Source organism: Paraglaciecola psychrophila 170, assembly GCF_000347635.1.
Taxonomy (GTDB): Bacteria; Pseudomonadota; Gammaproteobacteria; order Enterobacterales; family Alteromonadaceae; genus Paraglaciecola; species Paraglaciecola psychrophila.
On sequence record NC_020514.1, the window covers coordinates 2,479,872 to 2,537,542 of the forward strand.

A 57,671-nucleotide genomic window follows, 5' to 3' on the forward strand; every position below is an offset into this window, starting at 1 on the left:
GCTAGCTGTTGGTCAGAAAAAGACGGCACAGTCACCAATTCTGAGCGGCGTATTTCCCGCCAGCGTGGTTTGTTACCTGCCGCAGGCAAAGCTAAGCACGACTGGCAAATTATATGTGATGTAGCCAAAGCCATGGGGTTTGAAAACGGTTTCGATTTTAATTCAGCCAATGAAATATTTGCTGAATATGCCGGATTAACCAAAGCAGATAACCAAGGCAGTCGAGGTTTAGACTTATCTGGTTTATGTAATATGACAGAAACCCAATATAACCGTCTAAAACCGGTGCAATGGCCTGTGAATAAACAGTATCCCGATGGCACTAAACGATTATTCACAGACGGAAAATTTTACACTCAAAGTGGTAAAGCACAGTTTGTGCTCACCGACTTTGCTGCACCTGAACAATTAACAAACACTGATTTCCCCTTTGTACTTAATAGTGGCAGGGTGAGAGATCAATGGCATACCATGACACGTACCGGTAAAACGTCAGAATTAAGCGCACACACCAACCGACCATATTTAGCTATTCATGCAATAGATGCTCAACGCTTAGCGTTAAAGAATGATGATTTAGTTAGCCTCAGCGCAGCCCATTTTAATAATAAGCAAAACCGAGTCTTGCTGCCCATAGTAATTGACAACAATCAACGTCAAGGAGAGGTGTTTGCACCCATTCATTGGAGTGCTAGTAACGCATCCAGCGCCAACATTAGCGCTCTTTATACCGATGCTAACGACAAAATATCTGGGCAGCCTGAATTAAAACATGCAGCGGTTAAGCTTCAAAAAGTCAGTTATCAATATTCTGGGCAGCTGTTTATTCGGCAACAGCTTAAGGTTGAGTTACTGCGAGAATATTTTGATTATTTTGTCACATGCCCCGTTGATAACGGGCATTTAGTATTTTTTGCCACAGAACAAGAGCCAGCAAAAATTAAGCGCGACTTACAACAACAACTGCCACTGTATGACGAATGGGTCAACGCCTCAGGCATTGACCTAAATAGCAGCTGTGCCATGCGCCAAGGTGTGATGTCATTGATCATGTTTATCTCAGTAAACCACAATGAGGTTGATCCCAGCTGGATCAATAGTTTGCTCATTAGCGAAAACGTAACGCCTGAACAGCTTCACGGTTTGTTAAACATCCAGCCTGATGTGCAATTCAAACAAGGCAAGTTAGTGTGTAGTTGTTTTAAAGTAGCTGAAAATACCATTATTGACGCCATCAAAGGTGGCTGTAACTCAGTAGACAATTTAGGTAAGCAGTTAAAGTGTGGGACTAATTGTGGCTCATGTAAGTCTGAACTGAGCCAAATGGTGAGGTTACATCAGCCCAAAAATCTCATTATTGAAGAAGACCAATTAATTACTTTGGAGGCCGTATCATGAATACCGAAAATACATTATTTCCATGGGGCTTTGCACGACTACAACAGTTTTTGTCTAGTCATAACGTCACACCTTTGAAGCAACTACCTAATTGGTTAAACCACTATTTTAGCCATCATCAGCTTGTGCCGCGTCGTAAACGTAATGCGAAAGGCCACGTTTATTTGATTGGAGCAGGGCCGGGCGATGCGGAGCTGCTGACTTTAAAAGCCCATCGCTTAATTCAACAAGCGGATGTAGTGATGTATGACTGGTTGGTTAACCCAGATATTATCAAGATGATCCCGCGTCATGTTGAAAGGGTATTTGTGGGTAAAAAGTGTGGCCGCCATAGTATGAAACAAGCCGATATATGCCAGTTGATGGTAGAAGTGGCACTAACCGGTAAAAACATTGTGCGCTTAAAAGGTGGCGACCCCGCTATTTTTGCTAGAGCTGCAGAAGAATGTGATATTTTAGCGAAGCACCACATCGACTTTGCGATAGTGCCGGGTATTACCGCTGCATCGGGTGCGTCGGCTTATGCAGGTATCCCTCTTACGCATAGAGAATGTGCTCAATCTGTTCGTTTTATCACTGCACACTTAAGATCAGAAAAGTCAGCCACAGGCGAGCTAAAGTCCCCTACAGACGAGCCCAATTGGCAAGCGCTGGTGGCAGGAGCCAACGCCTCACAATCTACCAATAAGGGTGAAACATTAGTGTTTTACATGGGACTCAAACGTATCGACACGATAATGCAGCGCCTCACAACCCATGGGCTAGAGGCGAGCACGCCAGTTGCCGTTATTGACCAAGCCACAACGGCACAACAGCAAGTGTGCATTGGCACCCTAGAAAATATCGCCCAGCGTGTGCTTGAACGTAATTTTCAAGGTCCAGCCATAACTATAGTAGGTGAAGTAGTGAACAAGCGTCACGATGTCAACTTATCGCTATTTTCATCATCAGCAAATGAGTTGAGTGTTAACACCTAATAAACACTTAAGTAATACGACTAGATAATGATTTTTTTTGTTATTAAGCGCAGCTATTCAGGATAGAATATCAAACACAACCAATAAGAATTTTCTAGTTATGCCCGAAATAATGTCAGATACCCCAACAGATTTTAAACACTTTATTCGTATTATCGGTCGTGGCCAACGTGCAGGGCGAACTTTAACCATGCAAGAAGCAGAACAGGCTATGAGTATGGTCATTAATGGCCAAGCCACAGCCGAACAAAAAGGTGCGTTTTTGATGTTGCTTCGGGTTAGAGAAGAAACAGCTGAAGAATTAGCCGGTTTTAGTCAGGCATTTCGTACTTGTAGCCTTGCTAGTGTGGCTGATTTATCTGTGGATTTAGACATGGGCTGTTACGCCGGTAAGCGCAGGCACCTACCTTGGTTTTTGTTGGCGGTTATGTTGCTGGCAAAAAATGGTAAACGGATATTTTTACATGGTACTCATGAGCCAGATTCAAAACGTTTATATCTTAAAGAAGTATTGCCACAAATTGGTTTTAAAGTGGCACAACACCCAGAGCAAGTACAAGTTGCATTAGACACTTTCGGTTTTGCTTACATGGACTTAAAACAGATTAACCCGCAACTCGACGATATTATTCAACTGCGCGAGCAATTTGGTTTGCGTTCGTGTGCCAATACATTGGCTAGAATGTTAAATCCCTCTCATGCCGCTCATTGCCTGCAAGGCATTTTCCATCGTAAAATTGACGAAAAACATCGTGAGACCGCCGCCTTATTAAATGACGCTAACGTATTATGTTTTAGAGGCGAAGGCGGTGAAGTCGAATTCAATCCGCTTCGAGATGTTACCTTGCATGTTAGCCGTAATGGGCAACAATCCAGCGAAGATGTAACCGCCACTTGTGAAACGTTTATTACTAAACCTCAAGAACTTGACGCTAAACAATTGATAAGTGTCTGGACTGGAGAGTTTGATGATATTTATGCTAACCATGCTGTAGTGGGTACTTTGAGTTTAATGTTGGTGTTAGTGGATAAACTTGACTGGACAGAGGCTTATCAACAAGCTGAACAGATGTGGCAGGGACGTGATAAAAAATGGCCTGTAGTTTTGCCTGAAGATAAGTCAGAGGTCGTGCCTTTTGATACAACTGGCAAGCATTACGCGCATTAAATTAGGGCTTGAGGGTTTGTGTTCATTAATTAACTATACTCTACCGGTCGCTTCTAAAAGTGCAGTTAATGGTCTGTGTAAAATTTTAAGTTCAGTCAATCATATTAATTTATGAGCGTGGCTTTATTAAATTGTTCATAGGCGCCAAACAAAGTTTGATTTAATCCTTTCATTAATTCGAGATTATCCTCATTAAAATACAACGACCAAAAAAAACGGTTGTTCATCCAAACAACCCACTTGTTTTATGTGTGATGTATCTAGATTATTTTTAATCATTGTCCATTGAATCACTTTCTTATCTTCAATAATGATATCTGATCGACCGATTTGTAGCATTCTTATCAATCGACTCGAACTATCTTCACCTGACATAAACAACAAATTCTTATTTTTGTCTTCATTAATATATGAATCTAAGGGCTCGCCGTAACTGTAGTCTTGAACTATTGCTAACTTATTTGAGCCGAATTTTAAATCAGGCTTATACAACCAAGTATTAGTGTCTTTAGAATAAAAACACATTTGATAACTTCCTATTGGGGAAGTAGAAAATATTAAATTTGGAGACTCCTCTAACGTAGACGTGAGCAAGCCATCTACTTTGTTTTGGTTAGCCAACCGAATAGCCCGTGACCATGGATAATACTCAATATTAAGATTGATACCTTGAGCATGTAGAATACTCGTCATAATTTCACCTACGATGCCATGCTTATCACCATTAAAGTCACATGTGTAAGGGCACCAATGGGTGGTAGCTAATGTGAGTGTTTTTTGTGCATGTGAAAGGGACGTACCAAAAAGCGGGATGATGCATAGCATTAAGTGTATTTTCATAAGACCCAATTCGGATGAATTTTTTATTGAAATCGACTTTAAATTATATAATTAAAAAGCATCATTTTCTATAACTGACATTATTTTGTACCCTGCCAGTGTATATTTTATATAGAAAGCCATTCTAATTTACTTGGAACTGGCTATTAATTTAAAAATAGTGTTAGGTTGGATATTTGCTTATTTACTGTGTTGTAATTGATCAGATACTGTTTAGTGATTACTGACGATTTAATATTGGCATCGAGCAAAAATGATATTTTTGCAAACTTTTCTGATTTGTGGTTTCTGTATTTAACCTATGAAAAGATAGTTAATAACCATCAAATCAAACATGCAGCGCAAGGCGTTTACATTGTTCTGAGCGTTATACAACTTAGGGTATTTATAGGAGGGTAGATGCTTCGATGGATTGTTTTACTTTTTAGCATAATCACTTGTTTGAACGCTAAACCTTCTAATAACCTTACCTCATTAGATGATAACGGCATTCAAAAATGGGAACCCAAAGTATTCTTTGGAAAAACGATTTACAGCATCGACGAGCATAAAGGCCGCTTGGCGCTTCAAGCAATTAGTTGAAACGCTGCTTCTGGATTGATGTTAAAAAAGAAAAATCGATATGGCTTTGACTCCTACATAAATTGGAGCTGGTTAGTAGAAAAAAAGTTGCAATAGCTAAACGAACGTACTAAAAGTGGGTATGACTTCATCGCCAGTATTTAGGTGGTTATCGATGGTGGCTTTATGCTTTGGAAGACTAAATCGTTAAACTATGTTTGGTCGAGTAATCAAGATAAAGGCTTGATTTGGGATAATCCATTTGCTGGTTCAAGTATCAAAATTATGTCTATCCGAGGAAAGGGATTTGAAAAAGGCAAGTGGTACCAAGAAAAACGCAATGTATACCAAGATTTGATTGATGTCTTTGGTGATAAAGGTAGTCAGGAAGCTAACCAGAAAACGTATAGATATTATAGCCATTATGACAGACACTGATAATAGTGAAAAAGAAGCAGAATCTTATTATGGTGACATTGAATTCAGTGAGTTGTAGTGTAGATCACCGATCTCGACAGCCATTTTAGATAATGTCGAAGAGCGTTAAATATTTGATTGAATCACATGCTGTATCTGCGATGTCTATTATACACATCACGTGAAGGTCAAATTATTCAACCACGAATTAAAACAACTAGGGAAAGATAAATATGAATCACCAAAATATCTATGGCTTAAATCCATCTGAGTCTCAAACTGAACTAGCGCTTGATCGCAGGCGCTTTATGAAACTTAGCAGTATTATTTTAGGTGCTAGTCTGTTACCGGGCTCCCTAGCCTTTGCCGCCGATAAGCCAAGTGCAGTGGGTTTACAATTATACACGTTGCGCGACATGATGGCGGTGAGTGTGCCTGCGACCTTAAAATTGGTTTCGGCAGTGGGTTATAAAGAAGTTGAAACCGCTGGATATTTTGAATATTCGCCTCGGGAATTTCGCAAAATGTTAGATGGTGAGGGGCTCACTTCACCTTCGGCGCACATTAGGTTGGATTTATTTGATAAGAGCCTCAACCAGGTTATCGATACAGCGAAAGAAGTGGGTCATGAGTATGTGGTTATTCCTTATTTGACTGTTGAGCAGCGTGGCAGTGGTATTAATGTCTATAAAAAGTTGGCTGAAAATTGCAATGTCTATGGTGAAGCCTGTAAAAAAGTAGGACTGAAATTGGCTTATCATAATCACGATTTTGAATTTGAAATGCGTGATGGGCAGTTACCTTATGACGTATTACTACAAGATGTTGATGCCGATTTAATGGCAATGGAAATGGATTTGTATTGGATGGTCAAGGCAAAACAAGACCCATTAGCATATTTTAAACGCCATCCCGGACGCTTTAAATTGTGGCACGTTAAAGATATGGACAAACAAGGTGCATTTGCGGACGTAGGGACGGGTATTATTGATTTTCCTGCTATTTTTGCTCATGCCAAACAAGCAGGTGTTGAACATAAAGTGGTTGAACGCGACATGACCGACAATATTGTCAAAACAATTCAGCAGGGTTATAAAGCAGTTTCAGCCTTGTCAAAAGCTTGACGTAAATTATGAATACGCGGCATATAAGTTTAATTTTAAAAGCAGCTAAAATTTTGCGTTAGTTTAGATAATTGTTTACATATCTATGCAAAATATACCAAGACCGTTGCTAGATAGCGGTAAATCTCTGAAAGGCGCAGTCTAAAACTTCGCACATAAAAGCCATCTAGTCGGCAAGTAAAGCTTACCACTAAGATCTTAGATGTGTTTTCAATCGTTGGTTGTTATAACTTTTAAGGAAAATGATATGAATAAACAAGTTTCAATTATTTTATTTAGCTTTGTCTTTATGATGGGATGCTCTGGCACCATTCCTAAGCTGGGAGTCACGAGTGGTCAATTAACTCCATGTCCTAGCAAGCCAAATTGTGTGAGTAGTCAAGCAACGGATAAAGATCATTATATACCCCCCATTAATTTCACTGGAACACCTCAAGATACACAAAATAAACTTTTACAAATACTAAACGCTTTGGAGCGAACCAAGGTTATAGTCGTTCAGGAAAGTTATATTCGTGTAGAGTTTACTTCCAAAATATTCAAATTTGTTGATGATGTAGAGTTTTCTTTTCCACCAAAAAACATCGAACAAATAATTATAAATGTAAGGTCTGCATCACGTATTGGCTATTCAGATCTTGGTGCAAACCAAAAACGAATTGAACAGATTAGAACTCAATTTAAAGAAGATGAATAAAGCTATTTATAAAGAGCGTCAAATTTTATTTTTGACCTCATCATCTGCTCATCACATATTGTCAGATGTAATCCACACTGAATAAGGTTAAATAGATGAAAGTAATTATTTTCGGAGGAATAGGCACTATAGCAAACACCTCATATCTTCAACGCAAAGCCTTTAACGCTGCATTTGAAGAACTATCAATTGAGTGGTTTTGGGGCAAGGGGGAGTATATGAGCCTCCTTACCCAGTCTGGTGGCGAATCACGCATCACTGAATACAATAATAAGTACGGAGGACTTCCAAAAGGTCTTTCGCCTGCTAGAGTACATAAGTTAAAAACAAGTTTATTCCACCGTTTTATGACTGACTCAATACTTCCGTTACGGGAAGGCGTTCAGTCGGTGATAGATAGTGCAAAATTTAACAATATAAAATTGGCTTTTGCTACTACTACTAGCAAAGATAACATTGATACGTTATTGAATTCAGCTGGGTTAGACCCGTCTACATTCGATATAATAACCAACCGGTCTTTGGTCGATGCATCTAAACCTAATCCTGAAGTGTACGAGTATTGTTTGGAAAAGCTTAATATTTTGGCCGCTGATAGCATGGCAATAGAAGACTCAAAATCTGGTGTAAAAGCAGCGATAGGAGCTGGCATAACATGCGTTGCATTTCCGAATGAGTTCACCGCAGATCATAGTTATGTTGATGCAATAGAAAATGTGGATGATTTAAAACATTCGGCGCACCTAAACGCATTTCTAAAACCGCAGAATTAGCATTTTATTAAGATATCCATCGTCAATATTGTAATTTCACGCTAAGCATTCGATTTAATTAACAATAGCGTCTAGGTAATTATGCTAATTCACAATTTTAGAGAGTAACTTGTTGTAATAAGTTAATAAAACTAATCTAAACTATTTTCTTGTGTTTGTTTTCGATGTTTTTAACGCTAAAATTTACAACTTATTAAGTCGTTATATTCAAATTTAGCAGCAAATTTATGCGCAAAATCTAACAACTTTTACTTTTTGTATCACTGTCTTTTAGAGCCCCATCAATTGCACAAGACAATCCTTTTAAAGCGGTACAGGACTTATTCTTTGCAATTTCAGAAGTTAATCATATAAAGATGAGAGACACAGTGACCAGTGATCTTCAGCTATTAGAAGCTGGGGGAGGATTGGGACATAGATGATTTAGTTGAGGTAGTTACTCCTTCTTAACTCGCGAGAAGAAACTATTTTAATGTTCTCAAAGTTAAAACCAGTGATGAGATGGCTTGGGTTAGTTATTAGAATAAAGCTGCATTTACCAAAGATGAACTAGTCGAAGCTGTTGTTTGGCTAGAGAGTGCGGAACTCATCAGAGATGATAATAATTAGAAAATTCAAATGTTACATTCGACTAGAATAAAACCTGAAGGTTTGCCAAAAAACATTGTGCTAATAGAGCATAAAGCTTAAAAATTACATGGCTGATAAATAACGAATATATGTCTTCAGGGCGTTTTTATTCTTAAATGATGTAATAATTATGGCGTTGTCAGGCTATAAAAGCAGATGTTAAGCGGGTCTTGCCAGTGGCACTTTCTGCGGGTAATTTTAATCATTACAATATGACGTTCATCAACATCTTGATACTTAAACACACCAACAATACGGCAAATATCTTTTTCAATACTTGAACTGGAAGTTTAGTCGAAAACTTTACTCCAACTGGTGCCATAGCAAATCCAAATATTGAAATAATAATCACACTCGGAATATGCACAAAGCCAACAATTGACTGATTATTGCCCAGTTCTTCTGCACTAATATGCCCATTAATGGCGTATCCAATGGTGCCTGCAATTGCGATTGGAAAACCAATAGCAGCCGAACTACCGATAGCTCGCCTCATTTCTAAGCCTCTACTCATCAAATAAGGAACTGTTAATGCTGCGCCACCAATGGCCACTAAGGTTGAAATACTTCCAATTCCAAAGCCAGCCAATTGCGGTGCTATGTTCGTTTTTTTAGTGGGTATATGTTGCTTGTTAAAGAATAGTTTTATAGAAATACTGAACATAAATAGCGAAAAGAACACGGCAAGAACGGTGGTGTTAATAATGGGAACCAAAAATGAAATGGATATGGCTCCAACAATGATAAGGGGGACCATTGCTTTAACATTTTGCCAATCAACATTATGGTTTTTATAATGGCTAAAAGCACTGGAAAAAGTTGTTGTAATAATCGAAGCCATTGAAGTACCAAGGGCTAGATGAACTGCATGACTAGGCACAGTTTGCGAGGATAAATAAATACTAGTGAGCATTGGCACTAAAATACCACCGCCTCCAACCCCTAATAAACCCGCTGCAAAACCCACCACGATCCCTAGCAGACTTAGTTGAATAAAAAATTCTATTTCCAATTAATAGTCTCTTCTTAATGCGGGCTATTTTTCTAGCCCTGCTGACTACGATTTAAGCCGAAATAATGTGCATACATCATCAACTTTCACCTCAGCTTTATGTTGCAATATGTGTCTTGCAGAGCGTAACTAAGGCTTATCCAAATACAACTTGTCGTAAAAGGTATACACCCACTCTGGTTTGTAGATGATCAATAAAGTAATAGTCATGCCATTAAACATCGCCTCAGGGAATAGCATTAAAGTAGTCAACAATAAGTAATTATTTTCAATTATTTGCCAGCTGTAGACATCATCAAAATAAAAATAGCCGCTAAATGCCAACATCTTTAGCCCAATAGCTAATGCACCTGGGAAAAATGCACAAAGAAATATATAAGTAAATATGTGGCGGGGTAATTTATGAAAGGTCAGGCTATAAATTCCGTATGTAAGCGCAATCGGGGCGAGTACCCCTAATAAAAAGTTTACCCCTAACATGTCGATGTTTTCTTTGCCAAATACGGTTAATCCCAACAAGGCCAGAGAGGCGCTAAAAATAGCCCAGCGGAAGCCTAACAATAAGGTTAAGGCAGAGAGCCATAAAAAGTGAACATTTAGACCGTCGTATATGCCTGTTCGAAACATCCATAAGATAAACAAACAAGCAGCACTACCAAACACTAAGTGCTGACATTTTTTGTCTGATATTAACTGGGAAAATATTAGTTTTTTGCTAACAAAATAACATATGGCTAAGCTAAGTAACCCTGCCACGGTTTGTATGTCAGTAAAGTATGCGGTTTGTTCCATGCTTAAATACTCAAACTCTATTGTTTTCGATGTTACTTAAAGACTGACCAAATAGGCGCATGGTCAGAGGGCTTTTCGATACCTCTTAATTCATAATCTACATCGGCTTCTTTTAACATCGCGTGTAACTTGGCGGTGGCTAAGATTAAATCTATGCGCAGACCACGGTTGTCGTTAAAACCTTTTGAACGATAGTCAAACCAGCTGTATTTTTTTGACTCTTGTGGATACATATCACGGAATCCATCGGTAAAACCCCAGTCAATGAGTGTATTCAACCATTCACGCTCTTCAGGCAAAAAGCTGCACTTTTTAGTTTGTAGCCAACGTTTGCGATTAGGCTCACCAATGCCGATATCTAAATCGGTATGTGAAACATTCACATCGCCCATCACAATCACATTTTCTTCAGGGGTATGATATTCGTTTAGATAACCCATCAAATCTTGGTAATATTTTCGTTTGGCAGGATATTTAGTTTCGTGAGTTTGGTTTTCACCTTGCGGGAAATAACCGTTTAACACCCGCACTGTTTCGCCGTTTTCCATGGGGTAACTCACCATGACCATGCGGCGCTGTGCCTCTGCATCATCAGTTGGAAAGCCATATTGCACCTCTAATGCTGGCTTTTTACACATCATCGCCACACCATAGTGGCCTTTTTGCCCATAAAAATAGACGTGGTAACCCATGGCTTCAACATCAGCAATAGGGAACTGGTCGTTGTGTACTTTGATTTCCTGAAGGCCAATAATATCTGGCTGATGTTTGTCGATTAACGCTTGTAATTGATGCAAACGTGCGCGTATACCATTAATGTTAAAAGAAACGATTTTCATTGAGAGGATCCAAAGGAAATAATATAAAAGGTTGGCAATTGGTCGTTACCACTATTACTTATGATATCAAGAACTGTTGTTCAGCTAAACAGTCATTTAAAAGGTTGTAACAAATTTTGTGTAACTGCTTATCATAAATTACTCTATTGAGAGTTAAGGATAGGCAGATGCAAATGAACAGAAAAGAACTTGAAGCTTTCGCTAAAGAAGCGGCCAAAGGCATTAAAACCCCAGAAGACTTAAATGATTTCAGCCGAATGCTAAGAAAATAACCGTTGAGGCTGCATTAAACGCTGAGATGGAAGAGCATTGAGGCTACGAGAAGCATGCTAAGTCAGTAGTAAAGAATAGTCGTAACGGCATGACTACTAAGCGTATAAAAACAGAAGATGGTGAGTTCGACCTCGACACACCACGTTATCGTGATGGCTCTTTTGAGCCTAAATTGGTCAAAAAGAATCAGTCTCGATTTACGTCCATGGATGAAAAAATCCTTTGGCTATATGCGCAAGGCATGAGCACACGTGAAATCGTACAAGCCTTTGATGAATGGTACGGGGCTGACATCTCACCCACGCTTATATCAAGAGTGACGAACGCCGTCATCGACAAAGCCGTTGAATGGTAATCACGACCGCTCGACCCCATTTATCCGATTATTTATCTCGATTGTCTTGTGGTGAAAATTCGCCAAAATAAGCGTGTTATCAATAAATCCATCTTCCTTGCGCTTGGTATTAATACCGAAGGCCACAAAGAGCTAATGGGCATGTGGGTAGCCGAGAACGAAGGCGCTAAGTCCTGGTTGAGTGTGCTGACGGAGCTGCAACATCGGGGTGTAGAAGACATCCTAATTGCCTGCGTAGATGGCCTCAAAGGCTTTCCTGACGCGATTAATGCAGTGTTTCCACAAACCAATGTGCAACTGTGTATCGTGCACATGGTGCGTAACTCACTTAAATACGTTTTTTGGAAAGACTACAAGGCTGTGACGACTGATTTAAAGCGTGTGTATCGTTCAAGTACAGAGGAAGAAGCCTTACTTGAACTGGAGCGTTTTAGCGACACCTGGGACGAGCAATATCCGCAGATTAGTAAGTCATGGCGAACACACTGGCAGAACTTAAACACTATCTTTAATTATCCTGCGGACATCCGAAAAGCGATATATACGACCAACGCCATTGAGTCTCTCAACAGCGTTATCTGCAAGGCACTTAAGAAACGAAAGATATTTCCAAGCGACGATCCAGCTAAGAAAATGGTGTACTTAGCCATCACCGAAGCATCAAAAAAATGGTCTATGCCAATTCATAACTGGCGGCAGGCGATGGTTCGCTTTATAATCGAGTTCGGGGACCGCCTCGAGAAACATCTTAAATAATGGCAGTTACACAGAATCTGTTACAGGCTCTTGGTTTCTGAAAAAGCGCTCCTAATGTTCCATATGCAAAGCGTTATCAGCCGTAATAATATCGGAGTTGTGCGATTAGAATAAGCCTATCTTGTTGCTTATAAATAATCCGATGTTCATTATTTATACGACGAGGCCAATATCCATATAAACCGTGTTTTAAAGGCTCAGGTTTTCAATTCCTTTTTTTTGAGTTCTTTGGACATCTTTACAGGCAGATTCAAGTTTGAAGTGCATAACCTCTAAGCAGCTATAGCCACCATGTGTTCAGCCATCAATTTGGCTGGCGTTTTATAATTTAGTTTCTTTCTTGGCCTGTTATTGAGATTGACTATTACATCTTGAACGGCTGATTGCGATACCTTTTTAAAGTCTGTTGATTTCGGCCAATATTGTCGTAATAGACCATTGGTATTTTCATTCAAGCCTCGTTGCCACGAACAATAAGGGTCTGCAAAATACACATCACATTTCAATCTTTCAGTCATCTGTTCATGGTACGCAAACTCTTTACCATTATCCGCTGTAATCGTGAGTACAGCGCTTTTAAACGGCGCTTACAAGGCGATGGTGGCTGCTGTGACTATTTTTGCTGACTTGTCATCTACACGTCTCGAGACGGTAAAACTCGTTTTGCGCTCTACAATCGTGACCAGTGCGCCACTGTGACCTTTGCCAATAACGAGGTCAATTTCCCAATCACCCATTCTACTTTTATCATCAACAACGTGTGGACGCTCATCGATACTTATACGGTTCTTAATAAACCCTCTGCCAGCTTGTTTATCCTTACTACGTGATTGATAAGCTTTACCTTTCCTACGTAAATGTTGGAATAAATAACCACCATTTTTTTGTCAGACCAAATGTGCTGATAAATAGTTTCATAACTAATGTCGATGCTCTGGTCCTCCCTAAGCCACCCAGACACCTGCTCTGGACTCCATTTCGTAGTAAGTTTGACTCAATTAATGCAATGAGTGCTGTTGTCATTTTAATGGCTTTACAGCGACTAATCGGCGTGTGTCTGTCGATGTTTGAGCTTGCTTAAAACGATAGCCTCGTTTGCCTGTATTACGGGAAAACTCCCTGCTAATGGTTGATTGACTAACCTTTAGTTGTTGGATATTTTATTTTGGCTCATTCCTGTTTTACTTAAAGCATAAATCTGGCATCGTTGTTCATAGGTCAGTTATTTATATGTTTTCAATGTTGCATCTCTTGCCGGAGAAAAAGCGATTAGCATATATTCAGCCGACCGTCTTTTCTACCCGTTCAAGTTATGCACTTATTATTTGAATCCAAGACATAATAAGTTAGTACACTTTAGTATTTTTTTGTCAGTTGTTTGCCAATAAAGATATTTTTCTCAAGGCTTGGTTGAGGACGTTAATTTTACTCAATAAGCACTTGTTCAGTTCTTTTGTCGGCTTCAAGCTCGGTAATTGATTCTAAAAGGTTTCTAGTGTTTGCTGGAGATCTAAGTAAACAAGTAGTTTCTTGCATTGCGTTATAGTCTTCTAAAGACATCATAACATCAGGAGCTTCACTTTACGGGTAATGATAATTGGCGCGTGGTCATTACAAACATGCGCTATTGTATTTGCTAAATTTGCTCTAGCTGCGGTATAGCTTATTGCATCCATATTAACTCTAAAGTGTTGATGTACGTTTATTTGTACGTGCTAGTGTAATGGCACATAGTAAGTAATTTAACAGGGGCAAAAACAGTTGGTTTTGCTTCTTCGTCGCTAATTTTTAACCAACAATATTTATCCGTTAAAGGGGCGTTATGTTTTTCAAGAGGTGATTGGGTACTTTATTGCTTTGAATGTCTTTGTAAATGCTTCAGTAAAATATGAGACCAAGTATCGCCCCAAAGAGTTTGAAACTTATATGTTTCAAAAATAGGCCACTTCTAGATATCTAGTAGCGGCCACATAATTCAGTAGGCTGTAAAGATGTCCTCTTTATTTAACCGGCTTCACAAATTTCAGAGTCATCCTGTCTGACTCACCAATTTCACGGAATTTTTGGTCTTTTTCAGCAATAGGCTTACCAGCCTGAAGTGCCCAAACGCCGTTTTCCCAATCTGCAGGGTCTTTCTTGTTGGCATTTATTTCACTGGTTGCGGCTAATTCAAAGCCTGCTTTTTTTACCAAATCGACAATATAACTTTGCTTCACATAACCGCGCATTGTTTCTTTAGGATCTGTGTCGAAGTCTTCACGCTCACGGTGCTGAACTATGCCTAGCACTCCGCCTGGTTTCAGTGTTTCTAATACTTCTGCTAATAAACCGTTGACATCGCCTCGGCCAATCTGTCCATGCATTCCACGAATAATAAGCACAGTGTCAACGCTGTTGGGCGCTGCAAATGGAACTGTTTGTCCTATGAAGCGAGCTGATGCATTGTGTCCAAACATGCCACTCTTATGTTCGATAAATGTTTCACGCCACTGCATTCCACGCTCGTAGCGCTCGCCAGGTGTTGGACTATTGTTCAATGCGATGTATTTACCGTTCTCGACAGTAAGAGGCGCTAGTATACGGGTATACCAGCCACTCGATGGACCCAGTTCGGCAACCGTCATATTTGGCTGCACTCCAAAGAAGTCTAGTGTCGCGACAGGATTACGATATTGATCGCGCTCCATGTCTCGCTCAGAACGTAATACATTATTACTTACGGCTTTTTCAATAGATTTTTTTAGCACTATGAATATGGTTTTCTGCTTCGCCTTTTTCGTGATGTCCAGCTGTTGCGGATGGTGCGCTTAGCAGGAAAAAAGCACTAGCTGCACTTAAAATCAGAGTTTTTTATCATATTGTTTGGATCCTTGGCTGATGTAGGTTTTGAAATTAACTTTCTTTTTAAAGTTAATATACTAAAAGCCTTACGCACACATCAATCAATTTTGGATGTTTCTAATTATGTTTACTAAATCTGCGAGGGTAGAGCGGCTGAAATCTATATCTTAATATTATGAATTAGAAACGATTTTCAAGGACGAAATATATGGTTAGGTTACATCAATATTAAATATTCTAATTTGGACAATTGCATATTCGAATTATTCAATATTAGAAATTTTTGGTTCGCGTTATAGTCATTAAAAGAGAGTAAATGACATCTCGCTGAATTTAAACTTATGACTTAGGAAAATTGCCAATGTTGTCAACTGAACAAATAAAGCACTTCGATGAACAAGGTTTCATTGTATTGGACGAAATTATTCCTTTGAATGAAATTGATGCGATAAAACATCGTGCCAATTCACTTGTAGAACAGTGGGTTGAAGACAGTCCAGCTCATATTTTTAGTACCAATGATAATAACCGTAGTGATGATTCATATTTCCTCGATTCAGCAGAAAAAATTCGATGTTTTTTTGAAGAAGAAGCGTTTAATGATCAAGGAGAACTTGTTCAAGAACGTGCTTTATGCATCAATAAAATTGGTCATGCGCTGCATGAATTAGACCCAATATTTAACAGCTTTAGTCATCAAAAACTATTGGGCGATATGATGTGTGATCTTGGCATGACTACACCGCAAATTCGTCAATCCATGTATATTTTTAAACAACCTAAAATTGGTGGCATTGTTAATTGGCATCAAGATGCCAGTTTCTTTTTTACTACGCCGCAAAGTGTGATTACTTTGTGGTTTGCAATTGAAGACGCCACATTAGAAAACGGCTGTTTGTGGGTTGAGCCAGCAGGTCATAGAGGTCCACTTAGAGAGCGTTTTAATTTGAACGACACGCAAACTACTATGGTTAATTTGGACAAAGCCCCATGGCCAACTGAAAAGTGTGGTAAACCAGTTGAAGTGAAAGCAGGGAGTTTAGTTATTTTTCAAGGCTTGTTACCTCACTACAGCGCGCCAAATCGTTCATCCAAGTCGCGCCAAGCTTTTACATTGCATGTCACCGATGGTGAGTGCGAATACGCAGCACAGAACTGGATACAAACAACAACATTACCTTTACGAGGTTTTAGTCGTTAAGACTTTATTTATGTTGCGTTACTGACACTTAAGTTATGTGCTAATTAAGACTTAAACAAGCCCAGCAGCAGCAAGCGCAACCACGTGTGGGCAAGGTCAGTTTCACTTCGTTGATGCCAAAAAAGAGAATATACAACTGGCTCTGATTGACATGGCATACTCAATTTCACCAGTTGATTAGATTTTAAAACTGATTCTGCCCAGCTTGTTGTAGTAGTAAAAATTAGATCTGAATGACTACATAAACTTGTTGCAGCGTTAAAATCAGGAACCTGTATAACCACGTTTCTTTGAAAGCCTAACTTAGATAAAGATTGGTCAAACATGGGGATGCCAAGTTCGTTGTCTTTAACATGTATATGTTTACTGTTTAAGTATGTCTGTTGATTCCAGTTGTTCTGTAAAACTGGATTGGTTTTTCGCGTTAAACAAACCAGCTCGTCTCTATATAATTCTTCACTGCTGAGATGTTTATGTAATTTGGGACGTTGACCAACATCGTGTGGAATAATGACGAAATCTAGCTGACCCTGATTAAGTTGTTCAAGGCTAATGTTGTCTTTAAACCAAGTATCGATTCGCATATTTGGGGCTTCATCTAAAATTTGTTGCATGATTTTTGAAAATACAAATTCGAATGCACTTTCTTGCATCGAAATTTTAAAACACCCTTGATATTTTTTTAAGTCAAACGCAGAAGGTGAAAATATTTCGTTGATCGCATTTATGGCCGCATTAAGTTTCGGCTCTAATTCTTGCGCTAGTGGCGTAGGCATCAAACTGTGAGAAACACGGTGGAATAAAGGGTCTGCGAATATATGCCTAAGCTGTGACAAGTTTTTACTGATAGTAGACTGACTTAAATTGAGTCGAATTGCAGAAGATGAGGCATTACGCTCTTGTAACAGCACCTGAAGCGTTACCAGTAAGTTAATATTAACGCGAGTTAATTGTGAGATTTCCATTATTAGTTGGCTTAAATATTGAGATATTCGAATAAAGAAAATATATTCTACATACTATTCGCTTTTTGAACAATGGCGATTCAGGGTCTCAAGTTTAGGCGTAATCTAACCTCAATATTAGTCTTAAGGAAATTGAATTGAATGTGAAAAAACTGACCATTGCAGCGTTAAATATCACTAATATCGTAGAATAAAGAATAAATAATAATAAATACAAAGAGTTAAATTATGAATGTCTTCATGGGGTTAATTGGAATAATAAGTTTGACCTGCTTCGCCATATTACTATCGAGTAACTGGCGAGCGATAAATATAAGAACAGTTTCCCTAGCATTTGCCATTCAGGCTAGTTTTGGTGCATTCGTACTCTATTTACCCTTTGGGCAAGATGTATTAATCACTGTGGCGAATGGCGTTCAATGGGTTATCGATAGCAGTCAAAATGGAATAGATTTTTTGTTTGGGGGGTTAGTGAGTGACAGAATGACCGAATTATTTGGGCAAGGTGGTTTTATTTTTGCCTTAAGAGTTTTACCCGTCATTATCTTTTTTTCATCTCTTATCGCCGTTTTATACCACTTAGGGATAATGCAAAAAGTGATTGCTGTTATAGGTGGCGCGTTGCAAAAAATCCTCAAAATAAGTCGCCCTGAAGCGATGTCGGCGACAGCTAATATTTTTGTTGGATTAACCGAAGCACCACTCGTTGTCCGTCCATTTATTGGTCGAATGAGTGAATCTCAATTATTCGCAATTATGGTTGGCGGAACAGCATCAGTTGCAGGCTCAGTATTGGTGGGTTATGCCTCCTTGGGCATCGATTTAAAATACTTAGTTGCAGCAAGCTTTATGGCCGCACCGGGTGGATTATTCATGGCAAAATTAATAATGCCAGAACAGGGTACGGCAATTGAATCCGTTGATGATATCGAAGAAAATGACGATGACAAACCGATAAATGTGATAGACGCAGCGGCTATCGGGGCAACCGTTGGTATAAAACTGGCAGTCAATGTGGGTGGCATGTTGCTAGCGTTTTTAGGGTTAATAGCCTTATTGAATGGATTTGTAACAGGCATAGCTGGATTACTTGGATTTGAGGGCATTACCATTCAAATATTATTGGGGTATGTTTTTTCACCCATCGCTTTTCTTATTGGTGTTCCGTGGGGCGAAGCGTTACAAGCAGGCAGTTTTATCGGGCAGAAGATTATTGTAAATGAGTTTGTTGCGTATATAAATTTTGTAGAAATAAAAGATACATTATCAGAACATACTCAGGCAATTATTACGTTTGCTTTGTGTGGATTTGCTAATTTATCTGCTATTGCCATATTGGTAGGTGGCTTAGGTGCAATTGCTCCTAATAGACGACAAGACCTCGCACGCTTGGGGTTTAAAGCGATAATTGCTGGTTCGTTATCTAATTTGATGAGCGCAACTTTAGCAGGGATTTTTATCAGTTTAGTGTAAGTGGCTCTTTCAATGAGGTTTGCACTAAAAGTATCTGTGATTCAGCAGGGCAGGTTGATTGAAAATCACAATTATTTAACCCTTGATACATTAAATACCTCGCATCTACTATGACCGACTTTTTACTAGAAAGTACAATTGGTTGAGATACATGCTGTGGGATAAATAAAATGTAGTAATATTATGTCCTGTGAACGCAAGCTAAAATGAACTCAGACCCATGCATATTTTAAATTTTGAAGCCTTTCTTGTGGCAATTACGTTGTTAACGATTACTCCTGGGATAGATACGGTGCTGGTGATAAAGAATACCAGTCGTTCGGGCGGTAGGGATGGTGTTGTCACTAGCCTTGGCATTTGTCTTGGGCTTTTTGTGCATGCGACGTTTTCGGCTATAGGTATTTCGGCAATTTTACTGCAGTCGTCAGAACTCTTTTTAGCAATGAAATTGGTAGGTGCCACCTACCTTATCTGGTTGGGCATTGGAGGATTAAAAGCGGCTTTTAAAAGTCACTCAGGGTTAATGATTGATGACTCCGTAGCCAGAATGTCTAGTGTTAGACGCCCACTCAAAGAGGGCTTTTTGTCAAACGTATTAAATCCAAAGACTGCGGTTTTTTATCTGGCGTTTCTACCGCAATTTATCGATCCACAATACTCACCTCTATTGCAAGCTATGACCATGGCCGGAATACATTTCGTCATTGCTATGTTCTGGCAATGCTGCCTTGCTGGAGCTGTTAGCTCCGCTAAACGTTTTTTTGCTAGCCCTGTGGCGTTGAAATGGATGGAAGGCATAACAGGTAGTGTGCTGATATTTCTTGGTTCAAAATTGCTTTTTGACGAGCAGAGTTAAGACTACGGTTAAGAATAAATAGTTGATCTCGAATACAGAATTCGCGATTTACTGGTGCAGCCTATATGAATGTTTTCATATGGCGCAACAATTAAAACTGTTTCAACAACTTTACCCCGTAGTCCAGAATTTGCATTATCTTAGATTATTTTTATACTCTCAACTGGTTTACTATTTCAAGCATTTCTGCTGCTTTTCATTTTTGGTAGTTTCACTTTTAGCACCTCAGTAGTTTCTTACTGACCAGATGGGGCAGTGCAAGTGTTATTCAGTCTTGAACAAAGCTCGACGTTACCAAGCGCTTTGCAGAGTGCTCTTTTGGAATGCCTTCGCGACGTTCTGCACCAAGGTTACTAGTGCTAGCGGGATTGGTCTTGCTAATTTTTAATGAAGCACGATTTTTGATCTGCGCATATATTCAAATTATTACTAAAATAATTGGTGCAGCTACGATTGACTTATTTAGACACCCATTGTACGTGGTTAAGTAACGCAATTTATTTGATTAAATTACAGTGGGTGTTTTGTTTATCTTAGTTTGATTAGATGGTGTTATCAGCCAGGTTTGGACAATAGCTCGTCTTCATCGTCTGCAATATTGGTGTTATCCGTCAGTAAGCTTGAATAAACCCCGTTCATTGCCAGTAATTCCTGATGGTTACCTTGCTCCACAATTTTACCTTGGTTAAGTACTAAAATTTGATCTGAGTGGCGAATAGTACTCAGGCGGTGAGCAATCGCGATTACGGTCTTCTCCTCAAACAAACGCCCAATGGCTTTCTGGATCAGACTTTCGGTAATGGAGTCCACTGAACTGGTGGCCTCATCTAACATCATCACTTGTCCACCTTGGGCTACTGATCGCGCAAAGGAGATAAGCTGGGCTTGGCCCGCTGACAAGTTACTGCCGCTATTTTTTAACTCAAATTGGTATTGACTCGGTAGTCCTATAATAAAATCGTGGGCATAAACGTATTCTGCTGCGTCGACCACTGCGTCGTCACTGATTTCGTCGGCGCCAAGGGAAATATTAAAATGAATATTTTCCTCAAATAGAAACACGTCTTGTTGCATCAGAGAAAACAAGTGCAACATTGAATCTTTGGGAATACTCGACAACTCAATACCATTCAAAAGAATGCTGCCCTCGTAGTCCATGTACGCTTTACTCATGATGCGAATGACTGTCGACTTTCCTGAGCCTGTAGTGCCGACTAAAGCCAATTGCTCGCCCTTACTCAACGCGAAGGACACATCATCCAATACGTAAGGGCCAACGCCGCCGTAACGGAAGCGCACATTCTTGAATTCGAGCGTCTCGAAATTAGTCAGCTTGTCTTTTAGTGTTTCAGCTGATAAGAGCGTTTTTCCTTGTTCTTCAAGCTCTTCCACAAAAAGTTCTTCTATGTGCTCAAAGGCCGCGAAAGAGCGCTGTATCGAGGCGATTTGTGAAGTGAAATCACGCAGCGGTACAAACACTTTTTCCAAGGTATTGATGAAAGCAATCAATACGCCAAGGCTGACGGCTCCTGCAAGTACCTTACCTGAGCCAAACCAAATAATAAGGCCGATAGTGATAGTTGTGATACCCGTTATAATCGAAAACAAGGTGGCATCGTATTTATTGGTTTTTAATTGCGCATGCAAGAAATCTTCGGTGTAACTATGATACTTGGACTCGACCTCTTGTTCGGCGCCATATAACTGAACGGTTTTCACTCCTAACAAACACTCTTGCAGATAGCCTGTGCCTTTGGCCAAAGATGAGCGGGTGATGGTATACATTTCTCGCAGCCGATTACGCACATACTGGGTCAGCATTAACACTGGAGGAAACACCAGCAAGACCAATAAAGCCAATTGCCAGTTGATGAAAAACATAAAGATCAGCACCGCTATTGTATTAATGGAGTCTTTCACCAAACTCAATACGCCCAGCACGAAGGACTCACCTATGACTTCAAGATCACTCGTCAATCGTGACAACGTAACGCCCGTGGGTGTTTTGTCATAATAGGTTCTAGGCAGTTTCAAAATGCGCTGAAACAAGGCCATACGCATATCGAAAACAGCCTTCTGTCCGGTCAAGCGTAAGCAATAGGTGTAGATGGCATCGGCAATGTAATTGAAGACCAATACCACCAACATAATTGCAATCAGCCACATCATTCCATCGTATTTACCAGGTGTGAGGTGGTCATCAATGACTTGGATAATCAACCAGGGAAACAACAAGTTGGCAGCCACTGATATCGGCATCATAAGCAAGCCAATTACGGCGGTCTTTTTGTAGCGTGATGCATACTCAAAGAAATGTTTGAGGTGTTGAAAATCTGGAGATTTAATCATGCGGGACTCTCCGACTCATGTTGCTGTAATTCCCAAGTCTCGCGGTAATAGTCTGACGACTTAAGTAGTTGGGCATGAGTACCACGGGCGATGATTTCACCCTTTTCCAAGACCAGAATTTTGTCCATGTACTCCAGCGCGCTGACTCGGTGAGACACCACCAACAAACTCTGCCCCTGAATGCGATTAAATACCCCTTTTAGAATGGTACGTTCGGTTTCGTAATCCACCGCCGATAACACATTGTCCATAATGATGAGGTCGCTGGGTGTGAGCAGAGCCCGTGCGATACTCAGACGCTGTTTTTGCCCACCCGATAGCATAATACCTTTTTCACCTACCAGAGTTTGATCGCCAGCGCCAAATCGCTGCACATCTTCGCTTAACTGACTGAGTTTGAGTACTTGGTCTACATTGAGCTCATCAGCGCCATGGATTGGTTGTTTAGCGCCAAATTTCACGTTCTCAAAAATCGTATCGGAAAACAGAAAAGGGTCTTGGGTTATGGTGCGCACATAGCTTCGCCAATCTTGACGAGACATCTGCGTAATATCTTTGCTACCCCAAAAAATGTGTCCTGCTCCTAGAGACAAATGATGATTCAAACAATTCACCAAGGTACTTTTACCCGAACCAATACTGCCTAAAACACCTACTTTTTCGCCGGCTTCAATAGAAAAACTGAGATCCTTCAGCACCATTTCACTGTCTTCACCCTTAGAGCTTGGGTAGCGATAACTGAGGTTTTGTACCAACAGTGTTGATTTTCGTAACGTAGATTTTTCATCCTCGCTCATTCTCAACATATCTGTGTTTGGCACCTCGTTATTGAGAATGTTCTGAACACTATCAATACTGATCATACCCATTTGATAAACCGTGGCAATTCGCCCTAAGTGCATTAATGGAAGAGCTAGAAGTACGGAGTAGGACAAAAAAGCTGTAATTTCGCCAATAGTCAGCTTTGCCTGCAAAAGATAATAACCACCCAGTCCCAAAATCAGCACTTTCATGAAATGGTTGGCGTAATCCAGAATAGGCATAAAGAAGGTTTGGATTTTGGCTATTTGCATCGTGCAATCAAAGAGACGAGCATTGACCCGATCCACTTCGTTGGTGACCCATTCACCCATCTGTTGATTTTTAATCAAGTCGATGCCCGACAAGTAGTTCATCAACTGCTCTGATAGATTCTGCAAACATATTAATCGCTGTGCATGTAAGGCTCGTAACTTTCTAAAACCAAGCCAGAAAATGACAGAGGCAATCACGATGGGGATCGCAGAGTACATAGTGAGTTGTGGAGAAATTCTCCACATCCAAATCGGCGTTAAAGACAGAGCAAACAAAATATTAAACAGCTGTAAAAAACCAATGCCGTAAAATAGGCGAATGCCATTTAAGTCATTATTGATAATAGATATAAGTTTACCGGACGCATATTGCTCGTGAAAGGTTGAAGGCAGACGATTTAAACGATGAAACAAATCATTTTTTAAGGCCGCTTCAGTAATTCGACCTGGGTTTAAAGAATACATTCTGGACAGAATACGGATCACCACCATGACCACCGAAAGCGCAATTACCCAGTGTACGTTTTCAAGCAAACCCTCTTTTGACTCTGTCGTTGATTCGTTAAGTAAATCAACAGCAAGCTGGATGTAGCGCGGAATTTCCACTTGTAGATAATTCACTACAAAAATACATACTATCGCAAACATATAAGAATATTTATTCAACAGTAAGTAGTGAATGATGAATTTTGATTTAGTCATTGCTGTTTGAGCCCTCGTTATAAATCGATGGATATCGCGCAAGGCAGGCGTCGATAATCAGCTGCCTTGGGTCTCCTTCTTTACTTAGTTGCTCAAGCAACCATTCAGGCAGGCGGATGGGTTGAGTTCTTACGCCGGGCTTGCGACCACAACCGATGCGTTTACCGCCATGATCACCGCAAACTTCATTGGAATTATTGGGCATTTGTATTCACTTAGAAGAGTGGAAACAGAGGTTTTTGATAAGTGTACGCTTTTCAAGGTTTTTTTGCTACCCGCAAAACAATTATTCAGAAATAATTACATTACGATGGGTGTCTCGTTAATTGCTATTGTGGGCGTCTTGGGTGATAACAACGCAGAGCCATAACATTTTTTACAGTGGCGATGGAGGATACTTTGACGGCTTTAAAAAAATAGGTGAAGCACTAGGGCCATTTAATTTGGCCATATTAGAGAGCGGTGCCTACGACAAAAACTGGCCATCAGTACATATGATGCCAGAACAGACTATTCAAGCGCATAAAGATCTTAATGCCGATGTGTTATTGCCTGTGCACAACAGTACTTTTGATTTGGCCTTCCATCCTTGGTATGACCCATTAACTAAGTTGTCTGTGTTAGCGCATGAACATGATATTAAACTCGCTACGCCAGTTATTGGCGAGCAGTATCGGCTAGATAGCAAAGTGCCTACTCAGCAATGGTGGGAGTTTGACTAATTACAATTTTATTATCCCTTGGTAAATAACTTTGTGAATTAGCAATAAAAAATCTACTGGAGCATGTTCTTTAAAGATGAAAGATTATTTAATCTTTGACAATTTTCCAAGGCATCTCTTATAGATCTGCTCAAGTAAATCTGATTTTTTGATTATGTAAAGATGGGTGTCTTTGTAATTTCTTCTACGTAACTTCTGAATATTTTATTTATTTTTTATAAGCTCTTGTTACATATCTTTCTTTGGAGGTTTTGATACAAAGTGGTAATTATGAGAGCTATCTAATCTCCCCATTGTTTTAATAATGGAATAGTGTAGGAATAAACAAATACAATGCCGATTAATCACTATGTTATTAAAGTCAGAATAAAAAAATGATAAATAAAAATTGGTTGAAATTGTCGATGCTGTGTTTCATCTGCTTGATGTTTTTGATTGGATGCCAAATAAATAAAAGTAATCTATCTCATTTTGATAACAGCATAGATTTGAGCAATGATCAGGATCAAATTATTTTATTACATGGCATGTATCGCAGTGCTGATGCTATGCAGCCACTCGAAACATTCTTTCGCAATGAAGGATATCAGATAACCAATATCAGTTACCCGTCTACAAAATATGACATTGAAACTTTGGTTAGGGATTACCTGCATCCTGCTGTTCAAAAGGCACAGAGAAAAGGTATGCAAAAAATCCACTTTGTTACTCATTCCATGGGCGGTATTTTAGTTCGCTATTATCTTAAAAATCATCCATTGGAAGGCCTAGGAAAAGTGGTGATGATCGCACCACCAAATCAAGGAACAGAACTGGCCGAACTGTTTGCCGATTCATCCTGGATAGATACAAATACCGGTCCCGCTAAATTGCAACTCAGTGCTCAGCAAGACAGTTGGGTTAATCAACTAGGCCCAGTAAATTTTGCAGTAGGTATTATTGCCGGTAATTACAATTCCAACTTGCTCACTGCTTGGCTGCTGCCGGGAGAGGACGACGGGGTAGTATCCGTTGAAAGTACCAAGGTGCAGAACATGCAAGACTTTATGATCGTAAACGAAAAACACTTCAAACTGCGAGGAAATATAATGGTTCTGCATCAAGCTGCTTACTTTCTGAAACACTCCAGCTTTTATCGCTCTGCCTCTGATTTTGGGACCTAATATTTACCAAGATACCCATTGTAAATATGGTCAAATGACAAGTCATATTTGATTAAATTACGTTGGGTATCTCATTAATTGTTAATTAACTAAAGTAGTACCACCGTCAACTGGAATAATTTGTCCAGTGATGAATGCGCCTGCCTGACTGGCCAACATAATGGCAACACCAGCGATATCGCTTGGTTCACCCCAGCGTCTCATGGGAATGGTTTGCAGTTCTTCATCAAATGCAGCCTGGTCTGTGCTTAGAAATTCGGTCATTTTTGAGTAAAAACGCCCTGGCGCGATGGCATTGACACGAATATGTGATGCTGCCAATTCAGTTGCTAATACTCGTGTTACCTGATGAATAGCTGATTTTGATACGGCGTAACTAAAGGTATCCAAGCCATTGCCCAAGATACCAGCAATGGAACCTATATTTATTACAGTAGAGGTGTTTTTTGCATCGGCATTTTTAGCTAGTAGGGGGGTTAATGCTTGAGTTAAGAAAAATGGGCTCTTAACATTGATGTCCATCACTTTGTCCCAGCCACTTTCAGGAAACTGACCAAAAGGTGCTCCCCAAGCCGTTCCAGCGTTGTTTACTAACACATCAATATGATCTTCACGTTTGTTAATTTCCTGAACTAACTGGCTTAACCCTTCGCTTGTAGAGGCATCGCCAGGCAAAGCAATACATTCGCCAAATTTGCTTAGCTCTTCGGCTGCAGCAATGCAGGCTTGTGCTTTACGACCTGTAATGTAAACACGTTTTGCCCCTGCTTCAAGAAAGCCTTGAGCCATAAAGGCACCTAAACCACGATAACCCCCAGTAATAACACAGATTTTTTCTTGCATAGAAAATAGATTTTTAAACATTTATTTCTCCTTTTGAAGTATTTGATCAATTTATCAAAGAAATCCCTGTGAAGAATATTTTTTAGAATGATGATCAATAAATATGTAGGATCAATTTAGTTGTACAAAACGCTAACAAGCCATCCGTTGTGAATAGAGTTAAATAACTCTAAGTATCTGATTAAATTATAATAAATATCTAAGTGATTTGACATGTTAGCAACTTTTTATATGCTATTACGTCGCTTTGGGCGGTGTAAATTTGATTTAATGGTAGTAGTTATGGCACTGATATCTAGCTTTGAATGGGGTAATCTTTTACAAAGAAAACGTTTGAATTATCTAAAATTGCTGCGAAAAGAAATGTAGAGTGCTGATTTAAGCTGGGCATTCATAGACATCCAAGATACAAATATTAACAAACAGATATGGGAGAGACTTTTTGGAACTACAAGATAAGATTATCTTAATCACTGGTGCCGGCAGCGGTATTGGTCGAGCTCTAGCCGTTCGCTTTCACGCAGCAGGTGCTAAGAAGATTGTGGCGGTGGATATTAATCTAAGTAACGCGCAAGTCACAGCTGACATGGTGAGTGGTGTTGCCATGATGGCTGATGTAGCTAAAGAAGATGATATCTGCCGCGTGATCGAAGAAACCGAAGCCAAGGTTGGCCCCATCGACCTGTTTTGCTCAAATGCTGGTGTGGCTATAGGTGAAAGCATCGATTCCCCCAATAATCAATGGCAGGCGAGCTGGGATATCAATGTTATGTCACATGTCTATGCAGCACGACATTTAGTGCCGCGCATGGTAGCAAGGGGCGGCGGTTATTTTTTAAATACCTCATCTGCTGCAGGCTTGCTCAATCAGATTGGTGGCGCTGCTTATGGTGTTACCAAACACGCCGCAGTCGGTTTTGGTGAGTGGTTGGCTATTCATCATAAACATGAAGGAATTAGTGTGTCTATGTTGTGTCCCCAAGCAGTGCGCACACCCATGACCGCATTGGATAACGATGCTATTGCGGCCGCTGCGAGCAATGGCATGATTGAGCCAGAAGAGCTTGCTAATTGTGTTGTGGAAGAACTACGCAAAGAGAGTTTCTTGATACTGCCTCACGCCATTGTGCAGGAATATATGCGCAACAAAACGACTAACTACGATCGTTGGATTGGCGGCATGAATAAACTTATGCGCCACATTATGGGTATAGGCAAATAAAATGTTTAAGCTGAGTATTTAATAGATCCTACTGCTATATATCAGAGCAGAAAAATTAACCATGCTTTACAAGCTTTATGAACGAATATATGCATGCGCATATTCAATATAAATTAAAGTCAGTTAAAATATAAAGGAATTAAAATGAGTTTTTCATCCAATGTATTAAGCATCGAAAAACAAGGGCAGGTAGGCATAGTTTGGTTAAACCGTGAAGCCAAATACAATGCACTGTCTACTGAATTATGGTCAGCTATTCCCCACGCCCTTGATGCTCTTTGCGAAGACGGAGAGATAGGTGCAATAATCCTTGCCGGTCGTGGTAAACACTTCTGCGCTGGTATCGACCTAGTAGAAGACGGCCTAAGTGAACATAAAAATGCCAAAGCCCGCTCCAAAGCCGAAGCTAATATTCAGCAGCTAGCCAACACTCAAAAGTTTCAGGCAGCGATTACTGCCTTAGCCGACTGTGCAGTGCCAGTTGTGGCGGTAGTGCAAGGCTTCTGTCTTGGTGCTGGGGTTGATCTGATCACCGCCTGTGATATTCGCATAGCCAGTGCATGTTCTGTATTTAGTGTACGTGAAACACGGCTAGGTCTGGTTGCAGATGTGGGCACCTTGCAGCGTCTACCTAAAATACTTAATGCGGGTCATGTTGCCGAGCTAGCCTACACAGGTAAAGATATCAAAGCCGAGCGCGCCGAGAAGATTGGTTTGGTCAACGATGTGTACGAGTCTGCAGAAGCTACTATGGCAGCAGGTATGACTCTTGCCAATGAAATAGCCGCTAACTCACCCATGGCAGTGCGCGGTACCAAGTTTATTTTGCGTAAGTCAGAGAACATGACCGACGAGCAGAGCTTAATGTTGAATGGTATGTTCACTATGATGACGAGTTTGCAGTCGAATGATTTGCAAGAGGGTATAAAGGCCTTTTTCAGAGCGCAGAGCGCCGAAGTTTACAGGTAGCTAAACATTCCTCAGAGTGACATTTGTGATGCCTGTGTCATTCTTAGGCCTCTTGTTTTCTTTGTAAATTACCTAGATAACGTATTTACACACCCATTATAAAAGTGGTCAAAAGACTCTGAATATTTGATTGAGTTACAGTGGGTAATGCCTATAACCGCCTTTTTTACGTCATGTTTGCACTTTAATCTTTGACAGTTATTAACGTGTCTGGTGCTATGCACCAGAATATTAACAAGATACCCACTTTAATTATCACGAAATTAAAAAGATATCTTGTTAATTAGCATACGCTCGCGGACAATTAATCTTACTTAGACTAACCCGATTTGATTACTCATTTAACCAATCAGCTGCCTGCTTATCAGCTAAGGTAATCAGATCACCGTGGGGTAGAGCAACATCAAAGCGGTGTAATCCCCAGCCCGGTAGAAAGTCACTTACATCATCTACACGAGGGTCATCGGGATCGGCATTAACAGTGATAGCCAGATAACCCTTACCGTCTTCTTCAATACATTCTCCTGAAAATAATCCCGGCAGTTTGATAAAAGGGGTAGTAATAGCCTCGTTATCAGCTAAATTATTATACGCTACTAATTGACTTGGACTAAAGTAAGAGTCCAGCTCTAGCAAGCCAGATCCGAGGTCGACGGGATGTGTACAGGGTGACCGTGTATCGAGGCTATCGGTGATACCGAAATTAGCTGTAATTGCATTCGGAGGTGCAGAAGCCCTGTAGCTGGAGTAGTTAACATAGCAACGAGTAAAGTTTTCAGGGCTACAGGGTAGCGTCGACAAAAACGTTTCTCCAGTTTCAGCCTCATTAGGTACAGCGACTCTAAAACCAATTAAATGCGCAGCAATCATTCGCTGTTTGAGATAAGCATCGTTTTCAACTTGATCCTGAATCAGGTGTATTAAATGTTCAGTTCCCTGTGAGTGACCAACCAAAATAAATCCTCGACCATCGTTATTGGCAACGAAATGCTTAAAGGCGTCCAGCACATCACCATAGGCTATTTCATTTAATTCAGGTAAATTGTAGCGACCAGTAAAAATAGAACTAATCGTTTTTTGACGATATAGTGGAACAAACAGGCGACACACTGAACGGTATCTAGCAGCCTGAATAAATGTAACCCCAATTTCAGCATCTGCTACCAAATCTGCATTGTCGCCAATGTCATCGCTTACTGTGGGATAAACATAAAAACAGTCAATTGGTTGATCAATCGCTATTGGTGATTCTTCAAACTGGGTAGTACCGTCAGCAAATACAATCGTTGATGATAGATCGGACTCACAAATATTCTCTTCACCTTGAATATCTGGCATGCAAAGCCAGTTCTGCGTATCGCTATAAAGTGTGCTGGTAAAACCTTCATACGGGTTGTCATCATAAGCATTATTTCCATCACTGTTACACGCGGTTAGAAACAAACTAAAGATAAGAAAAAAAGTCGAAAAAACATTTTATTTACCATTTTTTGATTTTTATAGGGTAAATATCTTAGCAATTAGGATGGCTATTTACATTTATTTAACAACTGTTCGGTATTTTTTACATTGATGGTTCTAACTTGATTAGAAACTGAATACCTCGTCGAGATATAAATTAATGTACACATTTTTCAAGTCATCGTAGCCATGCTCTTTTTTCGCTTCAAACCAGTTTTAGGTCTTGTCTTTTGTTCCAAATTCAACAAAACACACATTCTGATCTAACGGTAAATTATCATGGCTGTATTGTAAGTTAGCAAATATTAATATTGAACGTAGCAAAAAACTACCAAGAGGGAATATGGGAAAATAAAAAATATATAAAGGTGGGCGTTTGTTCGGCATAATTCGATTTTATGCGCAAAATCCAGTTCTTAAACCTCATACTTGTTCGTGTAAAACATGCCAAAGTCATTCAGGTTTTCTGACTCAAGTTTGGGTATAGTTTCCAAGTGAGCTGGTTAAACGGAAGGGACTTAGAGGATAATCTTCAATGTGGCGTTCATCAGACTATTCCTGCCATAGCTTTGTCCTGAATACGACGGTACTTTAGGTGTAATAGATGATGCCCCTGTAATAACAACATCACTCGCTTCATTTGATGTTCCTAATAAAAGAGAACTTAAGTCTGTATCCCCACCTATATGTACAAAAAAAACTAAATGGTGGGGTATTGAAGTTGAAGATGCTTAACTATTTATTCATTTAGTTAACAAAGGCTTATGCATCGGCTTAAGGCTAGAATCGATGCTAAATTATAGCGTTGTGAACTAGATCAAGTTCACAACTGAGAAATAGTGATAAAGTAAAGGAAATTACTTTTCCTATCAGGCTGTTTGTATGCAAATCGTAAAGTCTCAATTCAGTAATAAAATTGATTGGCATAGCCTTCTAAATTCAGGTAATCGGGTATTTATTGGCTCAAATGCAGCGGTACCTAATGCGCTAATAGATAGCCTTATCGAAGATGGAAAAGGCTTAAACGATATTGAAGTTACCCATATAAGCACTTTATCAGACGACAAATGGGCTTTGCCTGAGTACGCTTCAAGATTTAAGATTAATACTTTTTTTATTCACGGCAAGCTTATTCGAAAAGCCGTGGAAGAAGGACGTGCAGACTACACGCCTTGTTTCTTATCTGAAGTGTCTGGTTTGTTCAGCGATGACATATTACCCCTAGATGCCGCTTTAATTATGGTATCGTCGCCCGACGAACTAGGCTTTTGTTCATTGGGTGTATCGGTCGATGTGGTAATGTCGGCAGCGCGCGCAGCAAAACATATTATTGCACAAGTTAATCCACTGATGCCAAGAACCTGTGGGCACTCATTTCTGCATATAAGTGAATTTAGTGCATGTATTGAACATCAACAAATCTTGCCTGAAGTTGCCGTACCTGAAGCCACAAAAATAATCGATCGAATTGGTCAATATGTAGCCATGTTAGTCGAAGACGGCGCTACCTTACAATTAGGTATTGGTAAAATTCCCAATGCAGTAACACGGTATCTGCAGCATCATAAAAATCTAGGCGTGCACTCGGAAATGATCAGCGACGGAGTAGTCGATTTAATTAAGAATGGCATTGTGAACAATAGGTACAAGACATTTCATCCGGGTAAAACGGTAGTCAGCTTCTGTTTCGGTACTCAAAAATTATATGATTTTGTTGATATGAATCCCCACGTTGAATTTTATCCTTCTTCTTATGTGAATAAACCCGCCAACATTGCGAAAAATGACAATATGGTAGCAATCAATAGCGCACTAGAAGTCGACCTCAGTGGACAAGTGGTATCGGACTCAATCGGGGATCATTTTTATAGTGGCATCGGGGGGCAGGTAGATTTTGTAACTGGTGCCTCGAAAAGCAAAAACGGAAAACCTATTATTGCTTTGCCTTCAACCGCGAGAAACGGCGAAGTGTCGCGCATAGTCGCAACCTTATCTGAAGGTTCTGGCGTGGTAACATCAAGGGGTAATGTGCACTATGTTGTAACCGAGTTCGGTATAGCAAGCCTCCAAGGCAAGAGTGTGCGCGAACGTGCGCTTGAATTAATTCGTGTTGCGCATCCTCAGTTCAGAGATGAATTATTGGCGCAAATCAGAAAAAAATATTGGGTTCCCGATTACCAAAAAAATACGCCAACTGATATTCCTGAATTAGGTGATATGCAGCTTTTACGTTTAGACATGTCTGAGAAGTTTTATTTACGACCACTCAATCCATCTGACGAGCGCCGCTTGCAGGAGTTCTTTTATTCACACACCAAAGAAACGATTAATATGCGCTATAACTATACGCCTGGTCAAATGACGCGGGAAAAATCCTGTGATCTCGTTAGCGTAGACCAAAGTAAAGATGTGGCGTTAACCATTGTGCGACAAGAAGGGTCGAAAGTGCGCATAGAAGCAGTAGGACGTTATTATTTAATCCCCCAAAAAAACTCGTGTGAAGTAGCGTTCGTAACACGAGAAACTAATCAAGGCCAAGGCATGGCTAAGCGATTATTACAAACCATGATCGATATTGCCAAAAAGCGAGGCCTTAAAACAATGTTTGCATTAGTAAAAAGCAATAATAAAGCGATGATTTCAGTGTTTGAACAGTTCGGTTTTGTGCGTTCTTTACATTCTGATTTTCAGGAGATGGAGCTAACTAAATACTTCACCACTGATAAAGAATCGATTCAAACCGAGACTGCACAAGGAGAATCAAAATGACTGTGACTATCATAGGTAGCCCTTATTGTAATTTACATGACATGGGCGACGAGCATCCTGAACAGCCAGCACGCATGCACAAGATTAATGACCAATTAATTGCATCTGGGCTTGAATATGTGCTGCATTTTGCTGACGCTAAACCTGTCAAATTGTCATCATTAGAGCGCGCTCATGACAAAGCCTTTGTACAAAGTGTATTCGACCGAGCACCGAAAGAAGGTGGTGATAGGGTCTGGATAGACGATGATACTATTATGATGGATAAAAGCTTAAACGCTGCCTTGCACGCAGCGGGTGCCGTCACTGATGCTGTCGATTTGGTGCTAGCAGATAAATCAAAAAGTGCGTTTTGTTCAGTGCGACCACCCGGACATCACGCTGGGCGTGCAAGCTCATCTGGGTTTTGCATTTTTAATAATATTGCTGTGGGTGCCATGCATGCTCTCGAAGTACATGGTTTAGAGCGTGTTGCTATTATCGATTTTGATGTTCATCACGGTAACGGTACCCAAAACATTGTCAAAGACGATGAACGCGTTCTATTTTGTTCATCTTTTCAACACCCGTTTTATCCTTTTACTGGCGATGAGCCTTGTAGGAAAGGCATTGTTAACGTACCCATTCCTGCTGGAACTTCGGGTAGCGAATATTGTGAAATGATAAAGCCTTGGTTCAAAGCAGTAGACGAATTTAAGCCTCAACTTATTTTTATATCCGCTGGCTTTGACGGCCATGCTGACGACGAACTCGGACAGTTGCGTTTAGTCGAAAAGGACTACATTTGGATAACTGAGCAAATTAAGGCGCTAGCTGAAAAACACTGTGAGGGCAAAATAATATCTGCTTTAGAGGGCGGCTATGCATTAAGCGCTCTTGCTCGCAGTGTTGTAGCACATGTAAAGGTGCTTGCTAACTAGCTCATTATTTAAAGTGATCTCAGTCATGCCACGATGCCAATATTGTTGCAACTTTTGATATTAGTCATAACAAAGGTCGCATCTGTACGAGCATATTAATGTTTGAAAATCAGCCCTACTTAATAAACTGACAGGCGGCAATGAGCGAGAACCAGTCACACGATTAATTGGCCGTGAAGACCGTGTTTACTGAGAAAGGTAACGGTCGAAAGATAGAGCCTCAATCGCAAATTTCTACGATTTTCGCGATTTAAAACTCATTCACTCAGTGTCAGTAGATTCTTTTATGACGATGGTGCCCCTCTTGAGATACTAACAAGGTCAATGTTCCATTTGTATCTTTAAAGGAATATTGTCGTTGAATGGACCTATCGTCGAAATAGTAACCACCGCCTAAATTAATCAGCTCAACCCAGGGCAAATGTCTGAAAGACATCCACAGCTCGTTAGCTCGAATTTCAAATTCAAATTCTTCGAATCTTTGGCGTTCCGCCAATGGTGGCAAAGTGAATACTATCTCTTGCGGTTGAGCTTTAACTGCGGCGATGCGTTTGACCCACTGAAGGTTGTTAATGGCATCTTCATTTGCTTGTAGTTTGGTCAAGGCTATTAAATAAGCTTTGTCCAAGGCAGTTTCAGCTGTGCTTAAAACATCGGGGGTAGTGCCTTGCCCTTTCCATCAGTTCCAATCTTTAATGCCTAGTTTCAAACTTTAATATACTCGGACAGCAGCATCATCTACCTTAATAGTCTGTTTAACGACATACACTTGTTGTAAATATGCTCCAATGATTTTGGATATTTGATCAAATTATAAAAAACTGTTTATTTAATTTTTTGTGCCGATGAAAAGGTTGTACCACTCAAATTAACTAACTGGGTTAGATAGCCAAATAAAACGTTACATTAAGATTTAGAGTGTGCTGCGCTTAGTTGCTAATCATTTCTGCTTTAAAAAACCTATTTCAGCCACCTAAAGAATTCAAACAAGGATAGGCTTTGACCTATCCTTGTCTTTCAACAAACTTTATTCAGGGACCCGCATTTTCATGTTGCCTTCATATGCGGTATCAGGATCGCCTCCGTATCTGTGATCACGATTGAGCTGGTTGATTTCTTTTATCTCCTCAGTGCTGAGTTCAAATGAATTTAGTTCGAGATTGGCTTTAATATTCTTTTCGCTTTCTGCTTTAGGAATGGCGATACGACCTTGTTGTAGATCCCATTTTAAAATCACTTGCCCGGAACTCACTCCATATTTTTCAGCCATATTAATAACGACAGGGTCTGCTATGGGCTTTTCACTAGTCGGAACACCACTCCAAGTGCCGGAGCCAAGGGGAGACCAGCAAGACACATAAATTTCGTATTTGTCACACACTGCGCACAAGTCTTCTTGGGTCAGATAGGGATGTAATTCTAATTGATTATATATGGGTTTAACTTTGGCAAAAGACATAAGCTGTTCTATGTCGGCTTGACGGAAATTGGATAAGCCTAAATAACGAACCTTGCCCTGTTGATGCAAACTTTCCATTGCTTGCCATGTGGATTGAGTTTTATTGGGATTAGGCCAATGGATTAAAAACAAGTCAATATAATCCATGTCTAAACGTTTAAGGCTGGCATCAAAGGCTTTCAGCGTTTCTTCATAGCCTTGATCACAATCCCATACTTTGCTGACCACAAAAAACTCTTTTCGTGGGATACCCGAAGCTTTAATCGCTTTACCTACGCTGCGCTCGTTGCCATATAGTGACGCAGTATCAATATGTCGATAACCAGCTTTGATTGCTTTAAGGATAGTGTCAACCACGTACTCATTATCTTGTTGCCATGCGCCGATTGCGCAAGTACCGAAACCGAGGGCAGGGAAGCTACCTCCATTATTTAATACTATTTGTTGCTGCATTATTTATTCTCCTGTTGCTGGACATGATATGACATGAGGCCAAGGGAAATACATTCAAGCTAAAACTGCTGGCTGCAAAATAATAAAGTTTGAATTAACCACATAGGTTCGACTAATCACACGAGCAAGAATACACGTTTGTAGAAGGGTAATAGCATGGATTAATCATCCATTAAATTAAAAATGTCGCCGTTATAAATTGACTCATATAATTCTGATTTTTTGATTATGCATAGCCAATTTATACGAAAATTGTTGAGATATAGTCTAGAAGCTAAAGAGCTACGAAAATCATTAAAAAGTAGAAGCATAGGTAACTCAAAACTTTACTTGGAACTTGAAATTTTACGTTAACAAAACCTGTAAACCCAATCTGCTTCTTTTATTTTAACTTTTTTATCCCTGATTGAATTACAATAGAACCCTATGTAATTTTCATCTACATAATTTTACTTAAATTAGCATCAAGACTAAGGGAATCTAGCAGACTAATTACCCAGCGACTTTTCGCCATCATAATAATAACAGTTGCCTAATATTAAAAAGGTAACTAAGGATTAATTAGTGAAAACATCATTGATAATTTATGCTCTCATCGCTTTTGCTTTTAATGTCGGTGCCCAAGACAATACGTTGTCGCAAAAACAATACAAAGATGGAATTTCCGAGCAAGCCAGCACTTATCCAATCAAGATAGATGAAAACAATATCATTCGTAGGTCATTTATTGACGGTGATACACATGTGATAGAGATACAAGTCAATCACCGTACTAAAGAATATATTGGCAAAGAAGAGCTGTTGAATATAGAAGAACAATTACTCGACACTATAGGTGTCAACTTCTGTAAGGACGGAACCAACGAAAGTGTCGCCAGAACTGTTGGGATAAGTGTAGAATATCGGTACTTTGATAAGAACGCTGAACCTTTTCATTCAGTGCTTTTTAGCCAAAAGAAGTGTAATCAATTGGCGATGACCTATACGCCAGAAAGAATAACTGAAGAAGTCAGTGTAGAAATGAAAATTAGGGCATTGGAAAAAGCTGGCACCGGCCGTGTGAAAGTTTGTGAGCTCAAACCTTTAAATGACGTTATAAAAATAGGTTATTCAAATGAGGCTGATGAGGTTGCTACTTTTTATGTTTCCGATGAATACATGGTCAATAGTTTCATGATGAATTTAAACAAAAAGAAGCTGCAAGAACTGCGTCAACTGCTCTTAAATGCAGATAAAACTGCAATAGAAAATGCGATGCTAGATAATTTGAACTTAGGAGAGTTCAATTCCAATTCTGGAAAATTATTATTAAGTAGCCACAAAGGTGCGCTAAAGGGTTACTTCAGATCAAGAAAAGGCCGTGGTTCAGTGAGGGTGTTGTTGGATGCAACAGAACTTGCCCGTTGTTTAAGCCAAGTAGAGCCTCACCTGTAACGTTCTATTCAAAAAACGAACCTGCAAAGGCTTCCCCGCAGGTTTTGACTCCGCAGATTAGACTGCTACTAAATCAAAAAGATTGTTACTAGTTCCCAAAATGCCACAAAACCAACGATATTGGTGACGGTAGTTAAAATATCTGAGACAGAAATAGCGGGGTCAATTTTATATTTGTCGAGGATCATGGGTACAAATACCTCGGCCAATGCTGCTGCAACAATGTTAAGTAAAATAGCGATACCGATTACCATTCCTAACAGTGGATCGTTAAACCATAATAATGCAACAAAACCAATAACGACGGCCCAAATCACCCCATTTAAACCGCCCACCTTGGACTCTTTGGCGAGTAATGCGCCAACGTTGGCTGAGGTGACCTGTTTGAGCGCTAAACCACGAATAATCAATGTTAATGTTTGGCTACTGCTATGCCTCCCATACTCGCAACAACTGGCATCAAGAACGCTAGGCGACGACTTGTTGAATTGTGTTTTCAAACGTTCCGATAAACGCACTGGCTAAAAAAGCGGTTAGTAGGTTGATACCTAGCCAAATAGCCCTTGTTTTCGTGCTTTTGCGTACGGCTGAGAATAAATCTTCGTTTTCATCCATACCAGCACTAGCCATTATTTGACCTTCATAATACTCTTGCATCAATTCGCCAACAGCAATAAACATATAGTTAATTGTAGTGAAATCGATTGGTGTTTTTAGTTAGCGGATTGTTTATATATCGAATTGAAGGCTGTTGTTAAAAGATATTCGCCAAGCGACCAATTAAGCTTAGCACTTGGCTTTAATTTCTTTTTTACATACATAAAATAATTAAAGGGCTGCGTGTTATTGAAGATAAATAAGGCAGGACAATAAGTTAGCGAAAAACAAAAATAGTAATGAAAAGTTAGACTAATTATTTTATTTCTGACATTTTATTTAAGGTTATATATTCATAATATTTAATGCCTATTCCGGTTTTTCAGTATTGAGTGATGGGCAATGAAATTCTGCAAGGGTTTCGTTTTCATCTGCATTATTTCCATTGACACTATAAAGATGAACATCGAAACCCCAAAGTCGATGTACATGTTTAAGGACGTTTTCAGTATTACTTGCCAAAGGCGTGTGTTGATTGGGTATATGTCGAAGCGTTAAAGAACGGTCCCCCTTTAAATCCACATCCCAAATTTGAATGTTTGGTTCCTGTATACTCAAATTGTATTGCAGTGATAGCTGTTCTCGTACATATCGATAACCACTTTCGTCATGTATAGCGGTGATGTGATAGTGCTCTGCTTGATAGTCATCTTCAATCGAGAAAAGTTTGAGGTCACGAATGACTTTTGGGGAGAGATATTGAAGTATGAAGCTTTCATCTTTAAAGTTCCGCATGGCGAAGTCCAATGTTTCTAGCCAGTCTGAGCCTGCGATATCTGGGAACCATTGCTTATCTTCATCCGTTGGCGACTCACATATGCGGCGTAAGTCCTGAAACATTGAAAAGCCTAAGGCATATGGATTGATACCATTAAACCATTTACTGTCAAAGGGAGGCTGATATACAACAGCTGTATGCGATGTTAAAAATTCTATAATAAAGCCTTCATCGACCAGTTTCCTATCATAAAGTGTATTCATAATCGTGAAGTGCCAAAAGGTTGCCCATCCTTCATTCATTACCTGCGTTTGCCGTTGAGGATAAAAATACTGGGCTATTTTGCGAACAATGCGAATAACCTCACGTTGCCACGGCTCTAAAAGTGGCGAATTCTTCTCAAAGAAGTAAAGTAAGTTCTCTTGAGGTTCATCAGGAAATTGTGTGTGAACAACGTCATGTTCATTATCAGGGTGTAAAGGTATGGTTTGCCAGAGTTCATTCACTTGTTGCTGCATGTATATCTCACGTTCCACTTGGCGTTTTGACTCTTCCTCGGCTGAGATGTTTGGAGGGCGTTTATAACGATCTACGCCGTATTTCATGAGTACATGGCAAGAGTCTAAAATATTTTCTACTTCATCAATCCCATGACGTTCTTCACATTTTGAAATATAGTTTTTCGCGAATACTAAATAATCAATAATTGCGCTAGCATCTGTCCATGTTTTAAATAAATAATTTCCCTTGAAAAAAGAATTGTGTCCATAGGCCGCATGGGCAATTACTAAGGCTTGCATCATCATGGTGTTTTCTTCCATAAGATAGGCGATGCAAGGATCAGAGTTAATCACGATTTCATATGCCAGTCCCATTTGGCCTCGTTTATAGTTTTGTTGGCTGTTCAAAAACTGTTTACCAAATGACCAGTGATTGTAACCCAAAGGCATACCAACAGATGAGTATGCATCTAACATTTGTTCCGAACTTATGATTTCAATTTGATTTTGATACGTATCCAGTTTGTATTCTTTAGCGATTTTTGCAATAGCTTCATCATACTTCTCGATTAGTTCAAAGGACCATTCAGAGCTGGTAGAAATATAGTTTTTTTCAGATGACTTACCCATGATGACTTTCCTTACGAGAAAATAATTCTCTGAAGACTGGATAAATTTCACTTTCATTGGTGATAGTTTGTATCGCGAAGTTATCTGGAAACTCAGGGCTTAAGGATTCATACTCATTCCATAAGCTTTGATGCTCTAATTTTGTTATTTCTATGTAGGCGAAATATTGAATTTGCGGCAAAATATCTTCACGCAATACTTTTAAGCATAACGGTGAGTCACCGTTCCAATTATCACCATCTGAGGCTTGGGCGGCATAAATATTCCAATCAATTGCAGGGTAACGTTGCTTAATAATGTCATTCATAAGTTTCAAAGCGCTTGAAACAATTGTACCGCCAGTTTCTCGAGAATAAAAAAACTCTTCTTCATCCACTTCTTTTGCACTGGTATGGTGACGAATGAATATCACATCAATTTTTTTATAATTTCTTTTTAAAAATAAATATAACAGGACATAAAAACGTTTTGCGATGTCTTTATGCATTTTGCTCATCGAGCCTGAAACATCCATCAAACAAAACATTACAGCGCTGGTGCTTGGAAGTGCTATCTTCACGTGTTGATTGAATTTAAGATCAACATCATCAATCCAAGGGATTTTTTTAATACGTGTTTTGAACTTTTCAATCTTGAGTTTTAATGTACGTATTTCTGTTGTGTCATCTTCAGTTGAAGACTCAAGTTCCATTAATTTTAGTTCTAGTTTTTTAAGGCTTTCACGTTTTTTCCCTGTGAGCGCTAAGCGTCTTCCATAGGCTTTTTGTAAGGAGCGTACGACATTGATTTTTGCAGGGTTTCCTTGATTAGAATAGCCCGCCCGTTGATATTTAAACGATGTGGTATCTTTTAATTGTTTTTTTATCAAGTTAGGTAATTCGAGATCCTCAAACATGCAGTCAAGAAATTCTTCTTGCGATATTTGAAATACAAACTCATCAACGCCTTCACCTGAATCACTCGCTCCGCCCTGTCCTGAGCCTTTTTCGCCTTGCCCCTTTGATGGTTTAGCGATTCGGTCACCAGTAGTGAAATCTTTATTTCCAGGATTAACCGTTTCACGTAAGCCTCCCTGACCGGATCGAAATGTAGGCTCGTCTAAATCTTTACTGGGAATACTGATATTATCTCCACGTTCAATGTCGGTGATGCTTCGTTTACTCACAGCATCAGACACTGCCTTCTTAATATGTTGGCGGTAACGTCGAAGAAAGCGCTCACGGTTGACAGCGCTTTTATTTTTACCGTTCAGTCTACGGTCAATAATATGGGTTAAGCCCATTAGTATCTCCTAGGTTATAGACCTTAAGTTATCGAGCTTCTTTTAAACAGGCTGCGCGCATGAATAAACCATTGTTGGCAGACTTAGATAATGCCTATGGTTACATCCACTTTATGAGCTCTATAATCCCTCACAATTGATTGACTATTATTGAGACTTTCGAACCCGTAAGTACCATTCTGCAAGTAATCTAACCTGTTTTTCTAGTGTATCCGCGATCAATCATGCGCTCTACAAACTGCTCATGCTTATTCTTGTCTTCTTGTGAGTTTTTGGGGTTGAATGAAATGACGGGGAGCAAGTCTTCGGTATTCGAAAACATTTTCTTTTCAATAACTGCACGTAGTTTTTCATAACTTTGCCATGAAGGATTTTTGCCATTATTGTTGGCGCGCGCTCTTAGCATAAAATTAACAATTTCATTTCGAAAATCTTTAGGATTACTAATACCTGCTGGTTTTTCAGTTTTCTCAAGTTCTTCATTTATTACTGCTCGATTAAATATCTCACCTGTTTCAGGGTCTCGATAGTCTTGATCTTGTATCCAAAAATCAGCATAAGTCACATATCTGTCAAAGATATTTTGGCCGTATTCAGAGTAAGACTCCAAATAGGCTGTTTGAATTTCTTTGCCAATAAACTCAACATAATGGGGAGCTAGAAACTCTTTAATAAAACGTAAGTATTGTTCGGCCGTCTCTTGTGAAAATTGCTCTTGTTCAATTTGTTTTTCGAGAACGTAAAGTAAATGAACTGGATTCGCAGCTATTTCGGAGGTGTCAAAGTTAAACACTCGCGAAAGGATTTTGAAGGCAAAACGGGTTGAAAGACCAGACATTCCCTCATTGACACCGGCATTGTCTTTGTATTCTTGCATCGACTTAGCTTTTGGGTCGGTATCTTTAATATTTTGTCCATCATAAACTTTCATTTTTGAGTCAATATTAGAATTTTCTGGTTCATTTAGTCGAGACAGAACTGAGAATTGAGCAAGCATTTTTAGGGTATCTGGCGCACAAGGTGATTGACTCAATGAACTATTTTCAAGTAGTTTTTTATAAATATTCATTTCTTCAGTCACTTTTAAGCAATAAGGTACTTTTACGATTGAAATTCTATCTAAAAAGGCTTCATTGTTTTTGTTGTTACGAAAGGTCTGCCACTCAGATTCATTTGAGTGCGCTAAAATAATGCCCTCAAAAGGAATAGCGCTCATGCCTTCTGTAGAATTGTAATTACCTTCTTGCGTTGCTGTTAACAAAGGATGGAGTACTTTAATTGGCGCTTTAAACATTTCCACAAATTCCAGCATACCTTGGTTAGCAAGGCATAAACCGCCACTAAAACTATAAGCATCTGGGTCATCTTGAGAAAAATCCTCAAGCATTCTAATATTTATTTTACCCACTAAAGCAGAGATGTCCTGATTATTTTCATCCCCAGGTTCAGTCTTAGCGATAGCTGTTTGGTCTAGAATAGATGGCCATAATTTAACCACTTTAAATTTGCGAATATCTCCACCGTATTCATGCAAGCGTTTCACTGCCCAAGGTGACATTATTGAACCTAAGTAGCGTGCTTCGATACCGTAATCTTCTTTAAGTAAAGAAGCATCTTCTTTTATATCGAAAAGAGATAGAGGCTTATCATGCACTGGAGAGCCCTTGATCGCGTAAAAAGGTACTTTTTGCATGAGCTCTTTTAATTTTTCAGCTAGTGAGGATTTACCGCCACCAACAGGACCAAGTAAATAGATAATTTGTTTTTTTTCTTCTAGGCCTTGAGCAGCATGTTTGAAAAATGAGACTATTTGTTCAATGCATTCTTCCATTCCATAAAAGTCACTAAAATTCTCGTAGCGTTTAATAACTTTGTTCGAAAAAATACGGCTAAGACGAGGATCTTTGGAGGTGTCAACAAATTCGGGTTCGCCAATAGCGATTAATAATCTTTCTGCGGCAGATGCGTAGGCATTAGGATCGTTTTTGCATATATCAAGGTATTCCTCTAGTGTGTACTCTTCTTGCTTACTGAGTTCATACCGAGTTTGAAACTGGCTAAAAATATTCATGACGTCCCCTAAAAAGGTGATGTAGTGTTTATTGATGGCTCCTTAAATGATGTTTCTATTCCATTTTGTAACGTATTATTGCTTAAAGAACTTTATATATTTAACAAATAAATCTTTATCATGTAGATATAAAAGTTATAAAATAAGTGTAGTTTAATTAGGTGCATTAACCTGTTTTTTGTTCTGAAAATTCAATTTTTAATTCTATATTAAATAAAATAGTATCACTGGCTCTAACTATTTTATTTAATAACAGTGGATTTTATGTCATGAAATTATAAAAATATAAAAAGCCAAAAGTTAACTCTAATGAGACTGATTAAATCAAAAAAATAGTCCCTAATCCCAAAAATGCGACAAAACCAACGATATCGGTGACGGTGGTTAAAATAACTGAGCCAGAAAGAGCGGGGTCAATTTTATATTTGTCGAGGATCACGGGTACAAATACCCCGGCCAATGCTGCTGCAACAATATTAAGAAAAATAGCGATACCGATTACCATTCCTAACAGTGGATCGTTAAACCATAATAATGCGACAAAACCAATAACGACGGCCCAAATCACCCCATTTAATCCGCCCACCTTGGACTCTTTGGCGAGTAATGCACCAACGTTGGCTGAGGTGACTTGCTTGAGCGCTAATCCACGAATTATCAGTGTTAATGTTTGGCTACCGGCTATGCCTCCCATACTCGCAACGACTGGCATCAAAACCGCTAAGGCAACTACCTGTTGAATTGTGTCTTCAAACATACCGATAAAAGCACTTGCCATAAAAGCAGTTAGTAGGTTGATACCTAGCCAAATAGCTCTTGCTTTCGCACTTTTGCGTACAGGTGAGAATAAATCTTCGTTTTCATCCATACCAGCACTAGCCATTATTTGTCCTTCATAATATTCTTGCATCAACTCGGCGGCAGCAGTGACATCGATTCGACCAATCAGTTTTTGATTTTCATCTACTACAGGTAGGGCGCCAAATCCTGATAACAACACTTCTTTGGCGACCAGTTGCCCTTCTTCTGTTGCATTAATTATCGGAAAGTCATCTAAAGATACATCAGCTAAAGGTAAGTGCTCAGGTAGCGAATGCAGTTTGGCGATGGGGACCGCCTTTGAGAAATAGCCAGAACGATTGATCAAAAATATCATATCCGTATGCCGTGGCATTTCGCGGCGTATCAAGCGCAATGCATCACGCACTTTGGCATTGATTGGTAAGACCAAAAAGTCATGAGAAGTCCAATGACCTATTTGATCCTCAGGGTATTGGTTTGCTTCGGTATAGTATCGTTTTTGCAGCCTATCTAATGCCGTATAGGCGCGTTCGAATAACTCTTGCGGTAAAGAATCGGCTAGTTCAAGCAAATCCTCAGCGTCAATATCAGTAAACAGTACATCCCATTGCTCTGGTTCCGTGGCATGGATCAAGACCGACCTAGGATCGCTGCGCATCTCAATTAATACATCAAGCTTTTTATAATCGGGAATGGTTTGCCAAAGAATAATCCTTTCTTGAATCGGTAAAGATTCAAGTAAGAGAGCAAGCTCCACTTCATCAGCTTGAGCAAGAACTGTTGCAGTATCACTTGTATTTGAATACAAGTCCGACTGAATAATGACTTCTTCAATTCTGTCTGGCAAAGCTTCTGACATATTCTCTATTTCCGAATGTTTAAACATATGTTTATTGTGTGGCTTTAGACGAGGGCTTGATAATAAAAGTCACAAGCCTGAGTGGCCAATACCGTTGAAAAGTAAAGGGATTACCACTTTTCAGGTTTCATTTTAGATAGAATTGTGATGAGTGTCTTGATAATTCTTTTGGTAATTGTTTATTTTATTCAATTCTGTATGAAGAACCTGACACTGCAGTTCGCTTTGAGCGGAACTTATCGTTAAGTGTTAATCATCATTAAAAAGTGTCGATATTCTAATCTGGATTTTAATAAAAATACCCCTTAATCTAAAGCCTATCTTCACTTCTAAAAAGACATTAACAGACTGTAGTTATTAGGTTTTTGATGTTTAGTAAACTCAACTATTGAGATTTTGAGCCCTTTGCGAGGTATTATGATTAAAAAAATACTGCTTGCTGTCATAGCATTACTAACTTCAATTTACATCGGTTTTTGGGCTACAGCTCCTCGCTCAGTGGATCCAGCTCAATATCAAATACTTGCGGATAAATATGATGTGCATATTGTGCGTGATAAATATGCTGTGCCGCATATCTTTGGTACACGGGATATAGATGCTGCCTTCGGTCTTGGTTATGCTCATGCGGAAGATGATTTTGCAACCATGCAGGATGTTTTACTTGTGACCCGTGGCAAACTCGCAACACTACATGGTGTTGACGCGGCTAAAACTGATTATCTGGTTCATTTTATGGATGTGTGGAATGTGGTGGACGCTGGCTATGAGAGTCGCATAAATCAGCAAACTCGTGATCATGCTGAGGCCTATGCCGATGGGGTAAATTTTTATGCCTCTGAAAAACCAGATAATATTGCCGTGGGATTACTTCCTGTAACGGGCAAAGATATTATTGCGGGTTTCACTTTTAAAACACCTTTATTTTACGGTTTTGATCAGGTGGTTGCAGCAGTCGTTGAGGGGCGATACGGCACTGGGCTCGACAAACTTGCACACTTACACGTCACTGATTCACCTCAACCTGATATTGGTAGTCAAGGTATTGCAATCGCGCCGTCGCGTTCTGACGATGGTCATACACGTTTACTCGTGAATTCTCACCAGCCACTTACTGGCCCTGTTGCTTGGTATGAAGCGCGAGTAAAAACAGACGAAGGTTGGGATATGGTTGGTAGCACTTTTCCGGGCTCACCGGTTATTCTGCATGGACATGGACCTACACTAGGATGGGCTAGCACCGTAAATAAGCCAGATTTGGTGGATGTGTACCAGTTAACAATTAATCCCAACAACGGGGATCAATATTTATTAGACGGTGAATGGCGAGATTTTGAAGTAAAAGATGCGGCAATTGACGTCACGTTTTGGGGCCCAATTCGCTGGACGTTTCACGAAGCTATTTATCGCTCTGTTCACGGGCCTGTTTTTAAAACAGAAAAGGGAGCCTTTGCGCTGCGTTGGGCTGGAATGGATGAAATGCGGACTCTTGAAGAGATGTTAGCCATGAACAAAGCGCGCACTCAAGCTGACTTTGAAGCGGCGCTATCGATGACCGCCTCGCCGAGCATCAATTATGTGTATGCTGACAAAGACGGTAATATTGCTCACTACTATAATGCGATGATGCCCAAGCGACCTGAAGGCGACAAGTTCTCGGCCATAGACTGGCAAGGTTTAGTTGCGGGTGACCGGTCAGACCTTATTTGGCAGGGATATTACCCCTTTGAACGTATGCCGCGCACTGTTAATCCTCCCTCTGGTTTAGTCTACAATGCCAACAACACTCCTTATCGTTCTTCGATTGGTGAGGGCCAACCAAAGCCCAAAGACTATGAGTCGTCGATGGGAATACAGACTAATATGACTAATCGTGCTTTGCGCATTGAAGCTTTGTTTGGAGCAGACAAGGCTATCAGCCGTGAAGATTTGCACCGTTATAAATATGATAATCGCTATGCTGAGGGCTCAGTGGTTGATCTAGTGCTCAAACGTTTGTTAGCTATGTCTTTTGAACCCGATAGTGAGTTGCAAGCAGGGCAAGAACTACTACAAAACTGGGATTTAGGAAGTGATGCTGAGAGTCGAGTGGCGGCACTGGGTGTGATGACCGGCAGTCCATTTGTTATGGCGGTAATGCGTGACGAGCCAGAGCCTGACTTAGTAGACGTTTTTCAAAATGCGCTGACTCTGTTACAAGATCATTTTGGTCGAATTGATCCCAAGTGGGGTGAAGTAAACCGTCTGGTACGCGGTGATAAGAGTTGGCCCCTTTCAGGTGCACCTGATGTGTTGCGCGCAGTATATGGTGTATTTGATGAAGAGGCTGGTCATCAACAGGCAACTGCTGGAGATAGTTACATCATGTTTGTTGAATGGTCGCCAGATGGTATTCTTACCTCACACAGCATTCATAATTTTGGCAGCGCCACCCTCGATGCAACCTCAAACCACTATGATGATCAGGCACCCATATTTGCGTCTGAGAAAGAGCGACGCCTACCCTTAGATATGGTCAAACTTATGGCTGAAAAAACCAGTGACAAGATAATTGGTGGGGATCTTAACTTAGAGCATGAATAAGAAGTAGTTAACAATAATCTGTTATAAATATGGTCAAAGGACTCTACATATTTGATTAAATGCTAATGCGTGTTTTTGTGGGTTGTTGAAAACTCGCTCACAAAACCTTCATATGTTAAAGGTTATTAAACCATTACAGACAGCAATGTAAATTCTAAGACTAGGCGTGGCATGATAAAAATACTAAATAATTCAAATAAAAAAGAGGCACATCAAATTTTCACTATTTTTCAACACTCTTATAAAATAGAAGCTCAACTTATAGGCTCTCTTGATTTTCCTCCATTATTGCGAAGCGCTAAAAATATACAAAATTCAAAAACATTATTTTATGGCTTTAGTGAAAATGCATGTCTTGCTGCCGTTATAGAGATAGTTATAGAAGGTAAACTCTTAAAAATTGATAGTTTAACTGTTGACCCACATTATTTTAAGAAAGGTATCGCAAACAAATTAATCAGCTATGTGCTGGAAATTATTGATTTTTCAGACGCTATTGTGGAAACCGCTGTAGCCAATATACCTGCAATACATTTATATAAGAAACATGGTTTTGTTGAATTTAAGAGAAGGACGCCATCCCATGGTATTGAAAAACTGGCAATGTTGGTTTAAAAAATTATCTAATTAGGGCTAAGTTATCTAATAAACAAGAACATTTAACAATATACCCATAGGCATTTAAGGTTAGTTTATTATGGTTATTTCGTTACGTTTTTAGTCAGGTGTAGACTCTTGTATTATAGCGCTATGTGTTTTCATCAAATATTAAAGAGAGAATGATGAGTCTATCTAAAATAACTTTTTTTGAACGCTTTGAGGCAGATATCCTATCCGGTAAGAAGAACTATAACTATTCGAGATGAGTCAGAGAAAGATTATGCAGTAAATAGTATTGTGCAAGTCTCTACTTTTGAAAATAATCGTGGGTTTTGTGCATTAAAAATAAAAGATGTTGTCGCAATTGATTTTAATCAGCTTTCAGATATTCATGCAAAACAAGAGAATATGACACTTTCAGAGCTGCAAACTGTGATCCAAAAAATATACCCAAATGTAGAAAGCCTGTATGTGATTTCATATGAAATGGTTAATTAATTAGTGCCGCTTACATGCAGTAAAATGTTGCGCCAATAATATTAACAGGACCGCTACTGTTAATATGCCCTCTGTAAATAAGGTCAAATGGTCATTTCATAATTGATTGTATTACAATTAGTGTCTAAGTTGCTTTTTAAACCAACAGAAAAAACTGGTTTTATTGGTTCCCTGTTAAGATATATCCACTATTCCGAAGTTTAATAATACTTTCAGTTTCCCATTAGTAGCGCATGGGATATCTCATTAAAACTAAACATTGCGGTACATATTAGGAGAATGTCGATGAGTAAAATCGTAGCAGAAGTAACTTCAGCAAATGCTGATTATGTAGCTGAATTTGGTGATAAAGGTAATTTACCAATGCCACCAGGAAGACAGTTTGCAATCTTGACGTGTATGGATGCTCGTTTAGATCCAGCAAAGTATGCCGGTCTTGCAGAAGGTGATGCCCATGTGATCCGCAACGCGGGTGGCAGAGCAAGTGACGATGCTATACGTTCTTTGGTAATTTCTTACAAGTTATTGGGGACCAAAGAGTGGTTCGTAATACATCATACTGATTGTGGAATGGAGACATTCACAACAGAAACTATGGGAGAATTGTTAGCAGATAGTCTTAAAACATCTAATGTGGATGCTACTGGCTGGCATGATAGCAATGTTGGTGGCGGAACTACTGATGGTAAATATATCAATTGGTTAACTATAAGTGACCAAGAAAAAAGTGTTTATGAAGATGTTCAGCGTATTAGAAGTAACTCCATGGTGCCAAGTGACATTCCAATTTATGGTTATATTTATGACTGTAAAACAGGTAATCTTATTGAAGTGCCTGAAGCAACAAAAGCTGGCAAGGCAAGTTAAAAACGGCCACCGAGATTGATTATATAAGCTGGCTAACGCAGATTTTAACTATCAAATTGCCAATATTTGCTTGAATTACAACGTGCCAGTCACTCAGTGACAATTACAAATAATGTAATTTGCATAGAAATGAAACTGGAACAGAGTAACTACACAATTTATTCATTTACCAATCGAAGAAGAGAATTTATGTTTACAGGAATAGTTCAGTCTATAGCCAAGATTATTGATGTTACAGATAAAAATGGGATTAGAACGTTTGTTATCGATTTTAAGGAAGGGTTTTGTACTGACTTAGAAATCGGGGCCAGCGTGGCTGTAGATGGGGTATGCTTGACTGTTACAGAGCTAGTGTCTGATATAAGGGTTAAGTTTGATGTTATGTTGCAAAGCCTTTTGATAACCACCTTAAGTGAGTATGAAAAAGGAACTTTCGTAAATGTAGAAAGAGCAGCCAAAGACGGTGCAGAAATTGGAGGTCACCCTCTATCTGGTCATGTTGATTTTAAAGTGCCCATTATTAATGTTAATCAAGTTGAAGATAATTATTGTATTCGTATAGCGTTATCCAAAGAATGGAAACGTTATGTTTTCCCTAAAGGTTATATCGCTTTAAATGGTGCAAGTTTGACGATTTCAGAGGTAAACAAAAAAGAGGAATGGTTTGAAGTGTGGCTGATACCAGAGACTCGGAGAATGACAGTTTTCGAGGCTAAGATTGCAGGCGATCACATTAATGTTGAAATTGAACGTAGTACTCAAGTTATTGTGGATACTGTGCGAGATACGCTTCAAGAAAGTCTAGGCCCCTTGCTACCGCTTTTTGAAAAACTACTTTTAGAGCAGGGTGTTGATATTGATTCGTTGGGTCGTGATGTAACCTAACATGTCAACCAAAACAACGAATACAAGACCGTTGCGTCAACATTACCTTTTTTGAGATATAGACTCACTCACCAATAAAATTCAGTGGAAGATAATGGCCTAAACCGAAATGAGTTATTTTTTGGGCTAGGCTTTTTAAGGTTGTCTTTTACTGGTCATTCTGGATAATCCCAAGCAACTATTACAACTTGTTAAAAAGTGATAGTTAAACTATCGCAGGTACATTGCGCCGTCTTAAAGGCAGCATATAGAATACCTTAATCAATCCAAGGAACGTTTATCTATGACATTTGGCTCTTTAGGCTTGTGTGATGAGTTGTTGCACACTGTTGTAGAACAGGGTTATACAACGCCATCACCGATACAAATTGAAGCTATTCCGGCTGTACTTAGTCAACGTGATGTTATAGCGGTGGCGCATACAGGGACCGGAAAAACGGCGAGCTTTACGTTGCCTATGCTGCAGCTATTAGCAGCTAAATTTATCCAGAATGACGTTATCAAGAGTAGTCCTAGCCCACATCCACAATGCTTGCGCGCCTTAATTATTACACCAACCCGTGAGCTAGCAGCTCAAGTTGCATTGAGTGTTCAACACTATAGCCGACATATGAATATCCGCTCTGCTGCCGTGTTCGGAGGGGTCAGGATTGAGCCTCAGGTATTACAGCTGCAAGCTGGTTTGGATGTGTTGGTTGCAACCCCTGGCCGTTTGGTCGATCTATATGATCAACAGGCGGTTAATTTTGAACAGCTTGAAATATTGGTGCTCGACGAGGCTGACCGCATGCTTGATTTGGGGTTTATCGACAATATCCGTCATATTCAAACGCTGCTGCCTAATAAACTACAAACTTTGATGTTTTCAGCGACGTTTTCCAAAGAAATTAAGTCGCTTGCTAAAGGCATGCTAAATAATCCAATTTCGATTGAAGTGGCTGCCGCGAAAAGCACTGTTGATAGGATTAAGCAGAAATTACATCCTGTAGAAAAAGAGCGTAAATCTGAGTTGTTGATCCATCTGATTAAAAAGAATAATTGGCGTCAAGTGTTGGTATTTAGTCGAACTAAAAAAGGTGCAGATAATTTGGTAATGCAGCTCGACAAAGCCGGTGTTAATGCCGCATCAATCCATGCAAACCGAACTCAACACGCTCGCACCCTAGCTTTAGACGGTTTTAAAAACGGTAATGTTGTGGTGTTGGTTGCCACTGACATTGCTTCTAGGGGCATTGATGTTAATCACCTGCCTTGTGTGGTTAACTTTGATTTGCCTTATGAGCCAGAAGACTATGTGCATCGTATTGGTCGTACCGGTCGCGCTGGTTCTTCTGGTTTAGCCATTTTATTGTTCAGCGAGGATGAATTTAAACAATTACAGTCTATTGAACGACTCATTGGGCGTAAGTTTGAGCGCGAAATAATTCCAGGTTTTGCGCCCAACAAGAGGGCCTCAGTGGACACCTCGGATGATGATGAGTATGGTAATTTTGAGGCAGATACTAAGCCACAAAATCGAGGCCAATCGAAGAGGCGCAGAAACCGTATTTAAAATGTAAAGTAATTTAAATGAATTGCGATGCTTCTATCAATATTTTTAGAAAATTTTGTTTAATCATTGGAAATATCAAATTTCCAGAAAACATAGAAGCTAGCTGTCTAATTCACTTAAGCTTCTATATTTTATTTAATCCCTATATTGTCAAAGCATTTATCTAATCGGTGTTATTATCATATAATTCAATATTTAGTTCTAACACGTTTAAATCACCACCTTTATTGTCTAGGTTAATCGACAGACTTTTATCTGACACTTGAATATATTTACGCAAAACATGAAGAATATCTTCAGTCAACTGAGGTAAATAATCGGGTTGTTTATTTCGACCATTACGCTCATGTGCAACAATTATTTGGAGGCGTTCTTTGGCTTTTGAAGCCGTTGTAACTTGGTTTTCTTTTTTTCGTAAAAAATAATCAAATAATGCCACATTAACCTCCAAACAAGCGACTAAGAATGCTTTTTTGTTCAACTTGTAAAAATCTAAATTCAACTGTTTCACCTAAGAGACGCTCAATAACATCTTGGTATGCTTTTCCTGCATCACTTTCAGTATCTAAAATTACAGGTTCACCTGCATTTGACGCTTTTAGAACTGCAGGTGACTCTGGAATGACACCTAATAAAGGTATGGCTAAAATGTCTACTACATCTTCAACACTTAACATTTCGCCTTCTGCTACTCGTTTAGGTGAATAACGTGTTAGTAATAAATGTTCTTTAATCGGCTCTAAACCAAGCTCAGCTCGACGAGAGCGGCTTGACAGCATTCCTAAAATTCGATCAGAGTCACGCACTGATGATACCTCTGGATTAGTGGTAACTATCGCTTCATCAGCATAATAAAGTGCCATCATCGCACCTGCCTCAATGCCCGCTGGAGAGTCACATATAATATATTCGAATGTTTTACCAAGCTCTTCAAGCACTTTTCCCACATTTTCTTTGGTTAAAGCATCTTTATCTCGTGTTTGTGACGCGGGCAGTATTGATAAGCTACTAACACGCTTATCTTTAATTAGAGCTTGATTTAAGGTGGCTTCGCCATTGATCACATTGACAAAGTCATACACAACACGACGCTCACAACCCATTATTAGGTCTAGATTACGAAGTCCAATATCAAAATCGATTAGAACAACCTTGTGTCCTTTTGACGCTAAACCAATGCCGATAGCGGCACTTGAAGTCGTTTTACCTACTCCACCCTTACCTGATGTAACAACTATTATTCGTGCCATAGACCGAATATCCTTCATAAATAAAAGTTAGATGAGTTTTGATGACGTCAATTCAGCGCCAGTCAACTGTATATATACCGGTGAGCCCCAATGCTTATTCATTGATTCACTCAGCCAATAGTTCCCATTAATTGATACAAGTTCAGCTTCAAGGTTTTGACAATAAATCTGTGCTTGATGATGACCTTTTGCACCTGCAAGCGCTCTACCACGTAATGAGCCATAAATGTGAATGTTGCCATCTGCAATGACTTCAGCACCCGCGGAGACAGAACCAATCACCACTAAATTTTGCTCTTTTGCATAAACTTGTTGACCTGAACGAACCTGCCCACGGTGTATTTTATCGCCGTATAATCTGTTTTCACGAATGGTTTCTGTTTCTTTATATTTTGCTTCAATTACTTCATTATTGTTATTTTTTTTGCTTGGAACGCCTGCGTTAGCAGCATTTAAGAATGAATAACCAAGCTCTCGAATAAGACTGCGTTGCTCTTTAGAAACAGAGCCAGTAAAACCGATAAATGTGAATTTTAATTCTTCAAGTAACATTTTTAAAGCTTGATAGTCAAAAGAAAAATCGACTTCTTCAATATCAACCATGACAGGAAATAAGTAAAAAAAGTCTGGTGCCTGTGCAACTTTTTTTACTAAATTAGCGCGTATATCTGCTAATTTTAACGTTTTTAAATGTAAAACAAATAGAGTAAAACTCGTACCTTTAAATTTAATGCTACTATCAGCCATAGCGGAAATATCCCAAAGTAAAATAACTCAGCCTACTCAGATATCAGGCTTCTGACACTGCAATTTTGCGCATTGTAACGTCAATAACAAAAAATAAAAGGGGCCAAAGTCAATTTAAATAAACTACATTAATTCTACTGCCAGAAAATAGGGTGTTTTGATATTGAGAAAACACTTTGTTTTCAATATTAGAGTGCCGGAGTAGGTAATTCAAAGAGGTAATAACTCGCATACAATATTTTTGTTTTTAAAAAATGTGTAGGATTACGTTGGCTAGTATAAAGCGTAGTCTTAAAAATATGAATTTAGTGTACGTGCGGTGATATTCATCACTAATCATATTGTTTTCTGTGCACCCCAAGTAGCGTTGATGGTATGAATCAGTAAGACTTTGGTTGAAACATCGCACGACGTTTGTATAACATCTAGTATGTATGTGCGAATAAGCTGACAAGGTTTATCCTTGGTTATATAAGCTGTGTGGAGGTAAAAATGGTATATTGCCATTCATACATATTTATTTGCTAATCAAGCAATGCCAACAGAAAAACTATTTACCAAACGAGTATCCTTATAAATAATGTCAGAATTAACAAAATATCTTTATGCAAAATAATTACACTCCCGGTAAACATCTGCTTTTAGACTTATATCAAGCAAGGAATTTAAGCGATATAAGTAGCGTTGAGCAAGCGTTAATGGAAGCCGCATCTGCTTGTGACGCTATAGTATTGCAAAAAAACTTTCATAGTTTTGGAGAAGAACAAGGTATTACCGGCATGTTATTACTCTCCGAATCTCATATAAGTATACATACCTGGCCTGAAAGCCACTTTGCTGCCGTAGACATATTTATGTGTGGTAATTGCGACCCTAATTTAGCTTTAGCGCCCATAAAAAAACACTTCTGTCCAGAACGTGTTGATGTGCGTGAGTTTGATAGAGGTACTTTATTGAAAAAACCCTTACAAATAGATGGGTCAATTTGATATGTCGACTGATCAAACAGACTTACCCGAAAACCAATTGCAGCAGAAACAATCCGCTACTCTGATTTATGCCGCCTTTATAGCTGGTTTATGCTCGATTATTTATGAACTACTGATTGCTACCACTGTGTCCTATTTTATGGGCGACAGCGTGAAGTTTTTCTCACTTACCATTGGGCTTTATATGGCCGCAATGGGTCTTGGTTCCTATATGTCAAAATTCATTACGGACAAACTATTACAACGTTTTGTCATTGCCGAAATTCTACTCGGGTTTATCGGCGGTATCAGTATTCCATTATTATATTTTACTTATACTACGACCTCATTGTTCTACCCGACTTATGTACTACTGACGTTATGTATAGGTTTTTTAATTGGCTTGGAAATCCCTTTTTTAACTAGGCTAATGGAAAATTATCAGGTACTTAAATCCAATATTGCGAATATATTATCCTTTGATTATCTTGGGGCGTTGATTGCTACTATTGCATTTCCGTTCTTTCTTTTACCTGTTCTGGGTATCTACCAATCATCATTGCTATTTGGGCTTATCAATATGTCCATTGCCACAGTGGTCTTGTACTCATACAGAAAATCTCTTGGAAAAACCGGCAAAAGACTTCAATTATTAACCGCCGCTATGAGTTTAGTTATTTTGGTGATGTTAGTGTTTTCTAGTCAGGCACTGAAGCATTGGGACCAAATGCTCTATAACGGGCGAATTGTGCATAGCGAGCAAACACCGTATCAAAAAATCACACTGACCATGAGCAAAGACGATCTTCGACTTTACCTAAACGGTGTTTTACAGTTTTCATCTGTAGATGAGTACCGATATCATGAGTCATTAGTGATAGTACCTATGATCCTCGCGGATAAGCCAATTAAACGGGTATTGGTGTTAGGTGCTGGAGATGGTTTAGCTGTCAGAGAATTACTCAAGTATCCAGAAATTGAACAAATAGTTTTAGTCGACTTAGACGCTCGAATGACACAATTAGCTAAGAATAACCCACATCTAGTCGACATAAACTTAGCCAGTTTAGATAACAAAAAAGTTCAGGTTGTGATTGATGATGCTTTTGTCTTTCTCGAAAAAAACAAACAAGCATTTGATCTTATCATTAACGATTTACCCGACCCCAACACCATCTCACTTTCACGCTTGTACAGTAAACAATATTACCGATTAGCGAAATCAAATCTAACGTCTGACGGTATAATGGTGACACAAGCTACCAGTCCATTCTTTGTTAAACCGGCCTTTTGGAGTATTGTAAAAACCATAGAAGCAGCGGGTTTTGCTCATACCTATCCTTACCACACAAATATACCGTCTTTTGGTGATTGGGGGTTTGTGTTAAGTACCTTACACCCCATAGACTTAATACCTAAGCGTCCCATAGAAAACAGTCTTTTTTTAACCCAGGAATCTATGCCGTCTATGTTTGTGTTTGAAAAGGATGTACAAAGAATAGACGTTGAAATTAATCAAATTGATAAACCTGTTGTACTCGATTATTACTTAAATAGTTGGCGTTATTTTAGTGATTAAAATATGACAATAACGAAGCAATCTACTTACAGTCAATTTTCTAAAACAACTAAAAAGCACAATAAAACAGCTGAAGCGAATAGTCGATTTTTGGGGCACTCGCCTCTGACTGATGATGTTTTAAAGAAGGACAATGTATTCCGTTTATCTTACAGTAATATATCGTGTCAAAATTACTGCGAGTACCTCCTATGCAGATGTCGGATGTGGTTCAGTTATAGCGGCGCAAATTGCTATGAAAATGGTGGCTAAAGTATCTTGGTTGGACGCTTCGTCGAGTCTAGTTGCTAGCGCCATGAACGGAGTGCCACACGTCGATTCTGCTTATGCTGCAACTCGAAAAGTGTTCTGATAACCTGACGGCAGTTACGCCATATAGCGCTGTGGAGTTGTCGCGATAGAGTAGGCCGCTTTTCAGCATGTAATGTCTATGTGGGCGAGTTGAAAAAGGGTTGTTCTGAGCCAAACCTTCCATAATACCTTCACACACTTCGTGACTTTGTACTGAACGAATTCAGGTCACCCACTCATAAATTTTTTAAATACTTCTATCTATTTATTTGAATGATTTAATATGGGTGTCTCAGTCATTTATTTGAAATTTGCCGTAAGTGCGGACATGTTTACTAATGGAGAAAAATCTTTGGATATAAAAAATATGTCAGGACTTGAGCTTTTAACCGCTATGTCTGACGGACTTCTACCAGCCCCTTCTATTACAGAAACCATTCCTATGAAAATGGATGTAATAGAGAAGGGTAATGTTAAGTTTATTGTCATAGCTGATTCCAGACACCTGAACCCTGTAGGTGGCGTTCATGGAGGGTTTGCAGCAACCGTTCTTGATTCTGTAACTGGGTGTGCTGTTCACTCAACTCTTGATGCGGGCATAAGCTTTGGAACGGTTGATTTAAATATTAAAATGATGCGACCCATACCCATTAATACTCATTTATTTGCTGAGGGGCGGGTTATTAATATCTCCAGGAATCTAGGTGTTTCTGAAGGTGATATAAAAGATGCGGCAGGAAAAATTTATGCACATGCAACGTGTACTTGCAGCATTATTCGTCCGAGTGCATAACTAATGGCTTGACTGCTGCTATTTTAACAAGACATATTTGGTCACTCCGTTTA

At 39.4% G+C, this 57,671-nt stretch carries 49 protein-coding genes and 5 pseudogenes (1 of these 54 only partly in view); 31 read left to right on the forward strand and 23 right to left on the reverse strand.

Features of this window, described 5'->3' with window-relative positions; genetic code table 11:
- From C427_RS10855 to C427_RS10865, 3 genes are all read left to right on the forward strand, one after another.
- Positions 1-1,398, forward strand: partial view of a nitrate reductase gene (locus C427_RS10855; protein WP_007638090.1) — the 3' portion only. The gene continues 1,359 nt to the left of window position 1, outside the view; only the last 1,398 of its 2,757 coding nucleotides appear in the window; its start codon lies off the left edge, out of view; it ends in the stop codon at positions 1,396-1,398.
- Positions 1,395-2,375 (forward strand): uroporphyrinogen-III C-methyltransferase, encoded by a 981-nt coding sequence (cobA, locus tag C427_RS10860; protein ID WP_007638091.1) that lies wholly within the window; start codon positions 1,395-1,397, stop codon positions 2,373-2,375. Before C427_RS10855 ends, cobA begins: the two co-directional genes overlap by 4 nt.
- Positions 2,376-2,475: 100 nt before the next feature.
- Positions 2,476-3,543: a glycosyl transferase family protein gene (locus C427_RS10865; protein WP_007638093.1), complete on the forward strand. Its 1,068-nt coding sequence runs from the start codon at positions 2,476-2,478 to the stop codon at positions 3,541-3,543.
- Positions 3,544-3,735: 192 nt separating this feature from the next.
- Here C427_RS10865 and C427_RS10870 read toward each other — a convergent pair whose 3' ends face one another.
- Entirely contained in the window at positions 3,736-4,236 is a 501-nt protein-coding gene (locus tag C427_RS10870; RefSeq protein ID WP_409371892.1) for a hypothetical protein, read from the reverse strand.
- A gap of 546 nt (positions 4,237-4,782) precedes the next feature.
- On the opposite strand from C427_RS10870, the gene C427_RS26760 reads away from it, so the two are divergent.
- The 6 genes from C427_RS26760 to C427_RS10895 all read left to right on the forward strand — a co-directional run bounded on the left by C427_RS26760 (position 4,783) and on the right by C427_RS10895 (position 7,955).
- Positions 4,783-4,965, forward strand: a complete 183-nt coding sequence (locus C427_RS26760; protein ID WP_015430824.1) for a hypothetical protein — start codon at positions 4,783-4,785, stop codon at positions 4,963-4,965.
- Positions 4,966-5,130: 165 nt separating this feature from the next.
- Positions 5,131-5,382: a DUF3047 domain-containing protein gene (locus tag C427_RS26765; RefSeq protein ID WP_015430825.1), complete on the forward strand. Its 252-nt coding sequence runs from the start codon at positions 5,131-5,133 to the stop codon at positions 5,380-5,382.
- Positions 5,369-5,440 carry a hypothetical protein gene (locus C427_RS28825; RefSeq protein WP_407636121.1) on the forward strand — a complete coding sequence of 24 codons (72 nt, stop codon included), beginning with the start codon at positions 5,369-5,371 and terminating at the stop codon, positions 5,438-5,440. Before C427_RS26765 ends, C427_RS28825 begins: the two co-directional genes overlap by 14 nt.
- Positions 5,441-5,594: 154 nt before the next feature.
- Positions 5,595-6,485 carry a sugar phosphate isomerase/epimerase family protein gene (locus tag C427_RS10885; RefSeq protein WP_007638096.1) on the forward strand — a complete coding sequence of 297 codons (891 nt, stop codon included), beginning with the start codon at positions 5,595-5,597 and terminating at the stop codon, positions 6,483-6,485.
- A 247-nt stretch (positions 6,486-6,732) separates the two neighbouring features.
- Complete coding sequence (locus C427_RS10890; RefSeq protein ID WP_007638097.1) at positions 6,733-7,182, forward strand: DUF1499 domain-containing protein; 450 nt, start codon at positions 6,733-6,735, stop codon at positions 7,180-7,182.
- A gap of 95 nt (positions 7,183-7,277) precedes the next feature.
- Entirely contained in the window at positions 7,278-7,955 is a 678-nt protein-coding gene (locus C427_RS10895) for an HAD family hydrolase (RefSeq protein ID WP_007638098.1), read from the forward strand.
- Between the two features lie 835 nt (positions 7,956-8,790).
- On the opposite strand, the gene C427_RS10900 is transcribed toward C427_RS10895, so the two are convergent.
- The 3 genes from C427_RS10900 to xthA all read right to left on the reverse strand — a co-directional run bounded on the left by C427_RS10900 (position 8,791) and on the right by xthA (position 11,228).
- Positions 8,791-9,597: a sulfite exporter TauE/SafE family protein gene (locus C427_RS10900; protein ID WP_007638100.1), complete on the reverse strand. Its 807-nt coding sequence runs from the start codon at positions 9,595-9,597 to the stop codon at positions 8,791-8,793.
- A gap of 129 nt (positions 9,598-9,726) precedes the next feature.
- Positions 9,727-10,389, reverse strand: coding sequence for an energy-coupling factor ABC transporter permease (locus C427_RS10905; RefSeq protein ID WP_007638101.1), 663 nt, complete (start codon positions 10,387-10,389; stop codon positions 9,727-9,729).
- Between the two features lie 32 nt (positions 10,390-10,421).
- The gene (xthA, locus tag C427_RS10910) at positions 10,422-11,228 is read right to left on the reverse strand and encodes an exodeoxyribonuclease III (protein ID WP_007638102.1); all 807 of its coding nucleotides are present in this window, start codon (positions 11,226-11,228) and stop codon (positions 10,422-10,424) included.
- Between the two features lie 173 nt (positions 11,229-11,401).
- Here xthA and C427_RS10920 point away from each other — a divergent pair.
- A pseudogene (locus C427_RS10920) lies at positions 11,402-12,612 on the forward strand (IS256 family transposase).
- Positions 12,613-12,688: 76 nt separating this feature from the next.
- On the opposite strand, the gene C427_RS28830 reads toward C427_RS10920, so the two are convergent.
- The 4 genes and pseudogenes from C427_RS28830 to C427_RS10940 all read right to left on the reverse strand — a co-directional run bounded on the left by C427_RS28830 (position 12,689) and on the right by C427_RS10940 (position 15,359).
- A complete protein-coding gene (locus C427_RS28830; RefSeq protein ID WP_236613779.1) occupies positions 12,689-12,769 on the reverse strand; it encodes a type II toxin-antitoxin system RelE/ParE family toxin in 81 nt (26 codons plus the stop codon).
- A 115-nt stretch (positions 12,770-12,884) separates the two neighbouring features.
- Positions 12,885-13,834 (reverse strand): annotated as a pseudogene (locus C427_RS29005) (IS30 family transposase).
- A gap of 337 nt (positions 13,835-14,171) precedes the next feature.
- Positions 14,172-14,288 carry a type II toxin-antitoxin system Phd/YefM family antitoxin gene (locus tag C427_RS27455; protein ID WP_015430832.1) on the reverse strand — a complete coding sequence of 39 codons (117 nt, stop codon included), beginning with the start codon at positions 14,286-14,288 and terminating at the stop codon, positions 14,172-14,174.
- Between the two features lie 324 nt (positions 14,289-14,612).
- A complete protein-coding gene (locus tag C427_RS10940; protein ID WP_015430833.1) occupies positions 14,613-15,359 on the reverse strand; it encodes a class I SAM-dependent methyltransferase in 747 nt (248 codons plus the stop codon).
- A gap of 455 nt (positions 15,360-15,814) precedes the next feature.
- On the opposite strand from C427_RS10940, the gene C427_RS10945 reads away from it, so the two are divergent.
- Complete coding sequence (locus C427_RS10945; RefSeq protein ID WP_007641923.1) at positions 15,815-16,654, forward strand: phytanoyl-CoA dioxygenase family protein; 840 nt, start codon at positions 15,815-15,817, stop codon at positions 16,652-16,654.
- A gap of 44 nt (positions 16,655-16,698) precedes the next feature.
- On the opposite strand, the gene C427_RS10950 is transcribed toward C427_RS10945, so the two are convergent.
- Complete coding sequence (locus C427_RS10950; RefSeq protein WP_015430834.1) at positions 16,699-17,619, reverse strand: LysR family transcriptional regulator; 921 nt, start codon at positions 17,617-17,619, stop codon at positions 16,699-16,701.
- Between the two features lie 228 nt (positions 17,620-17,847).
- Between C427_RS10950 and C427_RS10955 the strand changes: the two genes are divergently transcribed.
- Positions 17,848-19,092, forward strand: a complete 1,245-nt coding sequence (locus tag C427_RS10955) for a NupC/NupG family nucleoside CNT transporter (RefSeq protein WP_007641927.1) — start codon at positions 17,848-17,850, stop codon at positions 19,090-19,092.
- Between the two features lie 220 nt (positions 19,093-19,312).
- Positions 19,313-19,948: a LysE family translocator gene (locus tag C427_RS10960; protein WP_007641928.1), complete on the forward strand. Its 636-nt coding sequence runs from the start codon at positions 19,313-19,315 to the stop codon at positions 19,946-19,948.
- A gap of 555 nt (positions 19,949-20,503) precedes the next feature.
- Here the strand turns inward: C427_RS10960 and C427_RS10965 are convergent.
- Both C427_RS10965 and C427_RS10970 read right to left on the reverse strand, forming a co-directional pair.
- Positions 20,504-22,297 carry an ABC transporter ATP-binding protein gene (locus C427_RS10965; RefSeq protein ID WP_007635275.1) on the reverse strand — a complete coding sequence of 598 codons (1,794 nt, stop codon included), beginning with the start codon at positions 22,295-22,297 and terminating at the stop codon, positions 20,504-20,506.
- A complete protein-coding gene (locus tag C427_RS10970) occupies positions 22,294-24,072 on the reverse strand; it encodes an ABC transporter ATP-binding protein (protein ID WP_007635282.1) in 1,779 nt (592 codons plus the stop codon). Before C427_RS10970 ends, C427_RS10965 begins: the two co-directional genes overlap by 4 nt.
- Before the next feature lie 121 nt (positions 24,073-24,193).
- Here C427_RS10970 and C427_RS26395 point away from each other — a divergent pair, with 121 nt between their 5' ends.
- The 3 genes from C427_RS26395 to C427_RS10985 all read left to right on the forward strand — a co-directional run bounded on the left by C427_RS26395 (position 24,194) and on the right by C427_RS10985 (position 25,957).
- The gene (locus C427_RS26395) at positions 24,194-24,442 is read left to right on the forward strand and encodes a hypothetical protein (RefSeq protein ID WP_162471180.1); all 249 of its coding nucleotides are present in this window, start codon (positions 24,194-24,196) and stop codon (positions 24,440-24,442) included.
- Complete coding sequence (locus C427_RS10980; protein WP_226991053.1) at positions 24,420-24,794, forward strand: MBL fold metallo-hydrolase; 375 nt, start codon at positions 24,420-24,422, stop codon at positions 24,792-24,794. Before C427_RS26395 ends, C427_RS10980 begins: the two co-directional genes overlap by 23 nt.
- A gap of 488 nt (positions 24,795-25,282) precedes the next feature.
- The gene (locus C427_RS10985) at positions 25,283-25,957 is read left to right on the forward strand and encodes an alpha/beta hydrolase (protein ID WP_148285909.1); all 675 of its coding nucleotides are present in this window, start codon (positions 25,283-25,285) and stop codon (positions 25,955-25,957) included.
- Positions 25,958-26,038: 81 nt separating this feature from the next.
- On the opposite strand, the gene C427_RS10990 is transcribed toward C427_RS10985, so the two are convergent.
- Positions 26,039-26,821 carry a RhlG family 3-oxoacyl-ACP reductase gene (locus tag C427_RS10990; protein WP_007635294.1) on the reverse strand — a complete coding sequence of 261 codons (783 nt, stop codon included), beginning with the start codon at positions 26,819-26,821 and terminating at the stop codon, positions 26,039-26,041.
- Positions 26,822-27,242: 421 nt separating this feature from the next.
- On the opposite strand from C427_RS10990, the gene C427_RS10995 reads away from it, so the two are divergent.
- Together C427_RS10995 and C427_RS11000 are read left to right on the forward strand one after the other, a co-directional pair.
- The gene (locus tag C427_RS10995) at positions 27,243-28,022 is read left to right on the forward strand and encodes an SDR family oxidoreductase (RefSeq protein WP_007635296.1); all 780 of its coding nucleotides are present in this window, start codon (positions 27,243-27,245) and stop codon (positions 28,020-28,022) included.
- A gap of 144 nt (positions 28,023-28,166) precedes the next feature.
- The gene (locus C427_RS11000) at positions 28,167-28,991 is read left to right on the forward strand and encodes an enoyl-CoA hydratase-related protein (RefSeq protein ID WP_015430837.1); all 825 of its coding nucleotides are present in this window, start codon (positions 28,167-28,169) and stop codon (positions 28,989-28,991) included.
- A gap of 333 nt (positions 28,992-29,324) precedes the next feature.
- Here C427_RS11000 and C427_RS11005 read toward each other — a convergent pair whose 3' ends face one another.
- The gene (locus C427_RS11005) at positions 29,325-30,329 is read right to left on the reverse strand and encodes a DUF3089 domain-containing protein (RefSeq protein WP_007635298.1); all 1,005 of its coding nucleotides are present in this window, start codon (positions 30,327-30,329) and stop codon (positions 29,325-29,327) included.
- 1,005 nt (positions 30,330-31,334) lie between these two features.
- On the opposite strand from C427_RS11005, the gene C427_RS11010 reads away from it, so the two are divergent.
- Together C427_RS11010 and C427_RS11015 are read left to right on the forward strand one after the other, a co-directional pair.
- Positions 31,335-33,221 (forward strand): GNAT family N-acetyltransferase, encoded by a 1,887-nt coding sequence (locus tag C427_RS11010; RefSeq protein ID WP_007635299.1) that lies wholly within the window; start codon positions 31,335-31,337, stop codon positions 33,219-33,221.
- Positions 33,218-34,141: a histone deacetylase family protein gene (locus C427_RS11015; protein WP_007635300.1), complete on the forward strand. Its 924-nt coding sequence runs from the start codon at positions 33,218-33,220 to the stop codon at positions 34,139-34,141. The genes C427_RS11010 and C427_RS11015 overlap by 4 nt, the downstream gene beginning before the upstream one ends.
- A 271-nt stretch (positions 34,142-34,412) precedes the next feature.
- Here C427_RS11015 and C427_RS11020 read toward each other — a convergent pair whose 3' ends face one another.
- Positions 34,413-34,769 carry a hypothetical protein gene (locus C427_RS11020; protein ID WP_015430838.1) on the reverse strand — a complete coding sequence of 119 codons (357 nt, stop codon included), beginning with the start codon at positions 34,767-34,769 and terminating at the stop codon, positions 34,413-34,415.
- Between the two features lie 399 nt (positions 34,770-35,168).
- A complete protein-coding gene (locus tag C427_RS11025) occupies positions 35,169-36,053 on the reverse strand; it encodes an aldo/keto reductase (RefSeq protein ID WP_007635301.1) in 885 nt (294 codons plus the stop codon).
- 564 nt (positions 36,054-36,617) lie between these two features.
- Here C427_RS11025 and C427_RS11030 point away from each other — a divergent pair.
- Positions 36,618-37,487, forward strand: coding sequence for a hypothetical protein (locus C427_RS11030; RefSeq protein WP_007635302.1), 870 nt, complete (start codon positions 36,618-36,620; stop codon positions 37,485-37,487).
- 68 nt (positions 37,488-37,555) lie between these two features.
- Here C427_RS11030 and C427_RS11035 read toward each other — a convergent pair.
- From C427_RS11035 to C427_RS11055, 5 genes and pseudogenes are all read right to left on the reverse strand, one after another.
- Positions 37,556-38,150 (reverse strand): annotated as a pseudogene (locus C427_RS11035) (magnesium transporter); the annotation flags it as partial.
- A 303-nt stretch (positions 38,151-38,453) separates the two neighbouring features.
- On the reverse strand, positions 38,454-39,992 hold the full coding sequence (locus C427_RS11040) for a SpoVR family protein (protein ID WP_007635303.1): 1,539 nt from the start codon (positions 39,990-39,992) through the stop codon (positions 38,454-38,456).
- Complete coding sequence (locus C427_RS11045) at positions 39,985-41,274, reverse strand: YeaH/YhbH family protein (RefSeq protein ID WP_007635304.1); 1,290 nt, start codon at positions 41,272-41,274, stop codon at positions 39,985-39,987. Before C427_RS11045 ends, C427_RS11040 begins: the two co-directional genes overlap by 8 nt.
- 147 nt (positions 41,275-41,421) lie before the next feature.
- Positions 41,422-43,345: pseudogene (locus C427_RS11050) on the reverse strand (PrkA family serine protein kinase).
- A gap of 319 nt (positions 43,346-43,664) precedes the next feature.
- Positions 43,665-45,005 carry a magnesium transporter gene (locus tag C427_RS11055; RefSeq protein WP_007635307.1) on the reverse strand — a complete coding sequence of 447 codons (1,341 nt, stop codon included), beginning with the start codon at positions 45,003-45,005 and terminating at the stop codon, positions 43,665-43,667.
- 417 nt (positions 45,006-45,422) lie between these two features.
- Here C427_RS11055 and C427_RS11060 point away from each other — a divergent pair, with 417 nt between their 5' ends.
- From C427_RS11060 to C427_RS11085, 6 genes and pseudogenes are all read left to right on the forward strand, one after another.
- Positions 45,423-47,588 (forward strand): penicillin acylase family protein, encoded by a 2,166-nt coding sequence (locus tag C427_RS11060; protein ID WP_007635310.1) that lies wholly within the window; start codon positions 45,423-45,425, stop codon positions 47,586-47,588.
- Between the two features lie 171 nt (positions 47,589-47,759).
- Complete coding sequence (locus C427_RS11065; RefSeq protein WP_007635311.1) at positions 47,760-48,203, forward strand: GNAT family N-acetyltransferase; 444 nt, start codon at positions 47,760-47,762, stop codon at positions 48,201-48,203.
- Between the two features lie 167 nt (positions 48,204-48,370).
- Positions 48,371-48,686: pseudogene (gene yqfB, locus C427_RS25915) on the forward strand (N(4)-acetylcytidine aminohydrolase).
- A 285-nt stretch (positions 48,687-48,971) separates the two neighbouring features.
- Positions 48,972-49,553 (forward strand): beta-class carbonic anhydrase, encoded by a 582-nt coding sequence (locus C427_RS11075; RefSeq protein ID WP_007635315.1) that lies wholly within the window; start codon positions 48,972-48,974, stop codon positions 49,551-49,553.
- A 189-nt stretch (positions 49,554-49,742) separates the two neighbouring features.
- A complete protein-coding gene (locus C427_RS11080) occupies positions 49,743-50,438 on the forward strand; it encodes a riboflavin synthase (RefSeq protein ID WP_007635316.1) in 696 nt (231 codons plus the stop codon).
- A 283-nt stretch (positions 50,439-50,721) separates the two neighbouring features.
- Positions 50,722-51,990, forward strand: a complete 1,269-nt coding sequence (locus C427_RS11085; RefSeq protein WP_007635317.1) for a DEAD/DEAH box helicase — start codon at positions 50,722-50,724, stop codon at positions 51,988-51,990.
- A gap of 163 nt (positions 51,991-52,153) precedes the next feature.
- On the opposite strand, the gene minE is transcribed toward C427_RS11085, so the two are convergent.
- From minE to minC, 3 genes are read right to left on the reverse strand one after another with little or no spacing between them, the layout of a single operon-like run.
- Positions 52,154-52,429, reverse strand: a complete 276-nt coding sequence (gene minE / locus C427_RS11090; protein ID WP_007635319.1) for a cell division topological specificity factor MinE — start codon at positions 52,427-52,429, stop codon at positions 52,154-52,156.
- Between the two features lies 1 nt (position 52,430).
- Positions 52,431-53,240: a septum site-determining protein MinD gene (minD, locus tag C427_RS11095; RefSeq protein WP_007635320.1), complete on the reverse strand. Its 810-nt coding sequence runs from the start codon at positions 53,238-53,240 to the stop codon at positions 52,431-52,433.
- A 27-nt stretch (positions 53,241-53,267) separates the two neighbouring features.
- The gene (minC, locus tag C427_RS11100) at positions 53,268-53,987 is read right to left on the reverse strand and encodes a septum site-determining protein MinC (protein WP_007635321.1); all 720 of its coding nucleotides are present in this window, start codon (positions 53,985-53,987) and stop codon (positions 53,268-53,270) included.
- A gap of 605 nt (positions 53,988-54,592) precedes the next feature.
- Between minC and speD the strand changes: the two genes are divergently transcribed.
- The 4 genes from speD (at position 54,593) to C427_RS11120 (ending at position 57,618) form a co-directional block, all read left to right on the forward strand.
- Complete coding sequence (speD, locus tag C427_RS11105; protein ID WP_007635323.1) at positions 54,593-54,976, forward strand: adenosylmethionine decarboxylase; 384 nt, start codon at positions 54,593-54,595, stop codon at positions 54,974-54,976.
- 1 nt (position 54,977) lies between these two features.
- On the forward strand, positions 54,978-56,534 hold the full coding sequence (locus C427_RS11110) for a polyamine aminopropyltransferase (protein ID WP_226991055.1): 1,557 nt from the start codon (positions 54,978-54,980) through the stop codon (positions 56,532-56,534).
- A 133-nt stretch (positions 56,535-56,667) separates the two neighbouring features.
- Entirely contained in the window at positions 56,668-56,886 is a 219-nt protein-coding gene (locus C427_RS11115) for a hypothetical protein (protein WP_034898662.1), read from the forward strand.
- A gap of 291 nt (positions 56,887-57,177) precedes the next feature.
- Positions 57,178-57,618, forward strand: a complete 441-nt coding sequence (locus C427_RS11120) for a PaaI family thioesterase (protein ID WP_085949627.1) — start codon at positions 57,178-57,180, stop codon at positions 57,616-57,618.
- The last annotated feature ends 53 nt before the right edge of the window (positions 57,619-57,671 follow it).

Coding starts and splice junctions, on each gene's coding strand:
- cobA (WP_007638091.1), top strand. CDS start 1,395: ATGAATACCGAAAATACATTATTTCCATGGGGCTTTGCACGACTACAA.
- C427_RS10865 (WP_007638093.1), top strand. CDS start 2,476: ATGCCCGAAATAATGTCAGATACCCCAACAGATTTTAAACACTTTATT.
- C427_RS10870 (WP_409371892.1), bottom strand. CDS start 4,236: ATGACGAGTATTCTACATGCTCAAGGTATCAATCTTAATATTGAGTAT.
- C427_RS26760 (WP_015430824.1), top strand. CDS start 4,783: ATGCTTCGATGGATTGTTTTACTTTTTAGCATAATCACTTGTTTGAAC.
- C427_RS26765 (WP_015430825.1), top strand. CDS start 5,131: ATGCTTTGGAAGACTAAATCGTTAAACTATGTTTGGTCGAGTAATCAA.
- C427_RS10885 (WP_007638096.1), top strand. CDS start 5,595: ATGAATCACCAAAATATCTATGGCTTAAATCCATCTGAGTCTCAAACT.
- C427_RS10890 (WP_007638097.1), top strand. CDS start 6,733: ATGAATAAACAAGTTTCAATTATTTTATTTAGCTTTGTCTTTATGATG.
- C427_RS10895 (WP_007638098.1), top strand. CDS start 7,278: ATGAAAGTAATTATTTTCGGAGGAATAGGCACTATAGCAAACACCTCA.
- C427_RS10905 (WP_007638101.1), bottom strand. CDS start 10,389: ATGGAACAAACCGCATACTTTACTGACATACAAACCGTGGCAGGGTTA.
- xthA (WP_007638102.1), bottom strand. CDS start 11,228: ATGAAAATCGTTTCTTTTAACATTAATGGTATACGCGCACGTTTGCAT.
- C427_RS27455 (WP_015430832.1), bottom strand. CDS start 14,288: ATGGATGCAATAAGCTATACCGCAGCTAGAGCAAATTTAGCAAATACA.
- C427_RS10945 (WP_007641923.1), top strand. CDS start 15,815: ATGTTGTCAACTGAACAAATAAAGCACTTCGATGAACAAGGTTTCATT.
- C427_RS10950 (WP_015430834.1), bottom strand. CDS start 17,619: ATGGAAATCTCACAATTAACTCGCGTTAATATTAACTTACTGGTAACG.
- C427_RS10955 (WP_007641927.1), top strand. CDS start 17,848: ATGAATGTCTTCATGGGGTTAATTGGAATAATAAGTTTGACCTGCTTC.
- C427_RS10960 (WP_007641928.1), top strand. CDS start 19,313: ATGCATATTTTAAATTTTGAAGCCTTTCTTGTGGCAATTACGTTGTTA.
- C427_RS10965 (WP_007635275.1), bottom strand. CDS start 22,297: ATGATTAAATCTCCAGATTTTCAACACCTCAAACATTTCTTTGAGTAT.
- C427_RS10970 (WP_007635282.1), bottom strand. CDS start 24,072: ATGACTAAATCAAAATTCATCATTCACTACTTACTGTTGAATAAATAT.
- C427_RS10990 (WP_007635294.1), bottom strand. CDS start 26,821: ATGTTTAAAAATCTATTTTCTATGCAAGAAAAAATCTGTGTTATTACT.
- C427_RS11000 (WP_015430837.1), top strand. CDS start 28,167: ATGAGTTTTTCATCCAATGTATTAAGCATCGAAAAACAAGGGCAGGTA.
- C427_RS11005 (WP_007635298.1), bottom strand. CDS start 30,329: ATGCCAGATATTCAAGGTGAAGAGAATATTTGTGAGTCCGATCTATCA.
- C427_RS11010 (WP_007635299.1), top strand. CDS start 31,335: ATGCAAATCGTAAAGTCTCAATTCAGTAATAAAATTGATTGGCATAGC.
- C427_RS11015 (WP_007635300.1), top strand. CDS start 33,218: ATGACTGTGACTATCATAGGTAGCCCTTATTGTAATTTACATGACATG.
- C427_RS11025 (WP_007635301.1), bottom strand. CDS start 36,053: ATGCAGCAACAAATAGTATTAAATAATGGAGGTAGCTTCCCTGCCCTC.
- C427_RS11040 (WP_007635303.1), bottom strand. CDS start 39,992: ATGGGTAAGTCATCTGAAAAAAACTATATTTCTACCAGCTCTGAATGG.
- C427_RS11045 (WP_007635304.1), bottom strand. CDS start 41,274: ATGGGCTTAACCCATATTATTGACCGTAGACTGAACGGTAAAAATAAA.
- C427_RS11055 (WP_007635307.1), bottom strand. CDS start 45,005: ATGTCAGAAGCTTTGCCAGACAGAATTGAAGAAGTCATTATTCAGTCG.
- C427_RS11060 (WP_007635310.1), top strand. CDS start 45,423: ATGATTAAAAAAATACTGCTTGCTGTCATAGCATTACTAACTTCAATT.
- C427_RS11065 (WP_007635311.1), top strand. CDS start 47,760: ATGATAAAAATACTAAATAATTCAAATAAAAAAGAGGCACATCAAATT.
- C427_RS11075 (WP_007635315.1), top strand. CDS start 48,972: ATGAGTAAAATCGTAGCAGAAGTAACTTCAGCAAATGCTGATTATGTA.
- C427_RS11080 (WP_007635316.1), top strand. CDS start 49,743: ATGTTTACAGGAATAGTTCAGTCTATAGCCAAGATTATTGATGTTACA.
- C427_RS11085 (WP_007635317.1), top strand. CDS start 50,722: ATGACATTTGGCTCTTTAGGCTTGTGTGATGAGTTGTTGCACACTGTT.
- minD (WP_007635320.1), bottom strand. CDS start 53,240: ATGGCACGAATAATAGTTGTTACATCAGGTAAGGGTGGAGTAGGTAAA.
- minC (WP_007635321.1), bottom strand. CDS start 53,987: ATGGCTGATAGTAGCATTAAATTTAAAGGTACGAGTTTTACTCTATTT.
- speD (WP_007635323.1), top strand. CDS start 54,593: ATGCAAAATAATTACACTCCCGGTAAACATCTGCTTTTAGACTTATAT.
- C427_RS11110 (WP_226991055.1), top strand. CDS start 54,978: ATGTCGACTGATCAAACAGACTTACCCGAAAACCAATTGCAGCAGAAA.
- C427_RS11115 (WP_034898662.1), top strand. CDS start 56,668: ATGTATTCCGTTTATCTTACAGTAATATATCGTGTCAAAATTACTGCG.